The organism is Streptomyces sp. NPDC086989 (assembly GCF_044745505.1).
In the GTDB taxonomy this organism is placed as follows: Bacteria; Actinomycetota; Actinomycetes; order Streptomycetales; family Streptomycetaceae; genus Streptomyces.
Genome location: NZ_JBIVAL010000013.1, coordinates 1 through 54,459, shown reverse-complemented (window position 1 = coordinate 54,459; position 54,459 = coordinate 1). Strand labels below are relative to the sequence as shown.

54 protein-coding genes and 1 pseudogene (1 of these 55 only partly in view) are annotated in these 54,459 nt (G+C 73.8%); 13 read left to right on the top strand and 42 right to left on the bottom strand.

Annotation, left to right across the window (positions count from 1 at the left end; translation table 11 throughout):
- From ACIPK4_RS28565 to ACIPK4_RS28520, 10 genes are all read right to left on the bottom strand, one after another.
- On the bottom strand, positions 1–1,072 hold the 5' portion of the coding sequence (locus ACIPK4_RS28565) for a sensor histidine kinase (RefSeq protein ID WP_402317604.1). 212 nt of this gene lie to the left of the window's left edge; 1,072 of the gene's 1,284 nt are visible here — the first part of the coding sequence; the start codon lies at positions 1,070–1,072; its stop codon lies off the left edge, out of view.
- A gap of 2 nt (positions 1,073–1,074) precedes the next feature.
- Positions 1,075–1,797 carry an ABC transporter permease gene (locus tag ACIPK4_RS28560; RefSeq protein WP_402317601.1) on the bottom strand — a complete coding sequence of 241 codons (723 nt, stop codon included), beginning with the start codon at positions 1,795–1,797 and terminating at the stop codon, positions 1,075–1,077.
- Entirely contained in the window at positions 1,794–2,756 is a 963-nt protein-coding gene (locus ACIPK4_RS28555; protein WP_402317598.1) for an ATP-binding cassette domain-containing protein, read from the bottom strand. The genes ACIPK4_RS28560 and ACIPK4_RS28555 overlap by 4 nt, the downstream gene beginning before the upstream one ends.
- Positions 2,757–2,961: 205 nt before the next feature.
- Entirely contained in the window at positions 2,962–4,683 is a 1,722-nt protein-coding gene (locus tag ACIPK4_RS28550) for a serine/threonine-protein kinase (protein WP_402317596.1), read from the bottom strand.
- A 27-nt stretch (positions 4,684–4,710) separates the two neighbouring features.
- Positions 4,711–6,327 carry a peptide-N4-asparagine amidase gene (locus ACIPK4_RS28545; RefSeq protein ID WP_402317593.1) on the bottom strand — a complete coding sequence of 539 codons (1,617 nt, stop codon included), beginning with the start codon at positions 6,325–6,327 and terminating at the stop codon, positions 4,711–4,713.
- Positions 6,328–6,414: 87 nt separating this feature from the next.
- A complete protein-coding gene (rraA, locus tag ACIPK4_RS28540) occupies positions 6,415–6,897 on the bottom strand; it encodes a ribonuclease E activity regulator RraA (protein ID WP_402317591.1) in 483 nt (160 codons plus the stop codon).
- A 70-nt stretch (positions 6,898–6,967) separates the two neighbouring features.
- Positions 6,968–7,234: a GlsB/YeaQ/YmgE family stress response membrane protein gene (locus ACIPK4_RS28535; RefSeq protein WP_402317588.1), complete on the bottom strand. Its 267-nt coding sequence runs from the start codon at positions 7,232–7,234 to the stop codon at positions 6,968–6,970.
- Between the two features lie 83 nt (positions 7,235–7,317).
- Entirely contained in the window at positions 7,318–7,653 is a 336-nt protein-coding gene (locus tag ACIPK4_RS28530) for a hypothetical protein (RefSeq protein WP_402317586.1), read from the bottom strand.
- A gap of 5 nt (positions 7,654–7,658) precedes the next feature.
- Complete coding sequence (locus ACIPK4_RS28525; RefSeq protein ID WP_402317584.1) at positions 7,659–8,597, bottom strand: hypothetical protein; 939 nt, start codon at positions 8,595–8,597, stop codon at positions 7,659–7,661.
- Complete coding sequence (locus ACIPK4_RS28520) at positions 8,594–9,427, bottom strand: phosphatase PAP2 family protein (protein WP_402317581.1); 834 nt, start codon at positions 9,425–9,427, stop codon at positions 8,594–8,596. Before ACIPK4_RS28520 ends, ACIPK4_RS28525 begins: the two co-directional genes overlap by 4 nt.
- Before the next feature lie 186 nt (positions 9,428–9,613).
- Between ACIPK4_RS28520 and ACIPK4_RS28515 the strand changes: the two genes are divergently transcribed.
- Positions 9,614–10,270 (top strand): TetR/AcrR family transcriptional regulator, encoded by a 657-nt coding sequence (locus ACIPK4_RS28515; RefSeq protein ID WP_402317578.1) that lies wholly within the window; start codon positions 9,614–9,616, stop codon positions 10,268–10,270.
- 157 nt (positions 10,271–10,427) lie between these two features.
- On the opposite strand, the gene ACIPK4_RS28510 is transcribed toward ACIPK4_RS28515, so the two are convergent.
- The 6 genes and pseudogenes from ACIPK4_RS28510 to ACIPK4_RS28485 all read right to left on the bottom strand — a co-directional run bounded on the left by ACIPK4_RS28510 (position 10,428) and on the right by ACIPK4_RS28485 (position 16,665).
- The gene (locus tag ACIPK4_RS28510; RefSeq protein WP_402317575.1) at positions 10,428–10,982 is read right to left on the bottom strand and encodes a TerD family protein; all 555 of its coding nucleotides are present in this window, start codon (positions 10,980–10,982) and stop codon (positions 10,428–10,430) included.
- Positions 10,983–11,085: 103 nt separating this feature from the next.
- A complete protein-coding gene (locus ACIPK4_RS28505; protein WP_402318037.1) occupies positions 11,086–12,315 on the bottom strand; it encodes a VWA-like domain-containing protein in 1,230 nt (409 codons plus the stop codon).
- Between the two features lie 19 nt (positions 12,316–12,334).
- Positions 12,335–13,531, bottom strand: coding sequence for an AAA family ATPase (locus tag ACIPK4_RS28500; RefSeq protein WP_402317572.1), 1,197 nt, complete (start codon positions 13,529–13,531; stop codon positions 12,335–12,337).
- Entirely contained in the window at positions 13,528–15,381 is a 1,854-nt protein-coding gene (locus tag ACIPK4_RS28495; protein ID WP_402317569.1) for an ankyrin repeat domain-containing protein, read from the bottom strand. The genes ACIPK4_RS28500 and ACIPK4_RS28495 overlap by 4 nt, the downstream gene beginning before the upstream one ends.
- Positions 15,378–16,517 carry a gala protein gene (locus ACIPK4_RS28490; RefSeq protein ID WP_402317567.1) on the bottom strand — a complete coding sequence of 380 codons (1,140 nt, stop codon included), beginning with the start codon at positions 16,515–16,517 and terminating at the stop codon, positions 15,378–15,380. Before ACIPK4_RS28490 ends, ACIPK4_RS28495 begins: the two co-directional genes overlap by 4 nt.
- Positions 16,518–16,592: 75 nt before the next feature.
- A pseudogene (locus ACIPK4_RS28485) lies at positions 16,593–16,665 on the bottom strand.
- A gap of 340 nt (positions 16,666–17,005) precedes the next feature.
- On the opposite strand from ACIPK4_RS28485, the gene ACIPK4_RS28480 reads away from it, so the two are divergent.
- Positions 17,006–17,824 carry a glutamate ABC transporter substrate-binding protein gene (locus ACIPK4_RS28480; RefSeq protein ID WP_402317564.1) on the top strand — a complete coding sequence of 273 codons (819 nt, stop codon included), beginning with the start codon at positions 17,006–17,008 and terminating at the stop codon, positions 17,822–17,824.
- A gap of 87 nt (positions 17,825–17,911) precedes the next feature.
- On the opposite strand, the gene ACIPK4_RS28475 is transcribed toward ACIPK4_RS28480, so the two are convergent.
- The gene (locus ACIPK4_RS28475; protein WP_402317561.1) at positions 17,912–18,478 is read right to left on the bottom strand and encodes a DJ-1/PfpI family protein; all 567 of its coding nucleotides are present in this window, start codon (positions 18,476–18,478) and stop codon (positions 17,912–17,914) included.
- Positions 18,479–18,739: 261 nt separating this feature from the next.
- On the opposite strand from ACIPK4_RS28475, the gene ACIPK4_RS28470 reads away from it, so the two are divergent.
- Both ACIPK4_RS28470 and ACIPK4_RS28465 read left to right on the top strand, forming a co-directional pair.
- Positions 18,740–19,564, top strand: a complete 825-nt coding sequence (locus ACIPK4_RS28470) for an endonuclease I family protein (protein WP_402317558.1) — start codon at positions 18,740–18,742, stop codon at positions 19,562–19,564.
- Positions 19,565–19,688: 124 nt separating this feature from the next.
- Entirely contained in the window at positions 19,689–20,012 is a 324-nt protein-coding gene (locus ACIPK4_RS28465; RefSeq protein WP_402317555.1) for a DUF3040 domain-containing protein, read from the top strand.
- 6 nt (positions 20,013–20,018) lie between these two features.
- Here the strand turns inward: ACIPK4_RS28465 and ACIPK4_RS28460 are convergent, their stop codons facing one another.
- The 4 genes from ACIPK4_RS28460 to ACIPK4_RS28445 form a co-directional block, all read right to left on the bottom strand.
- Complete coding sequence (locus ACIPK4_RS28460) at positions 20,019–20,462, bottom strand: GNAT family N-acetyltransferase (protein WP_402317553.1); 444 nt, start codon at positions 20,460–20,462, stop codon at positions 20,019–20,021.
- A gap of 65 nt (positions 20,463–20,527) precedes the next feature.
- The gene (locus ACIPK4_RS28455) at positions 20,528–22,183 is read right to left on the bottom strand and encodes a glycoside hydrolase family 20 protein (protein WP_402317551.1); all 1,656 of its coding nucleotides are present in this window, start codon (positions 22,181–22,183) and stop codon (positions 20,528–20,530) included.
- Between the two features lie 70 nt (positions 22,184–22,253).
- The gene (locus ACIPK4_RS28450; RefSeq protein ID WP_402317548.1) at positions 22,254–22,700 is read right to left on the bottom strand and encodes a heme-binding protein; all 447 of its coding nucleotides are present in this window, start codon (positions 22,698–22,700) and stop codon (positions 22,254–22,256) included.
- A gap of 128 nt (positions 22,701–22,828) precedes the next feature.
- A complete protein-coding gene (locus tag ACIPK4_RS28445; protein WP_402317545.1) occupies positions 22,829–24,049 on the bottom strand; it encodes an MFS transporter in 1,221 nt (406 codons plus the stop codon).
- A 185-nt stretch (positions 24,050–24,234) separates the two neighbouring features.
- Between ACIPK4_RS28445 and ACIPK4_RS28440 the strand changes: the two genes are divergently transcribed.
- Positions 24,235–24,702, top strand: a complete 468-nt coding sequence (locus tag ACIPK4_RS28440; RefSeq protein WP_402317542.1) for a MarR family winged helix-turn-helix transcriptional regulator — start codon at positions 24,235–24,237, stop codon at positions 24,700–24,702.
- A 24-nt stretch (positions 24,703–24,726) separates the two neighbouring features.
- Positions 24,727–25,500, top strand: coding sequence for a class I SAM-dependent methyltransferase (locus tag ACIPK4_RS28435; protein ID WP_402317540.1), 774 nt, complete (start codon positions 24,727–24,729; stop codon positions 25,498–25,500).
- Positions 25,501–25,678: 178 nt separating this feature from the next.
- Here the strand turns inward: ACIPK4_RS28435 and ACIPK4_RS28430 are convergent, their stop codons facing one another.
- The 5 genes from ACIPK4_RS28430 to ACIPK4_RS28410 all read right to left on the bottom strand — a co-directional run bounded on the left by ACIPK4_RS28430 (position 25,679) and on the right by ACIPK4_RS28410 (position 30,786).
- Positions 25,679–26,194, bottom strand: coding sequence for a hypothetical protein (locus tag ACIPK4_RS28430; protein WP_402317537.1), 516 nt, complete (start codon positions 26,192–26,194; stop codon positions 25,679–25,681).
- Positions 26,191–26,871, bottom strand: a complete 681-nt coding sequence (locus ACIPK4_RS28425; RefSeq protein ID WP_402317534.1) for an RNA polymerase sigma factor — start codon at positions 26,869–26,871, stop codon at positions 26,191–26,193. Before ACIPK4_RS28425 ends, ACIPK4_RS28430 begins: the two co-directional genes overlap by 4 nt.
- A gap of 29 nt (positions 26,872–26,900) precedes the next feature.
- Positions 26,901–27,356, bottom strand: coding sequence for an LAETG motif-containing sortase-dependent surface protein (locus ACIPK4_RS28420; RefSeq protein WP_402317531.1), 456 nt, complete (start codon positions 27,354–27,356; stop codon positions 26,901–26,903).
- Between the two features lie 127 nt (positions 27,357–27,483).
- The gene (locus tag ACIPK4_RS28415) at positions 27,484–29,070 is read right to left on the bottom strand and encodes a glycosyltransferase family 2 protein (RefSeq protein WP_402317529.1); all 1,587 of its coding nucleotides are present in this window, start codon (positions 29,068–29,070) and stop codon (positions 27,484–27,486) included.
- A gap of 81 nt (positions 29,071–29,151) precedes the next feature.
- Positions 29,152–30,786, bottom strand: coding sequence for a PLP-dependent aminotransferase family protein (locus tag ACIPK4_RS28410; protein WP_402318034.1), 1,635 nt, complete (start codon positions 30,784–30,786; stop codon positions 29,152–29,154).
- Positions 30,787–30,965: 179 nt separating this feature from the next.
- Here ACIPK4_RS28410 and ACIPK4_RS28405 point away from each other — a divergent pair, with 179 nt between their 5' ends.
- Positions 30,966–31,922, top strand: coding sequence for an EamA family transporter (locus ACIPK4_RS28405; protein WP_402317526.1), 957 nt, complete (start codon positions 30,966–30,968; stop codon positions 31,920–31,922).
- 757 nt (positions 31,923–32,679) lie between these two features.
- Here ACIPK4_RS28405 and ACIPK4_RS28400 read toward each other — a convergent pair.
- Positions 32,680–33,054: a YbjQ family protein gene (locus ACIPK4_RS28400; RefSeq protein WP_054227786.1), complete on the bottom strand. Its 375-nt coding sequence runs from the start codon at positions 33,052–33,054 to the stop codon at positions 32,680–32,682.
- A 373-nt stretch (positions 33,055–33,427) separates the two neighbouring features.
- Here ACIPK4_RS28400 and ACIPK4_RS28395 point away from each other — a divergent pair, with 373 nt between their 5' ends.
- Positions 33,428–34,033 carry a hypothetical protein gene (locus tag ACIPK4_RS28395; protein ID WP_402317524.1) on the top strand — a complete coding sequence of 202 codons (606 nt, stop codon included), beginning with the start codon at positions 33,428–33,430 and terminating at the stop codon, positions 34,031–34,033.
- Between the two features lie 24 nt (positions 34,034–34,057).
- Here ACIPK4_RS28395 and ACIPK4_RS28390 read toward each other — a convergent pair whose 3' ends face one another.
- The 4 genes from ACIPK4_RS28390 to ACIPK4_RS28375 form a co-directional block, all read right to left on the bottom strand.
- Positions 34,058–34,450, bottom strand: a complete 393-nt coding sequence (locus ACIPK4_RS28390) for an NTP pyrophosphohydrolase (protein ID WP_054227788.1) — start codon at positions 34,448–34,450, stop codon at positions 34,058–34,060.
- 25 nt (positions 34,451–34,475) lie between these two features.
- Positions 34,476–35,408, bottom strand: coding sequence for an AAA family ATPase (locus ACIPK4_RS28385; protein WP_402317521.1), 933 nt, complete (start codon positions 35,406–35,408; stop codon positions 34,476–34,478).
- Between the two features lie 3 nt (positions 35,409–35,411).
- On the bottom strand, positions 35,412–36,626 hold the full coding sequence (locus ACIPK4_RS28380) for an RNA ligase (protein ID WP_402317518.1): 1,215 nt from the start codon (positions 36,624–36,626) through the stop codon (positions 35,412–35,414).
- A 301-nt stretch (positions 36,627–36,927) separates the two neighbouring features.
- A complete protein-coding gene (locus tag ACIPK4_RS28375) occupies positions 36,928–37,362 on the bottom strand; it encodes a VOC family protein (RefSeq protein ID WP_402317516.1) in 435 nt (144 codons plus the stop codon).
- Between the two features lie 91 nt (positions 37,363–37,453).
- Here ACIPK4_RS28375 and ACIPK4_RS28370 point away from each other — a divergent pair, with 91 nt between their 5' ends.
- Together ACIPK4_RS28370 and ACIPK4_RS28365 are read left to right on the top strand one after the other, a co-directional pair.
- Positions 37,454–38,200, top strand: coding sequence for a response regulator (locus tag ACIPK4_RS28370; protein WP_402317513.1), 747 nt, complete (start codon positions 37,454–37,456; stop codon positions 38,198–38,200).
- Entirely contained in the window at positions 38,197–38,916 is a 720-nt protein-coding gene (locus ACIPK4_RS28365; RefSeq protein WP_402317510.1) for a YoaK family protein, read from the top strand. Before ACIPK4_RS28370 ends, ACIPK4_RS28365 begins: the two co-directional genes overlap by 4 nt.
- A 162-nt stretch (positions 38,917–39,078) precedes the next feature.
- On the opposite strand, the gene ACIPK4_RS28360 is transcribed toward ACIPK4_RS28365, so the two are convergent.
- Positions 39,079–40,056 (bottom strand): tellurite resistance/C4-dicarboxylate transporter family protein, encoded by a 978-nt coding sequence (locus ACIPK4_RS28360; RefSeq protein ID WP_402317507.1) that lies wholly within the window; start codon positions 40,054–40,056, stop codon positions 39,079–39,081.
- A 115-nt stretch (positions 40,057–40,171) separates the two neighbouring features.
- On the opposite strand from ACIPK4_RS28360, the gene ACIPK4_RS28355 reads away from it, so the two are divergent.
- Positions 40,172–40,903, top strand: a complete 732-nt coding sequence (locus ACIPK4_RS28355; RefSeq protein ID WP_054227793.1) for an SDR family NAD(P)-dependent oxidoreductase — start codon at positions 40,172–40,174, stop codon at positions 40,901–40,903.
- 9 nt (positions 40,904–40,912) lie between these two features.
- Here ACIPK4_RS28355 and ACIPK4_RS28350 read toward each other — a convergent pair whose 3' ends face one another.
- Together ACIPK4_RS28350 and ACIPK4_RS28345 are read right to left on the bottom strand one after the other, a co-directional pair.
- A complete protein-coding gene (locus ACIPK4_RS28350) occupies positions 40,913–41,665 on the bottom strand; it encodes a VOC family protein (protein ID WP_402318031.1) in 753 nt (250 codons plus the stop codon).
- 129 nt (positions 41,666–41,794) lie between these two features.
- Entirely contained in the window at positions 41,795–42,895 is a 1,101-nt protein-coding gene (locus tag ACIPK4_RS28345; RefSeq protein ID WP_402318029.1) for a glutamate--cysteine ligase, read from the bottom strand.
- A 486-nt stretch (positions 42,896–43,381) separates the two neighbouring features.
- Here ACIPK4_RS28345 and ACIPK4_RS28340 point away from each other — a divergent pair, with 486 nt between their 5' ends.
- Positions 43,382–44,416 carry an AI-2E family transporter gene (locus ACIPK4_RS28340; RefSeq protein ID WP_402317503.1) on the top strand — a complete coding sequence of 345 codons (1,035 nt, stop codon included), beginning with the start codon at positions 43,382–43,384 and terminating at the stop codon, positions 44,414–44,416.
- Positions 44,417–44,544: 128 nt separating this feature from the next.
- Positions 44,545–45,384, top strand: a complete 840-nt coding sequence (locus ACIPK4_RS28335) for an RNA polymerase sigma factor SigF (RefSeq protein WP_402317500.1) — start codon at positions 44,545–44,547, stop codon at positions 45,382–45,384.
- 101 nt (positions 45,385–45,485) lie between these two features.
- Here ACIPK4_RS28335 and ACIPK4_RS28330 read toward each other — a convergent pair whose 3' ends face one another.
- The 8 genes from ACIPK4_RS28330 to ACIPK4_RS28295 all read right to left on the bottom strand — a co-directional run bounded on the left by ACIPK4_RS28330 (position 45,486) and on the right by ACIPK4_RS28295 (position 54,341).
- Positions 45,486–46,871, bottom strand: coding sequence for an FAD-binding oxidoreductase (locus tag ACIPK4_RS28330; RefSeq protein ID WP_402317497.1), 1,386 nt, complete (start codon positions 46,869–46,871; stop codon positions 45,486–45,488).
- A complete protein-coding gene (locus tag ACIPK4_RS28325) occupies positions 46,868–47,191 on the bottom strand; it encodes a hypothetical protein (protein ID WP_376199821.1) in 324 nt (107 codons plus the stop codon). The genes ACIPK4_RS28330 and ACIPK4_RS28325 overlap by 4 nt, the downstream gene beginning before the upstream one ends.
- Entirely contained in the window at positions 47,188–47,610 is a 423-nt protein-coding gene (locus tag ACIPK4_RS28320; RefSeq protein ID WP_402317494.1) for a cupin domain-containing protein, read from the bottom strand. The genes ACIPK4_RS28325 and ACIPK4_RS28320 overlap by 4 nt, the downstream gene beginning before the upstream one ends.
- 187 nt (positions 47,611–47,797) lie before the next feature.
- The gene (locus ACIPK4_RS28315; RefSeq protein ID WP_402317491.1) at positions 47,798–48,562 is read right to left on the bottom strand and encodes a response regulator; all 765 of its coding nucleotides are present in this window, start codon (positions 48,560–48,562) and stop codon (positions 47,798–47,800) included.
- Between the two features lie 151 nt (positions 48,563–48,713).
- Entirely contained in the window at positions 48,714–50,435 is a 1,722-nt protein-coding gene (gene tsrT, locus ACIPK4_RS28310; protein ID WP_402317488.1) for a tryptophan 2-C-methyltransferase, read from the bottom strand.
- Between the two features lie 16 nt (positions 50,436–50,451).
- The gene (locus ACIPK4_RS28305; protein ID WP_402317485.1) at positions 50,452–51,663 is read right to left on the bottom strand and encodes an acyl-CoA dehydrogenase family protein; all 1,212 of its coding nucleotides are present in this window, start codon (positions 51,661–51,663) and stop codon (positions 50,452–50,454) included.
- A gap of 21 nt (positions 51,664–51,684) precedes the next feature.
- Positions 51,685–52,899 (bottom strand): acyl-CoA dehydrogenase family protein, encoded by a 1,215-nt coding sequence (locus tag ACIPK4_RS28300; protein ID WP_402317483.1) that lies wholly within the window; start codon positions 52,897–52,899, stop codon positions 51,685–51,687.
- A gap of 65 nt (positions 52,900–52,964) precedes the next feature.
- Positions 52,965–54,341, bottom strand: a complete 1,377-nt coding sequence (locus ACIPK4_RS28295) for an ATP-grasp domain-containing protein (RefSeq protein ID WP_402317481.1) — start codon at positions 54,339–54,341, stop codon at positions 52,965–52,967.
- Positions 54,342–54,459: the final 118 nt, after the last annotated feature.

Here is a 54,459-nt window from a genome sequence, read left to right as displayed (position 1 = left end):
TGATCACCAGGCGGACCCGCTCCGCAGAGCTCCGCACCTCGATCTCGCAGGTCGTCGCGCCGCTGTGCCGGATGGCGTTGGTCGCGGCCTCACGGACCACCCAGCCCAGCAGCGCCGCCGCCTGCGGGGGCAGCGGGGGCCCCGACTGCCGTACGACGGGCTCGATCCCGGCGGCGGTCAGCGCGCCGCGGGCCCGGTCGAGCTCGGTGGCGAGGCTGGCCTCGCGGTAGCCGGTGACGGCCTCCCGGATCTCGGTGAGGGCCTGCCGGCCGACGGACTCGATGTCGGCGACCTGCCCGAGCGCCGCGTCCATGTCCCGGGGGGCGATCCGGCGGGCCGCCTCCGACTTCACGACGATCACCGAGAGGGTGTGGCCGAGCAGGTCGTGCAGATCGCGGGAGAAGCGCAGCCGTTCCTGGTCCACGGCGGCCCGGGCCAGCTCCTGCCGGGTCTCACGCAGTTCCTTGACCGTCTCGGACAGGGCGAGGATGGCCGCGGTGACCATGCCGGACACGAACGTCCCGTACGCGATGCCGAGGGTGTCCCAGCCCTCGTCGAGTCCGGCGATCGCCCCGGCGAGGCCGGTGACGACGAACATCACCGGGCCGAGCTTGCGGCCCCGGACCACCGCGCCGGTGGCCAGGCCCCACAGCGGGAAGAACAGCAGCCAGTTGCCCCCGTACGCGAGGGCGAGGGCGCAGGTGACCGCGCCGAGGGCGGCCAGGCACCAGCGGGTGCTCGCCGCCTCCCGGGCCCGCGGGTCGAAGGCGCGGAACACCAGGGTGATGTAGAGGGAGTTGAAGACCAGCAGGCCGAGGGCGCCGATCCAGGGGTTGGGGGTCTCCCCCTTGATGACGTTGGAGATGGCGCCCATGCCCAGCAGCAGCCACGGCAGCAGGGCGAAGGCGTTGGGCGGACCCATCGGGCCGCGGCCGTAGTCGGGGGCCTCGCCGCAGGCCTTGCGCCGCTTCTCCTGCGCCCGCCATTCGGCCTTGCGGACCTCCCAGTCGGCTTTCCGCGCCTCCCTGCTGCTGCGCCTGTCCCGCATCGTCGTTCCCGTTCCCCGCTCCATGCTCACACCGTCCTCGCGGACCGACGGTACGAGAACACCGCGTACGCACCGAACAGCAGGGCCCATGCCGCGAGCACGGCGACCGCGCCGGGGCCCGGGACGGCGCCCTCGGCGAGGGACTGGCCGATCTCGGCGAAGCGGCGCGTGGGGGTGAAGCCGGAGAGGGAGCGCAGCCAGTGGGGGAACAGCCCGGTCGGGAACCAGAGCCCGCCGACGACGGAGAGCGCGATGCTGCACGCGACGTTGACCACGCCGGTGGTCTGGGCGGTGAGCCGGTAGCCGTTGCCGATGCCGAGCAGGGTGAAGGGGAGCGCGCCGAGCCACAGGACGAGGGCCACGGCGGCCCACTCCCAGGCCCCGAGCCGGACGTCGTTGACGAGCGCGCCCGCCGCGAGCACGGCGGCGACGGCCGGCAGCACGGTCACCGAACCGGTCAGGGCCCGGCCGACCACCACCTGGCGCGGGGTCATCGGGGTGATCCGCAGCTGCCGGAGCCAGCCGATGCCCTTGTCCTCGGCGACGCCGCTCCCGGTCGACAGGGCCGCGCCGAGGGCCCCGTACGCGGCCATGGCCACCATGGAGGCCGCCTTCCACTCGGCGTCGGCGCCGTCGCCGAGGTTGGTGAAGAGCAGGTACATCAGCACCGGCATGCCGATGCCGAAGACGACGAAGGAGGTGTCGCGCAGGGTCCGGCGGACTTCCAGTCCGACGTAGGCGGTGATCATCGGGTGCTCCCGGCGGTGGTGTGGGCGTGGGGGTCGGTGAGGGCGAGGAAGGCGTCGTCGAGCGACGGGGCGGTGACCTCGATCCCGCGGACGGCGCCGAGGCCGGCGAGGGCGACGACCGTCGCGTCCGGGTCCTCGGTACGCAGGCGCGCACGGTCCGCGCGCACCTCGACGGAGACCACCCCGGGCAGACCGGTGAGGCCCTCGGTGGGGCGCCCGGCCAGGTCGACGGAGACCAGCGACCCGCCGGCGGCGCGGCGCAGCTGCTCCCCCGTGCCGTCGGCGACGATCCGGCCGGCGTCGATGACCACGATCCGGTCGGCGTGGGCGTCTGCCTCCTCCAGGTAGTGCGTGGAGAACAGGACGGTGTTGCCGCGCCGGGCGTAGCCGCGCATGGACTCCCAGAAGGCGCGCCGGGCCTCCACGTCGAGGGCGGCGGTCGGCTCGTCGAGCACGAGGAGCTCCGGGTTGCCGGCGAGGGCGACGGCGAAGCGGACGCGCTGGGCCTGGCCGCCGGAGAGCCGGTCGATGCGGCGGCCGGCCAGTTCGGTGAGCCCTGCGAGCTCCAGCGCCTCGTCGACGGGCAGGGGAGCCGGGTAGGTGCGGGCCACGAAGGCGATGAGCTCGCGCACGGTGATCCGCGGTACGGCGCGCCCCTCCTGGAGCATGGCGCCCACCCGGCCGGCCCGGACGGCCTGCGCGGGCTGCCGGCCGAAGAGCCGTACGCTGCCCGCGTCGGGCTCGTTCAGGCCGAGCAGCAGGCTGATGGCGGTGGACTTGCCGGCGCCGTTGCGGCCGAGCAGGGCGACCGTCTCACCGCGCCGGACGTCGAGGTCGATGCCGGTGACGGCGCGGACGGTCCCGAAGGCCTTGGCGGCGTGCCGGAACCGGACGGCGGGCTCGGCGTCCGGCGGCTGCGTGGTCCGCGTCGTGCGGATCGGCTGCGTCGTCTGTGTCATGTCCACCACGCTAGGGACCGGGGGCGGCCCTGCGGCAGATGCGCATGTACGGACCCCGCCGGTACAAATGTCCCGGCCGCGGCCCGGCCCGCACCGCCCGGGCCGGCCCGGGGAGTTCGGTGCCGGGCGCCGGCGGGGCATGGTGGTGGTGCTCCTCGGCCGTGGGCCGTACGCGCGTGCGGCGCGCGCGTACGGGTGCACGGTGTCAGGAGCGGTAGACCTTCTTCACGTTGCCCTGGGTGTCGGCGTAGACGTAGCCGCCCTGGCCGTATTCGTCGGTGAGGTAGGGCCGCATGGACGGGGTCTGGTCGAAGAGCCAGGGCTCGACGATGACGTAGCGGGAGGTCGGTTTGGCCACGCCGAGCTCCTGCTTGGCCTGGTCGAGGAGGCCGGGCAGGGCGTCCCAGTTGACGCTCGCCATGTCGATCAGCGGTTCGTCCGCCTTGATGGTGCCGCCGGGGCCGGTGCGCTTGGCTTCGCCGTCGCGGTACTGGTAGCGGTCGTAGGTCTTGGCTCCCGGGGCGGTGGGGACGGAGGCGAGCACGTACTCCTCGTAGACCGTCATCTCCACGAACTCGGTGGTGCCCGACTTCTGCTTGAGCGCGTCGAGGGCGGTCCGCACGTTGGCGGGGGTGAGCAGGCTGCCCTTGGGGGCTGTGGCCGGGCTGGCGTTGGTCCTGGGGGTGCTCGCCTTCGCGCTGGGAGTGGCCGGGGCGCCGGAGGCGGTGGCGCCGCCGCCCTTCGCCTCGCCGCCGCCCCTGCCGTCGGAAGCGCCGCCGGGGAACCCGTTGACGAGACCGATCACGCCGCCGGCCAGGACCACCGCGAGGAGACCGCCGATCAGTGCCGGGCGCCGGCGCGGTGTGTGCGCGGCGGGGACGGGCGCGGTCGTCGAGTACGGGGATCCGCCCCCGGGGGTGAACGGCGCGGACGGCACGGACGACGCGTAGGGGTTCGGGATCTGCGACTGCTGGGGCCGGGTGTGAGGGAGCCCGGACGGGACGTTCCCGGGCTGCGGGCTGGGCGGACCGTACTGGCCCAGGACCACCGGGGGCACGACCGGCGTGGCACCGCCGGCGAGAGCACTGCTCGCTTCCCGGAGCAGCTGTTCCAGCTGTGCCGCGTCGGGCCGTACGGACAGGTCCCGTACGAGCAGCCGCTCCAGTACGGGCCCCAGCGGGCCGGAACGCACGGGGGCCGGGATCGGCTCGTCGAGCACGGCGACGACGGTGGCCAGGCTGGTGGCCCGGCGCAGCGGATGGGTCCCCTCCGCGGCCACGTAGAGCAGCATGCCGAGCGACCACAGGTCGGAGGCCGCCAGCCCCTCCTCGCCGCGCGCGCGTTCCGGGGCGATGTACTCCGGCGAGCCGATGAGCACGCCGGTGGAGGTGAGGGCGGTGGAGCCGTGCAGGGCAGCGATGCCGAAGTCGGTGAGCACGGCCGAGCCGTCGGGGCGCAGCAGCACGTTGGCCGGTTTCACATCGCGGTGGAGCACCCCCTCGGCGTGGGCGGCCCGCAGTGCCGACAGCACGTCGAGGCCGAGCCTCAGCACCTCGGCGACCGGCATCGGCCCCGATTCCAGCTTGTCGTGCAGGGAGCCGCCCTTGACCAGCTCCATCACGATCCACGGGTGTCCGTCCGTGCCCTCGGCGGGTTCCACGATGTGGTGGATCGTCACCACGTGCGGGTGTGCCAGCCGCGCGAGCGCCCGCGCCTCGCGGACGGCGCGCTCGCGCAGCTGGACGGTGAGTCCGGGTGTGGCGGCGGCGGTCGCCGGGTCCGGCGGGCGCACCTCCTTCAGGGCGACGTCGCGGTGCAGTGCGATGTCGCGGGCACGCCACACCGTGCCCATGCCGCCGGCCCCGAGGGGCGCGATCAGTTCGAAGCGGCCGTCGACCAGCTGTCTTTCGGCCTCACTGTTGTCCATGGCCGGACATCGTAGGCGCAGCCTCTGTCAGCAGCGTCGGCGGTCCACCGTCACGGTGCCCTGGGCCGTGGCCAGCGTGCGGTCATAGCACCCGCCGCCCGGCTGCGCCCCGTACAGCTGGTAGTGCTCGGAGCTGGTGCCGACCGCGTGCCGCTGCTCGCGCGGCACGTTCGCCGTGTAGCTCGCGTCGCCCGTGTACCGGTCGTCGAGCCGGGTGCGGTCCACGGACCGGCCGCCGCGCAGGGTGGTCGTCTCGGCGCGGTCGCCGAGTGCGATGACCGTGCGCAGCCGGTCCCCGGCGCCGAGGGTGGTCTCGCCGTCCATCGTGTAGGTGCGCGCGGTGCGGACGGTGGTGGGGCCGCGGGTGACGTCCTCCTCGTCGGTCCAGGTCGCGGTCAGGGCGTCCTGGTCCTCGCCCTCCGTCCAGCGGTGCACGGAGGTGTTGTGCACGGTGCGGGTGACGGTGGTCGTGACCCGGCCGTGCGAGGTGTCGAGCCGGCCGGCGACGGTCAGGCGGTGGCCGCCCTCGGTGTCGAGGCGGTGCTGCGCACCGGGCGCGGCCGGGGTCCAGTGCGTGGAGCCGGCCGGTACGCCCTCCTCGTGCCGGGTGAGGGCACCGGTCACGACGGCCCGGCCCTCGTCCTGCCACAGCAGGAGGTTCGTCGGGGTGCTCCAGCCGCTCTGCCCGGCCGGGACGCCGGCGACGGCCACCTCGATCCGGTGCGGCCGGCCGTCGTTGAGGAGGGCGGCGTACGGGGTGAGGTCGTAGACGACCGGCTGGACGTCGAAGGCGCGGGGCGCGGGGGTGACGTACCAGAGGAAGGGGTTCGACCAGCCGCCGGTCCACACGGTCGGGAACGGGGCCGCGATCCCTGCGAGTTGCCCGTCGACGGAGATCCGCACCTCGCGGTAGGGGCCGTCGGCGGCCTTGCAGGAGTACGGGGCGGCGTCGGGGGTGGTCATGTACCAGTACTCCTCGCAGCCGCCGCCGGAGCCGGTGGCGTACACCTCGGCGAGGAGCCGCTCGGTGTTGCGCGGGGTGGTGACGGCGGGGCCGGAGAGCGGCAGGACGCGGTCGGGCGTGTCCGGGGCGGGGGCGTGCCGGTCCCGGTCGGCGGCGTAGAACGTGAGGGTGGCCTTGACGTCGATGACGCCCGTGTAGGTGTCGTCGACGAAGTTGCCGATCAGCATCTCGACGGGCTGCGGCCGGCTGAGGGTGTCGCGGTAGCGGGTGACGTCCTTCTCGACGGACCACGTGATGCCGTCGGGCGAGGGCTCGGGGGTGGAGGTGCGCAGGATTTCGACGCCGCCGAGGGAGAGGTGGCCCAGGCGGTCGTACTGGCGCCCCTTGACCTTGCCGGCGAGGCGCAGGACGACCTTGGCCCAGGAACCGCCGCATGCGGCCGGAGGCGCATAACTGCCGGTGTACGGGGTGTAGTCGCGGAACTGCGCCTCGGCGACGGTCACCTCGCAGGACCTGGTCGCGGGGCGCGCGACGGGTGGCGCCGCGGTGAGGGGGTCGTGCCAGTCACTCCCGAACTCGGCGGGCGGCTCGGCCGCGGCCGCGGGTCCCGCGGCGCCGGCCAGGGTTGCCGCGGCGAGTGCGAGCGCGCCGAGCAGACCCGTGATCCTGTGTCGTCTCATGGCCCCGCAGTGAATCCCGCCGGGCCGGGACGGCACCAGGGCTCCCTGCCCGGCCCTGGCCGGAATTCGCCCCCGGACGGTCCCTGGTCAGGCAGTGGGGAGGATCACCGTGCCGTCGTCGTCGGCGTGCACCAGGTCTCCCGGGCGGAAGGTGACGCCGCCGAGGGTGACCGGCTCGTCGACCGTGCCCGCGCCGGTCTTGCCGCTCTTGCGCGGGACCGTGCCCAGGGCCTTGACGCCGAGGTCCAGTCCGCCGAGGGCGACGCTGTCGCGGACCGCCCCGTTGATGATCATGCCTGCCCAGCCGTTGCGCTGGGCGGCCGCGGCGATGAGGTCTCCGGAGAGGGCGGTGCGCAGGGAGCCGCCGCCGTCCACGACGAGGACGGCGCCCTCTCCCGGCGTGTTGACCAACTCGCGCAGCAGCGCGTTGTCCTCGTGGCAGATGACGGTGCGCACGGGGCCCGCGAAGAGCCGGCGCCCGCCGAACTGGCGGAACTGCGTGGTGCAGACGGCGAGGCCCTCGCCGTGCTCGTCGTACAGGTCGCTGGTGGGGACGGGGATGACGCTCATGTGGCCGGGGGCTCCTCGCAGTCGTACGTCGCGGCGGGCGGCCCCGGCGTATGCGGGGCGGTGGCGCCGCTCAGTCGCGGGAGTTGCCGAACAGGATGCGGTATCCGATGAGCAGCACCAGCGAACCCGCGATCGCGGCGCCCCAGGTGGCGGGGTCGTAGAAGTCGTGCCCGATGGGCTTGTCCAGGAACTTCGCGGACAGCCAGCCGCCGACGAAGGCACCGGCGACGCCGATCAGCGTGGTCCCGATCAGGCCGCCGGGGTCACGGCCGGGCAGCAGGACCTTGGCTATGACGCCGGCCAGCAGCCCCAGGACGATCCAGCTGACGATCCCCATGGTCGTTCACTCCGCTTCGCTCGTGTTCCGTGTGCGCTCTCGCGTTCTCACCGGGGAGGACGCGCAGACCGGCGAAACGGTTCTCAGCTGCGGCGGGCCCGTACGAGCGCGACGCCGGCGACCATGACGGCGGCCGCCGCGAGGCCGCCGCGCGAGCGCCGCGCGAGGACCGCCCGGGTGGACCGGTGGGAGAGCACGGAGCGGTGCGACCGGGCCGAGAGCACGGAGCAGACCGATTGCGCGGAGAGCAGGGAGCCCGAGCTCAGCCACGAACCCGCGGAGCCGATCGAGAAGGCGGAGCCGACGGAGCCGACCGACAGCACGCTGCCGACGGAGCCGATGGACAGGACCGAACCCACCGATCCGATGGACAGCACCGATTTCCTGGACCAGAGCGAGAGGAACGATCCGTCAGCCATGGGCGTCATGCTGCCACACGGCTGACCGGCGCGGCCGCCGATACCGGGCCCGGCACCGCGCCGGAGCCGGCCGCGGGGGCGGCGGCGGGCGCGGGGGCGGCAGCGGGCGCGGGCGTGGGCGTGGGGCTTGGGGAGGTGCGGGTCAGCAGCAGTACCCCGCGCGTCGCCGCGAGCGCGCCGCCCACCGCGAGCAGGAGCCCCACCGCACCTCCCTGGATGCGCTCCCCCAGCAGGACCATGCCGATGGCGGCCGCCGCGAGCGGGTTGGCCAGGTTGACCACGGCGAGCGGGGCCCCGAGCCCGCCCCGGTAGGCCCGCTGCGAGAGCAGCATGCCGCCGACCGCGAACACCACGACGAGCAGGGCGACGGCGACCACCCGCACGCTGAGCAGGGCCCCGCCGCGGCCGCCCGCGACGGCCACGGTCTGGGTCAGGGCGGAGGCCACGGCGGAGGCCAGCCCGGACGCCGTCGCGTGCCGCAGCCCCGAGCGCACGTCCCGGCGTACGGTCAGCAGCACGATCGCGGCGGCGGTGGCCCCGGACACGGCGAGCGCCTCGGCCAGGGTCAGCGTGTCGTCCGGGGCCGGACCGGATGCCGGGAGCAGCAGCAGGCCGAGCCCGGCGACGGTGGCGAGGGTGCCCCGCCATTCGGTGGCCGCGACCCGGCGGCCGGCTCCGCGGGCCCCGAGCGGGACGGCGGCGACGAGGGTCAGTGCGCCGAGGGGCTGGACCAGGGTGAGCGGCCCGTAGCGCAGGGCGGCCGCATGCAGCAGGGCGGCGCCGGCGTTCAGCCCGGCCGACCACCACCAGGCGCCGCTCCCGAGCAGGGCGCCCGCGCTGCGGGCGACGGCGGCGCGGGCCAGCCGCTCCTGGGCGACGGCGGCGGCCGCGTAGGCGACGGCGGAGGCGAGGCAGAGCGCGACGGCGAGGGCGGTGGCGTTCATCGGACGGCCCCCACCGGCTCGGCCGCTTCCACGTTCCGGGGGCGCGGCAGGTGCCGTACGACGGGCAGCGATCCCGTACGCGTCCGCGGGCGCGGGACGAGCAGCAGCGCCCCGCCGAGCAGCACGGTGGCGACGATCGCGTCGAGCCAGTAGTGGTTGGCGGTGCCCACGATCACGAGCAGGGTCACCAGCGGGTGCAGCAGCCAGAGCACGCGCAGGCGGGAGCGGGTGGCGGCGATCATGCCGAGTGCCAGCATCAGCGCCCACCCGAAGTGCAGCGAGGGCATGGCGGCGAACTGGTTGGCCATGGTGTCGGTGGCGGGCGCGGCCCGGTAGACGGAAGGTCCGTAGACCTGCGCGGTGTCCACGAGGTGCGCGGCGGCCAGCATTCGGGGTGGTGCGAGCGGGAACGCCAGGTGGAGCCCGAGGGCGGCGCCGGTCAGGACGGCGAGGGTGCGCCGGGCCCACAGGTAGTGGCCGGGCCGGCGCAGGTACAGCCAGATCAGGAAGAGGGCGGTCGCCGGGAAGTGCACGGCCGCGTAGTAGGTGTTCGCGGTGTGCACGAGCGCGTCACCGGCGCCGCCGGTGCCGACCCCGTGCAGGAGCAGGCGCTGGACCGCGCCCTCGCCGGGCAGGTGCAGGCCGCGCTCGGCGTCCCAGATCCGGCCGGCGTTGCGGAACGCCTCGTCGGCGCGGTCCGTGGAGAGCATCCGGCCGGTCTTGTAGACGGCGAACAGGCCCGCGACGAGCAGGAGCTCGCGTATGAGACGGCGCCGCTGCCCGGTTCCCGGGCCGGCGGCCGGCCCTTCGGGTGTGGTGTGGGAGCTCATTTCCCCCGCTCTCTCTTCCTGCTGTGCTCGTGCGGCGGCCGGCGGGACCGGTCGGGCGTACATCGACACGCCAGTGTATCGATACATTCGCGTATCGATACGGGGGTGTACCGATACGCTTGCGTTCCCGTACACTTTTTTCCACGGAACCATCCGCCGCGGAGCCCCCGAGGAGAGCCGCCCACCATGACGTCGACGCCGCCGGCCGCGCGCCGCTCCAAGATCACCCCGGAGCGGGTGCAGGAGTTCTACGACGCCGTCCTGGAGATGCTGCGCGAGAGCGGGTACGAGGCGCTGACCATGGAGGGCGTCGCCGCCCGGGCCTGCTGCGGGAAGTCGACCCTCTACCGGCAGTGGAAGACCAAGCCCCAGCTCGTCGCGGCCGCCCTGCGGGCGAACCGGCAGGGCACGCTGGTCGCGGTGGACACCGGAACGCTCGCCGGCGACCTGCGCGAGGCCGCCCGGATCGCGGCCGGCAACTCCGGCCGCGACACCCGGCTCACCCAGGCCCTCGGGCACGCCGTGCTCAGCGACGAGGAACTCCAGGCGGCGCTGCGCGAGGCGCTCGTCGAGCCGGAGCTGGCCGCCTTCGACGCGATGGTGGCGCGGGCCGTGGCGCGCGGCGAGATCGCCGCGGACCACCCGGCCGTGGAGTTCCTGCCGGCCCAGTTGATGGGCGTGCTGCGCATTCGGCCGGTGCTGGAGGGACGGTACGCCGACGCCGACTACCTGGTCCGGTTCGTCGACGCGGCCCTGCTGCCCGCCCTGGGCCTGGCAGCCGTCCCGGCCCCCGGGCCGATGCCCGACCCGGCACCCGGCCCGGAGCCGGACCGGGCCCCCTGAACCGGTGGGCCGCCGTCACCGATGACCGGACGGCGACCCGCCCGCGCTGCCTCGTGGGGACGGCGGCAGCGCGCCACCCGGACGGGGCGGTGGTCACTCACTCGAGGGAGTGACCACCGCCCGGTCTGTGCGGCCTGAGGACCGCCCGACGCCGCCGTCAGCCGCGCGGGGCGCCCATGGCGCGGGTGAACTCGTCCGGGTCGGCGTCGAAGCCCCTTACCGAGGCGTCCAGCGACCACACCCCCGCCGCGTCGCGGGTGAACTCCGCCACGACGGCCGCCGTGGCGGCCGGCACGTCCGCGAAATCACTCACCGCGAGATCGGTGTGGCCCTCGCGGATCCGGACCCCCGTACCGCCTATGGCCGCGAAGGTCTTCGTACGGGCGCCGCGCTCTCCGGTCTCCTGGATCACCACGCCCACCACCACGCGCCCCAACCCGGAGGCCATCCGGTTCAGTTCGACCGTCATCACCTCGTCGAAACCGAAGCCCTGGCCGGTGTGGCTGTCGCGGTTCAAGGTGATGGTGCCGTCGGGCGACCGGCTGCCGAAGTGCACGAGGTGGACGGGCCCCCCGTACGGCTCGGCGGCGCCGTAGACCGCCGCGACGATGTCCAGGTCGTGGGCGGGCGCGCCCGCGGGGCTCGGATCCCACCGCAGTGCGATCTCCACCTTCGCCAGGCTCTTGCGTACTCCGCTCGTCGAAGTGCTCACCGAACTCCCCCTCCGCTTTCCGGGTGTTGCCCGGCCATGCTGTCATGCGGCGGGCCCGCCGGTCCGGACGAGCGCACGTTCCCGGCCAGTTGGGCCGTTTCCCTCAGGATCCGGGCAGCACGCGGACGGTCTCCACCCAGGCCGGCGGCTGCGGCGCGTCGGCCCCGATCAGCGCGGCGATCAGCCGGCAGGACGGGGTCTCGTCCGGCCACGGCGTGTACCCGTCGGTCAGGACGACGACGATGTTCGGCCGCTCCGGCGCCGCGAGCGCGGCGCGGATGCCGACGCGCATGTCCGTGCCGCCGCCCCCGGCCAGGATCACCTGCTCGACGCTCGTCACCCGGGCCACCGTGTGTACGTCCGCGTCGCAGGCCAGGACGGCGACCCGGTTGCCCCGGACCCCCACCTCCCGCAGGACGCCGGTCACCTCGCCGAGCGCGGCGGCGAGCTCCTCCTCGCCCATCGACCCCGAGGTGTCGACGACGATCGCGACCCGGGGCAGCGGCCGGCGCAGGCTCGGCAGCACCACCCGGCCACCGAGCGCGGGGGTGCGCCGCGAGGGGCGCCGGTACGTGTAGTCCACCGCGCCGCCCGCCCAGGCGGCGGCTTCGCGGACCGCCCCGGACAGCGCGCGGCGCCAGTCGACGGTCGGCTCCAGCAGCTCCTGCGCCCAGCGCTGCCAGCCGGCCGGGAGCCGGCCGCGGGTGCGCTGGTGGGCGCGCATGGCCTGGGCGGTCTGCCGGCGCAGCGCCTCCGCCTCGACGGGGCCGATCCGGGCGGGACCGGCGGACCCGCCGAGCTCCCAGGGCGCCGCCGTGCCGTGGGCTCCGGAGCCGCAGTCGGGTACGTGCGGGGTGGCCGGGATCGCGGGCAGGTACGCCTCGAACATCCCGCCGGTGGCCAGGCCGAACAGCCGGGGCTCCATCCGGCCCTCGGGGAGCGCCAACCCGTCGGCGAGGAGGTCGTCGTTGATCTCGCAGTCCTGGGCGATGTTGACGCGGACCGGGTCGCGCTGCTCGGAGGCCGGGAGCCGGCCGGCGCGGGCGTGGTGGTCGCGCAGCAGGTGCGCCACCTCGTGGATCCACACTCCGGCGAGTTCCGCCACCGGCGTCGCGTCGACGAAGGCGGGCGAGACGTAGCAGCGCCAGTGCCGGTCGACGCCCATCGTCGGGACCCCGTCCGAGGGGACCACGGTGAGCGCGTAGAGGGCGGAGGCGAGGTACGGCCGGGACTCGGCCGCCCTGTAGCGGGCGGCCAGCAGCTTGGCCCGGTCCAGGCGGACGTGGGCGGGCGCCCCGCCCGCCGTCCGGTCGTCCGCCGCCGCGCCGTCCATGGGCACCGTCACCGGCGGGTCAGCCGCCGCCCGGCAGGGCGCCGGAGAGCTGGAGGAGTTCGACGAACGCGTCGATCCCGGCGGGCACGGGCCAGTCCAGGTCGCGCATGGCGGCCAGGTCGGCCGCCGCACGCGCGGCCACGTCGGGCACGCCCGCCTCCACGGCCTTGGCGAGGACCGCCCAGCCGGCCTCCCAGCGGGGGCGGGTGAGCTCGCCCTGGACGGCCGCGACCACGGCGATCAGGAAGGCCAGCTGCCGGTCGCCGCGTTCGGGCAGGGCGAAGGCGTCCGGGTCGGCGAGCACCCGGTCCGGATCGGGCAGGTCGAGGTGTTCCACGTACGAGAGCAACTCGATCCCGGCGGCATCGCCGACGGCACCGGTGAGCGCGGCGGCCAGGGCCTCCCGGGCGGCGCCGGACGCGTACCCGGTGGCCAGCAGGCGCAGGGCCATCTCCCAGGTGCGCGGGGAGGGCCAGGCGCGGCCGCGGCCCTCGGCCTCGTTCGGCATGTGGTGGACCAGGCCCGGCCGGGCGGTGAGGAAGCCGGAGATCACACCGCGGGCACGGGCCACGGCCCCGGAGACACGGGCGGGGTCGACGGCCGGGAGGGCCACCTCGGGCCAGGTGCCGGCCAGGCCGCGGGCCACCGTGCGCGGGCTGTGGGTCCAGTCGAGGTGGACGAAGCGGTTGGCCAGCGGCGGGCTGAGGTGCCAGCCGTCGGCCGCGCTGGACGGCGGGTTGGCGGCGGCGACGATCCGCACCGACTCGGGCAGCACGAGGCTGCCGATCCGGCGCTCCAGGACCACGCGCAGCAAGGCGGCCTGCACGGCGGGCGGGGCGGAGGACAGTTCGTCGAAGAACAGCAGTCCGTGGCCGGTGCGGGCGAGGCGCACCGCCCAGTCCGGCGGGGCCATGGGCACGCCGGTGGTGGCGGGATCGTCACCGACGATGGGCAGACCGGCGAAGTCGGAGGGCTCGTGGACGCTGGCGATGACCGTTTCCAGCCCGACGCCGAGGGCGGAGGCGAGCTGCTGCATGCCGGCGGACTTGCCGATGCCCGGCTCACCCCACAGCAGGACGGGCTGATTGGCCGTCACCGCGAGGGCCAGCGCCTCGAGCTGGGGGTTGGTCGCGGGCTCCGTGCGCGTGGCGCGGAGCCGGGCGCCCAGGGCGTCGGCGGCCGCCAGGGCCCCCGACGGCTGCGTCCGCTCGCTCATGCACCGTCCTCCTCGTCGTAGGGCTCGTCGAACCGGGGCTCCTCCATGCCGAACCACAGGGAGCCGACGTCATGGGCCTCGTCGTCGCCCTCGTCGGACTCGCGCTCCTCCATGTACTCGTCGAACCACTCGGAGCCGATGTCCGGGAACTCCTCCTCCACCCGGCGGCGCAGGAAGCGCAGATCGGTGCGCTTGTAGCGGCGGATCACCTGGCCCAGCGACAGGTCCGCCTCGTCGAGGACGTCGATCCGGCTGCCGGCCGCGAGGAACGCCCGGACCAGGTCGGCGGACCCGCCGAACTGGACCGCGATCTGCAGCGGCGTGAGGCCCGACTTGGTCCGTGCCTCCAGGTCCAGGCCCGCCGCCAGCAGGCGCGGGAGCAGGGCTCCGTGGTCGAGGAGGTGGAGCTGGTGCAGCAGCGTGTACCCCCGGGCGTCCCTGACCCGGGGGTCCGTGCCCGCGTCGAGGAGGGCCACGACGCCGGGGGTGTCCCCGTGCTGGGCGCGCAGGAACAGCTCGCGCCGCTGTGCCCGCAGGGCGCGAGGCAGCCGGCCCTCACCCGTGGTCCAGATCTGCTGCACGGCGAAGCAGCCTTGGATCGCCCCGCCGAACGCCCTCATGGCGCGCTCGCGCTGCTGCTCCTCGGCACTGTGCGGGAGCAGGTCGAGCACCCCGCCCCGGGAGTGGACCTCGTGCCACTCCCCGCGGCAGCGCACCCGTACGGGCCCGGCTTGGGCGGGGCCGGGCGGACCGGCGGCGGGGCCGCTCTGCGGGAACAGCGCCGCGGCGACGAGGGGGTGGAGCTCACCCGGGGTGATCCGCCCGGTGCGGACCAGTTCGAGGTCCGGGAGCCGCTTCCAGGCGAACAGCGACAGCCGCGGCACGTCCTTCAGCTCGTCCCAGCCGGCCACCCGGGCCCGCACCCGGTCGCCCGGACCGGAGCCGGCGGTCTCCACCAGCAGGTTGCCGCGCCAGTGCACGGGCAGCCGGAACCGTTCTCCCGCACCGGTCGCGGCGAGACGGTGCACTTCCGCCCCGAGCCGTGTCAGGTCGAGCGCGGACGAGCCCATGACGGTTTCGGGGTCCGCCACGCGGCCGTACCGCGGGACCTCCTCGGGCGTGGTCAGGTCCCGCTCCACGCCGGCGGCCCCGTACGCCTCGGCGTACTCTCCGCGGGCGTGCAGCAGGGCGACCCACTCGGCGTGCCCGGCCGGATCCGCCGCGCCGGGATCGGCAGTGGGCAGCTCGCCGGGAGGCAGGGGGGTGCCGTCCGGGCGGAAGAAGGGGAGCCGGTCCGCGCCGCCGGTGTGGCGGTCGCGCAGTGCGGCGGTGTGCCGGGCGTCCCAGAGCGGGCGCAGCGCGGTCCAGTCCTCGGTGCGCGGCTGGTTGACGGCGCCGGAGTGGATGCGGCCGAGTTCGGCCGGGTGGACCGGCGTGCAGTGCAGCTGCAGCCGCTGGGGGCCGTCGATCATCGGGCCGGTGGCCACGGACAGCACGGGAGCGTCGGCACCGGCCCCGTAGCGGGCGAGCAGGACACGCACGTCGGGCTCGATGGTCGTACGGCCGCCCAGCACCCGGGGCAGGTGCCAGCGCACCAGGTCGGGGGCGAGATGGCGCAGGTCCTCCTCCACCGCCTCCGCCACCGGGGCCCCGTGGCGGGCGGCGAGTCCGGGCAGGTCGAAGCGGACGTCCACGGCGGCGGCCGCGCAGGCCGACCGCCAGTCGCCGGCCAGCCGGTGGCCGGTGGCGCGCTCGATCATCCAGCCGGGCACGGCGTGACGGCGGATCCGCCGCCAGGCCGGCCCGTCCTCTGCCAGGAATCCGCCGGGCAGTTCGGCGTGGGCGCTCACCGGTACACGCTCGTGATCGCGCCGAGGTCGGGGTGGGCGGGCCGGGCGGGCCGCAGCCGGGTGGTGAAGGACCGCTTCACCTTGCGGGGCAGGCCGGGGCCGAGGCCGACGTACTCCAGCGGGGAGTCCTGCGGCACGGCGGCCAGCAGGCACTTCGCGCCGCGCCCGGTGAGCCCGGTGTGGCGCAGTTCGAGGCGGCGCAGCGGGCTGCCGGGGAGGGCGGCGGCCAGTGCGTACGCGCCCTCGTCGCCGGTTTCGTTGCCGGTGGAGCCGAGGCTGCGCTCGGACATCGCGCGTCCGAGGTCGAGGGCTTCGATGCCGCCGAGGGCGTCGGCGAGGGACCGGGCGCCGGCCGGGCCGATGCCGTTGCCGCCGAGGCCGAGGCGGACCGGGCGTGCGGGGTCGGCCGCCGCGGCGGCGGCCAGGATCGCGGTGCCCTCGTCGCCGAGGTGGTTGGCGGGGAGGTACAGCTCGCGCACCCCGGCCTCGCGGATGAGGGCGGCGAGCAGCGGCGCCGCCTCGGCGGTGAGGCCGTTGCCGCCGAGGAAGAGCCGTTCGAGGGGGGTCTCGCGGGTGAGCAGGGCGTCGAGGAGCAGGCGTACCCCTTCGACGCCGATGCCGGTGTTGACCAGGTCGAGGGTGCGCAGCGTCCGGTTGCGGCGCAGCAGGCCGGCGAGGGTACGGGCGCCGTCTTCGCGGACGGGATTGCGCTTGAGCCACAGGGCCTTGACACCGGTGTCCTCGGCGAGGGCGGCGGCGAGTGCGGCCACGCCCTCGGGCCCGATCCGGTTGCAGCCCAGGTAGAGGGTGTGCAGGCCGTGTCCGGCGGTGAGGGAGTCCGCGAGCGTACGGGCGCCGTCGTCGCCGATGGAGTTGGTGCCGAGGAGCAGGTGCCGGGCGTGGGCGGAGCCGGCGGCAACGGCCGCGACCCGGGCGGCGCCGGCGGGTCCGAGGCCCTGCTTGCACAGGTCCACGCGGCCGTCGGCGCGCAGGGTGCCGATCGGGAAGGTCTCGTCGGCCTCGACGTCCTGGCCGCAGGCGAGCCGCGCGAGCAGCGGGTCGAGCCCCGCCGGATCGGCGAGCGGCAGGTCGGGGTGCTCGATCGCGGGGCACCGTACGGGTGTCGGCTGTGTCATCACCACTCCACCGGTCCTTCGCCGGTGCCCGGCGTCCACAACGACATGAAGAAAACGATCAGGAAGAAGAAGACGCAAGACCGGTCGGATTCGAACCGACGTCCTCCAGCTCGATGCGTGGGCGCGACGACCTCTGCGCTACGGCCTTGCTGCGGGAGATCATATACACCCGCCGGCCGAAACTCGATCACCAGTTTGAATCTCTACCCAGGCCGGTCGACACCCGTCACGCTACGTGATGATCTCCGGGCGCGGAGCGAACCCCCTTTATCCCTTTCGCAGCACAATCCACCGGAGAAACTCCGGCCACGCCGGATCGTTACCTCAAGTTTTGCTCAATTCCAGTGACACCGCGGCCACGGCCTTCCTAGCTTCCTCGTACACGCGTCCCTCACGCGTCCCTCACGCGTCCTGACGCGTCGTACACATCCGCGGTTCCTGCCGGCGATCCCGCAGCGCGTCGCGTCCCCAAGGAAAGAGTGCAGCAAATGAAGGTTCCCAAGGCCGGTGCTTTGGTCGCAGTGATCGGCCTCGCCCTGACCGCCTCCGGGTGCGGCGAAGGCGACAGCGGCCCCAAGGGGAACCTCTCCATCGGCATCAAGTTCGACCAGCCCGGTGTCGGGCTGCGCGATCAGAGCGGCACCTTCTCCGGTTTCGACGTGGACGTCTCGACGTACATCGCCAAGGAGCTCGGCTACAAGCCGGAGCAGATCGAGTTCAAGAAGGTCGACAGCTCCGACCGCGAGCTGCTGCTCCAGTACAACGAGGTCAAGTTCGTCGCGGCCAGCTACTCGATCAACGACAAGCGCAAGGAGAAGGTCGACTTCGCCGGCCCCTACTTCCTCGCGCACCAGGACCTGCTGGTCCGTGCCGACGAGACCGCGATCACCAAGGCCGAGGACCTCAACAACAAGAAGCTCTGCTCGGTGACCGGCTCCACCTCGGCGCAGAACGTCAAGGACAAGCTGGCCCCCAAGGCCAGCCTCCTGGAGCTCGACGGCTACTCGGAGTGCGTCATCGCCCTCCAGGACGGCCTCGTCGACGCCCTCACCACGGACAACTCCATCCTGGCCGGCTACGCGGCCCAGAAGGGCAACGCGGGCAAGTTCAAGCTGGTCGGGCTGAGCCTGAGCAACGAGAACTACGGCATCGGCGTCAAGAAGGGCGACAAGGAGCTCCAGGGCAAGATCAACGCCGCCCTGAAGAAGATGGTCCAGGACGGCTCCTGGGAGGCCGCGGTGAAGAAGAACTTCGGCCCGGCCAACTACAGGAACGAGCCCGCCCCGCAGATCACCACGGGCAGCTGACGACCGGCGCCGTGGGGGCGGTCCGTGGCGGCGCGCCCCCACGGACCGCCCCCACGGACAGCCGCCCACGGACAGCCGCCGCGTCCGTCAGGTCAGCGGCGCCTTGGCGCGGAGCACCTTCAGGAACTCCCGCATCCAGGCCGAGTGGTCGGGCCAGGCCCGGGCGGAGACCAGCATTCCGTCGACCACGGCCTCCGAGTCCTCGTACACGGCGCCGGCGGCCTTCATGTCGAGTTCCAGCGCCGGGTACGCGGTCACCCGGCGGCCGTCCAGCCCGCCGCTCGCGGCCGTGATCAGCGGGCCGTGGCAGATCTGTGCGACCGGCTTGTCGGAGCCGGTGAACGCGGCCAGGATCCGCCGGACTTCGGGGTCGTTGCGCAGGTACTCCGGCGCCCGGCCGCCCGGGACGACCACGGCCGCGTACTCCTGCGGGTCCACGTCGGCGAACACCACGTCGGCGGGCCAGGTGTAGCCGGGCTTCTCGGTGTAGGTGTCGAAGCCCTCCTCGAAGTCGTGCACCACGAACCGCAGTTTCCTGACCGCCGGCGCCGCGATGTGCACCTCGTACCCCTCCTCGCGCAGGCGCTGGTACGGATAGAGGACCTCCAGCGATTCCGCCGCGTCGCCGGTCACGATGAGGATCTTCACTGCCATGAGCTGCTCCCGGTGGGGGTGTCCACGGTGTGCACCGTCCGCTCGGCCCCGGGCGGGGCCCCCGCCACCGTGCCCGCAGCCGGGCGCCCTGCCAAGAGGCCTCACCCGTTCGGCCCAGTGCTCGAGACGACGGAATCCGGCCGTCCGACACATGGATTTTACCTGTAGGGCACATGACAATGTGAGCCTCTGCTCTGCCACCTGACGCCCCGCCAACTGCCATGGCGGGGGCGGTGCCTGCGAAGAGGTATCCCCCACATCATGAGAATCTCCCCAAGCGCCCCCTGGGCCGCCGGCCTCGCCGTCGCGGCCCTGGCCCTGATTCCGGCCACCGCGTCGGCCGGCCCGCAGCGAACGGCGGCTCCCCACGCCGACGCGGCGGCCACCACCACCGCCACCTCCGTGGACGCGTACTACGCGGCCGCCGAGGGCAAGACCGGGGCCGCACTCAAGACCGCGCTCCACGACATCATCAAGAACCAGTCCAAGGTGACCTACGACGGCGTGTGGAACGCACTGAAGGTCACCGACCAGGACCCGGCCAACCCCAACAACGTCATCCTCGTCTACTCGGGCCGCTCGCAGTCCAAGTCCAGCAACGGCGGCGGCGCCAACGACTGGAACCGCGAGCACGTCTGGGCCAAGAGCCACGGCGACTTCGGCACCGCCACCGGCCCCGGCACCGACCTGCACCACCTGCGCCCCGAGGACGTCACGGTCAACAACACCCGTGGCAACAAGGACTTCGACATGGGCGGCAGCCCGGTCGCCGAGGCGCCCGGCAGCTTCACCGACTCCAACTCCTTCGAGCCGCGCGACGCGGTCAAGGGCGACGTGGCGCGCATGCTGCTCTACATGGCCGTGCGCTACGACGGCGGCGACGGCTTCGCGAACCTGGAAGTCAACGACAAGGTCGACAACGGCACCGCTCCCGCCATCGGCCGGATCAGCGTGCTCAAGCAGTGGAACCGGCAGGACCCGCCGGACGCCTTCGAGCAGCGCCGCAACCAGGTCATATTCGATACGTTCCAGCACAACCGGAACCCGTTCATCGACCACCCCGAGTGGGTCGACTCCATCTGGTGATCCCGGCCCGGAGGCCGTCACCCCGCCGGGGACGGCCTCCGAGGGTTGGACCGCGCCGGGCCGGGTATTCCCGGGCCAGAGGCTGCGGCGCGCCGTCCGGCGACGCCGGCCGAAGGAGGTCGTCATGGACGGAGCCGGGCTGTCCGACCACGAGCGGCGCGCCTTCTCCGCGATCGCGGCGGATCTCAGGCGCGACCCCTCCTTCGAGCGGAACCTGAGCTCCGCGCAGGCCCGCGCCCGCCACCGGGCCGTGGCCGCCTGTCTTCTCGGTGTGGTGACGCTGATTCTGCTGGTGGCGGCCGCGGTCACCGTCTCGCTCCCCCTGATCTGGGGTTTCGCCGCGGCCTGGACCCTGACCGTGGTCCTGGCCCTGCCGCCGGCTGGCCGGTGGGTCGGCCGCCGTCTGCAGCGCCGCGTCCCCGCCGACGCCGAAGCCGACCGGCCGTAGGCCGTGTCACTGCTCGCCGAGCACCATCCACTTGGCCGGATGGGCCATGGGCGCGAACCCCGCCTTCGCGTAGACCCCGTGGGCGTCGGCGGTGGCGAGGAGGACCCGGCGCAGGCCGTACGGGGCCAGGTGGTCGCGGACCGCGGCCGCCAGGCTCGTACCCAGACCCTTGCCGCGGGCCGCGGGGTCCACGTAGACGTCGCAGAGCCAGGCGAAGGTGGAACGGTCGGTGACCACGCGGGCGTAGGCGATCTGGGCGCCCGAAGCGGAGTCGTAGACGCCGAAGTTCAGGGAGTCCGCGATGGCCCGGTCCTGCTTCTCCCTGCTGCGGCCGAGGGCCCAGTACGCGTCCTGCGACAGCCAGCGGTGGATCAGCTCGGCGTCGAGCCGGGCGGGGTCGGTGGACAGCTCGTAGCCGTCCGGCAGTTCACTGGTGGTCTCACGGTTCATCCCGGCATCCAAGCAAGGCGGACGGCGTCCGGGCCAGCGAATATGCCGCTCACGGAGCAGGCCGCTCACGCCGGGGGCTGGAGCCGGTCGGCGAGGGTCTTGAACTCGGCCCAGGCGGGCTGCGGCGGGCGGGAGTCCCAGACCTTCTGGGCCAGCGCCGCCAGCGGCAGCCGGATCCCCTCGGCGATCTGCGCCGGGGTCTGGGCACCGGCCAGGTCACACCACACGGCGAGCCGCGCGCCGAGTATCTGCGCCGCGTACTGCGCGGGCACCGGGGTCGTGCCGCGCAGGACGAGCGGGGTCCACTGCTCGTAGATCCGCTTGCCGGTGGGGTAGGTGAACTGGTTCGGCTGGCCGAGCACGTAGTAGAGGAACTCGTCGTTCAGGTTGACGACCTTGCGGCCCTCCCGCAGGTACTCCAGCGGCGGCCGGGCCCCGTTCTCCTTGCCCGTCCAGTACTCGACCTGGATGTCCTTGGCCGCCTGGACCACGCCTCCGGTGAAGAAACCGTCGTTCCAGGCCTTGGGCACCCGGCCCGCCGGGCGCACGACGTCCGCGCGGTCGTCCAGCCAGCCCGTGGCCAGGTCCTGGATGCGCGCCGAGGGCCCGTACCGCTGCCGGGCCGCCTGCGCGAGCCGCGGGAACGAGGCCTGGGGGTCGCGGTAGACGAGCGCCTGGTACTCGTCGGCGCCCAGGTGCCAGAGCGTGCCGGGGAACAGCGGCAGGTACTCGCGGAGCAGTTCGTCGATCAGCCTGGCCGCGGCCGGGTCGGATATGTCCACGGCGCCCTTCACGGCCCGGCCCTGTACGTCGCGCAGCTGCAGGTCCGGGTGGGCGCGCAGCACGGCGCCGAGGTGGCCGGGCGAGTCGAGTTCGGGGACGACCGTGATGTGCAGGTGGGCGGCGAGGGCGGTGATCCGCCGGACGTCGGCCTTGCTGAGGTGGGGCGTGGAGACGATCTCGGGGTGGGTGTCGGACTGGATCCGGAAGGCCTGGTCGTCGGAGAAGTGCAGGCCGAGCTGGTTGAGCTTGAGGTCGGCCATCTGCCGCAGCCGGTCCTCGATCCAGCCCACGCTGAAGTTCTTGCGGGCGATGTCGAGGTTCAGGCCGCGCTGGGGTTTGGCCGGGGCGTCGCGGACGGTGCCCTCGGGGGCCGGGCCGCCGGACTTCACCTCCTGTTTGAGGGTGCGGGTGCCGTAGAAGACACCGGCCTGGTCGGGGCCGATGACCCGGACGCGGCCGTCCCGGACGGTGAGGGTGTACGACTCGGGCGGTCCGGAGTTCTTGGCGCCGAGGGCCAGCTCCACGTCGCCGGGGCGCGGGTCGGCGGTCTCGGCGAAGCCCATGCGCAGTTCGCCGGCGAGCAGTCTCCCCTCGTCGGCGAGGGCGGCCGCGTCCTTCGGCGGTACGACGATCCGCGCGCCGGCGGCGGGCTTCCAGCCGGGGCCGCGGGCCGGGACGTGTTCCCGTACGGCCGGAATGGTGCGCGGGGCGGTGGACAGCGCGTAGGAGGGGGTCGGCGAGGGCTCGGCGGCCGAGGGGGCGGCCGCGGACGCGGCGGTGGAGCCCGTCGTACCGGTGGCGTCGGGGCTGCGGGCCTCCTCGGAGGCGGCCGTGCAGCCGGGGACGGCGAGGGAGACCAGCGCGGCGACGGCTGCCGTCGCGGCGACGTGGCCTCTCGTGGGCCGGCCGGACCGGCCCCTTCTCGGCTTTCGCATCATGCACCCCTGTCCCCCGTACCAACGTGGCACGGGGGACAGGGGCGCGCGACCCGGAGGCCGGGCGGGAGCGTCAGAGGAGCGCGTCGAGTGCGGTGGCGGCGAAGGCGTGGTCCTGGTCGGGGGCGCCGCCGCCCACGCCGATGGCGCCGATGAGCCGGCCGTCGCGGTGGACGGGCAGCCCGCCCGCGATGAACAGCAACGGCCGGTCCAGGGCGGTGGGCAGGGTGTGGAAGGGGCCGCCCGGCCGGACGGCGTCGACGAGGTCGGCGGTCGGCGCGTCCAGCTGGAGGGCGGTGAAGGCCTTGCGGGTGCTGGTCTCACCGGAGATCAGCACGGCCCGGTCGTCGCGGCGGAAGGCGAGCGGGTGCCCTCCGGCGTCGAGGACGGCGATGCTGACCGTGACCCCCGCCCGCTCGGCGGCGGCCCGGGCGGCGGAGACGAGGAGTTCGGCGTCCTGCGTGGTCAGCGGGGCGACGGCGGTTCGGGCGGGGGTGGCGGTGGTGGTGGCAGTGGACATGCGGGGTTCTCCTCAGGGTGTGGCGGTACGGGTGGTGCGCGGCGTACGGGTGGTGCATGGCGCACGGGTGGTGCGCGTACGGGTGGTGCGCGGCGTGGGAGGGGGTGTGGGGTACGAGGGGGGGTGGATCAGTGGTGGACGGACACGGGGGCCCCGGCCGGGGCTGCGCCCGCGATGACCCGACCGCCACCGGCCGGGCGGGCGGCCGTACGCCGTTCCAGCGCGCCGGAGACGAGGGCGAGGACCAGGGCGGAGGCGGCGAGGGCGGCGCCGACCCAGTTCGGGGCGGTCCAGCCGAGTCCGGCGGCGATGACGAGCCCGCCCAGCCAGGCGGCGAGTGCGTTGCCGAGGTTGAAGGCGCCGATGTTGACGGCGGAGGCCAGGGTGGGGGCGCCGGCGGCCTGGTCGAGGACCCGCTTCTGCAGCGGCGGCACGGTCGCGAAGCCCAGCGCCCCGATCAGCACCACCGTGGCGGCGGCGCCGGCCTTCGAGTGGGCCGTCAGGGTGAAGACGGCCAGGACCAGGGCCAGGGCGGCCAGGGACACGTAGAGCATCGGCATCAGGGCGCGGTCGGCGAACCGTCCACCGATGAGGTTGCCGGCGACCATGCCGAGGCCGAACAGGACCAGCAGCCAGGTGACGGAGGTGTCGGCGAAGCCGGCGACCTCGGTCATCATCGGCGTGATGTAGGTGATCGCGGCGAAGACGCCGCCGAAGCCGAGGACGGTCATCGCCATCGCGAGCAGCACCTGGACGTTACGGAAGGCTGCCAGCTCATGGCGGATGCGGACATCCTCGGGGCGGGGCAGTTCGGGGACCAGCCGGGCGATGCCGAGCAGGCCGAGGACGCCGAGGGCGGCGACGATCAGGAACGTGATGCGCCAGCCGAGGGTCTGCCCGACGAGCGTTCCGAGCGGGACGCCGACGACATTGGCCACGGTCAGGCCGGTGAACATCATCGCGATCGCGCCGGCCTTCCTCTCGGGGGCGACGAGACCGGCGGCGGCCACCGAGCCGATGCCGAAGAACGCGCCGTGGGCGAGGGAGGCCACGACGCGGCCGGCGAGCATGACGCCGAAGGCGGGGGCGAGCGCGGAGAGCACGTTGCCCGCGATGAACAGGCCCATGAGCAGCATCAGCATGCGCTTGCGGGGGATGCGGGTGCCGAGGACGGTCATGAGCGGGGCGCCCAGGACGACGCCGAGGGCGTATCCGGTGACCAGGAACCCCGCGGTGGGAATCGAGACGCCGTAGTCGGCGGCGACCTCGGGGAGCAGGCCCATGATCACGAATTCGGTGGTCCCGATCCCGAAGGCCCCGATGGCCAGGGCGAGAAGTGCGAGAGGCATGAGGGGGTGCCCTTCAAGGGGGAGGTGGTGGTGCCGGGGCGCGACACTTGCTGTCGCCGCTTACGTGCGTCCACATTAATTGCAGACGCGGGCTATTTGCAAGCGCGGGCTATTGCGGCAGTGACCTATCCTGGGAGGGCGCCCGTGGGACACGGACCCGGGAAACGGTTCGAAGGAGAGCAGCCATGACGGCCACCGACAGCGCCCTGACCGGCCTCGCCCAGGGCTGGTGCGCCCTCTCCCTGCTGCACGGGAGGATCGAGGCGCACATCGAACGGGCCCTGCAGACCGGCCACGGGCTGAGCGTGCGCGAGTACTCGCTGCTGGACGTGCTGAGCCGCCAGCACAGCGGTCCCGGCGGCCACCTGCGGATGCACCAGGTGGCCGACTCCGTGGTGCTCAGCCAGAGCGCGACCACCCGGCTGGTCAGCCGCCTGGAGGACCGCGGGCTGCTGAACCGCTACATCTGCGACACGGACCGCCGGGGCATCTACACCGACGTGAGCGAGGCCGGCCTGACCCTGCTCGCCGCGGCCCGGCCGACGAACGACGCCGCGCTGCGCGAGGCGCTCCGCGAGGCCGCGGCCAACCCCGAACTCGCCCCGCTGGTCGCGGCGGTGGAGAACACCGCGGGCCAGGGCCTGTCCGGCTGATCATGTGACCACTAGGCTGCGGCGATGGAGCGCTTGACCCCCTTGCCGGAGGTTCCGGCCCGGCCCGCAGACCCGGTCCTGGCGAACGACTACGACGTTTTCGCCGAGGCGTACTCGGCGGAGAACGAGAACAGCCTGGTGAACGCGTACTACGAGCGGCCCGCAATGCTGGCCCTCGCCGGAGACGTGGCCGGCCGAGAGATCCTGGACGCCGGTTGCGGCTCGGGCCCGCTGTCCGCCGCGCTACGTGACCGCGGCGCGGTCGTCACCGGCATCGACGCCAGCGCCGGGATGCTGGCGCTGGCGAGACAGCGGCTGGGTGACGACGTCCCCCTGCGGGTGGTCGACCTGAACGACCCCCTGCCGTTCGACAACGAGGCGTTCGACGACGTGGTCGCGTCACTGGTGCTCCACTACCTGGAGGACTGGGGGCCGGCGCTGGCCGAGTTGCGGCGCGTGCTCAGGCCCGGCGGCCGGCTGATCGCGTCGGTGGACCACCCCTTCGTGGCCTACACGATTCGGGATCCCCGGCCGGACTACTTCGCGACCACCAGCTATGCCTTCGACTGGACGTTCAACGGGCGGTCCGCCTCGATGAGGTTCTGGCGCAAGCCGCTGCACGCGATGACGGACGCCTTCACCGCTGCCGGCTTCCGTCTTTCCGCCATCAGCGAGCCGCAGCCCGATCCAGCCGCCCGTGAGCTGTTCCCCGACGGCTTCCACGCCCTTTCGGCCGAACCCTGCTTCCTCTTCTTCGTCCTCGATGTACCGCGCTCGCCTGCCGGCTCGGGCCCGTAGCCGTTCGGCGGGGGGCGTCTGCCGTGGAACGTCCCGCCACGGGCGCGCGACGCCGGACACGGCACCTCGCCGCCTTGTCGCGACGCCCGGATGCGCCCCGTGTGCGGACGCCCCTCCGCCCTGCGAGGCACCGCATCCGACGCCGCGCGCCGATCCACCGGGGATCACGGGACAGCCCTCAGGTCCCGGAAGGGCTGGTGCTGGGGGACGGGGAGCGGGGTGGGGGTGAGGGGCTCGCGGACGGGGGCCGGGAACTCGACGGCTGCGCCGAGTGGGGGCCCGACAGGGCCGGCGTCGGGGAGGGCGCCTGGGCGGACCGGGTGCCGGGGGGCCTGGACGGCAGCGGGGACGGCTGCACCGAGGGGGTCGGCGTCCCGGTGCCCGACCCCGGTGTCGGACCGGGGCCGGCGAACTCGGGCGGCGAAGCGGGCGGCACCGGGCGGGCCGGGGACGCGTCCGGGCCCAGTACGAGGTAGCAGGTCACGGCGGCGGCAGCCGCGGCCAGTCCCGCCAGCGGCAGCGCGAACCGGCGCAGGTTCAGCCGCAGCCGCGCCGCGGGCAGCCGCCGGGCGTGCGGACCCGGCGGGTCCGCGGGGCGCAGCGCGCGGATCGTGACCCCGGCCGCACGGGCGTCCAGGGCCTGGCGCAGCCTGCGTTCGACGAGGCGTTCGGCGGGGTGTTCGCCGTGCGTCATATCCGTCCCTCCAGGGTCCGTTCCAGCGCGTCCAGGGCGCGGCTCGCGTTCGACTTCACCGCTCCCCGGCTGATCCCGAGGGTGGTCGCTATCTCCGCCTCGCTGAGGTCGGCCCAGTAGCGCAGTACGAGGACCTGCCTACGGCGCGGGGTCAGTCGGCCGAGTGCGGCGAGGACCTCGCGGTGGGCCTCGTCGAGGACGACGTGGTCCTCCGCGGAGGGGATGTCGGCCGCCGTGGGCGGGGTCCACGCCCGGGCCGTGCGCCGCCGGCGCAGCACGGACCGGGAGGTGTTGACGACGGCGGTGCGCAGATAGCCCAGCGCGTTGTCGACCTCGCCGATGTGCTCCCCGTGGCGCCGGTACAGGGCCGTGAAGGCGTCCTGGACCACGTCCTCGGCGGTGGCCAGGTCGTCGACGAGCAGGACCGCCAGCCGGACCATGCGCAGCCGGTGGGCGTGGTAGAGCTCGGTGACGGTGGGGTGCTGCGCGTCCCCGCGCGGCTCGGCCCCGCGCGGCGCGTCCCCGTACGCGGACCCGGGGCCGTACCCGTACCGGGGGCCGGTGCCGAGCGGCTGTGCGGGGGTCGGCGGGGTGGCGCGCTCGCGGCGCAGCACCGACGCCCACAAGCCCCGCCACGCCCGGCCGAGGCCGAGCGTGACGGGGCGTGCGGAAAGCATGGGTGGGGCGAGGTGGTGCACGTGATTCCTCAGCCGTTGGCGCGGCGCCGGACGGCGTACAGGGTTCCGGCGCCGGCGGCGACGAGACCGGCGGCCCCGGCCCCGATGGCGGCGGTGGCGGCGGACGATCCGGTGTGCGCGAGCTCGTCACCGGCCGGGGAGGGGCTCGCCGAGGGGGCCGCGGAGGGGTTCGCCGAGGGGGCCGCGCTGGGCTCCGCGCTCGGCCGGCCGCTGGGCTGGACGCTCGGCGCGGCCGTCGGCGGAAGGCTGGTCGACGGCGCGGGCCGGGCGCTCGGTGCCGACGTCGGCGGAACGCTGTGCGAGGGGGTGGGAATGGCGCTCGACGGCGCGCTGGGGACGGGCGACGGGGCGGCCGAGGCCCCCGAGGCGGCGAGGGCGGGCCCGGCGAGCGCGACGACGGCCCCGGCGGCGGCAGCGGTGACGGCCGCCCGACGGAGGGTCAGGGGGACGCGCTTCAGGTTCATCACAGTGGTTCTCCACGGTCGGGTCACGGTCGGGAAGGACGCGGAATGACGCCCTTCACCCCCGCACGACGCGCGACCCCCCTGGAGGTTGCCGCCGATTGCGAAAAACTTTTTGCGGCGTCTCCCCTCACACCGCGGGCAGCGGGATCCGGCGGACCACCTCGAAGCTCAGGTTCCCGTAGGCGGTGAAGAAGGCGACGGCCGCGAGCTCCGTGGCGCCGCCCGGGTCGCGGGCCAGGACCTTGGCGCGGCGGGCCGTGCGGTCCAGCTCCGGTGCGTGCCTGCGGCCCAGCCGGACCGTGCGCGTGACCCCCTCCGCGCGGACGTTCAGGAAGCAGTCCCAGGTGCCCGGCGGGATCGGGCCGCCGTCGGCCACCGTGGCCAGGTCGAGCTCCGCCAGGAAGCCCGCCATGATCAGCTTCGGGTCCACCTCCGTGAGCTCCGGCGCCGGGAGCGGCTTGGCCGGTACGAGGTGTTCGTCGCCGGTCTCCCGCGCCCGCAGCAGGAGTTCGCTCCCCGTGCGGCCGGTCCCGAGCGACTGGATGTACGCGTGGCCGGTCAGCCGTACCCGCCCGCCCTTCCAGGTCAGCGAGGAGAGCCGGTGCTGCGTCTTGAGCAGGTCGGTCACGTCGAAGAGCACGTCCGGCAGTCCGGCCGCCGGATCCCGGAACAGCGGGTAGCAGCGGTACACGCGGCCGTTCTCGACGAGCTCCTGCGGCGCCGGCTCCTGCGCCGGCTCGTACTCCATCAGCTGCTCGAAGGCGGCCAGCGGGCCGCAGGCGAACGCGTACAGCCGGATCCAGTCGATCCGCGGCAGCTCACCGCCCATGTCCGGGCGCCAGTACGTCTGCACCAGCTCCCGCGCCCGGTCGTACACCTCGGCGGTGAAGCCGGGGTCCTCGTGGCGGGCCCCGACGGCCGGGCGCAGCGCGGTGCGCAGCAGGCTGCGGAAGTGCCGGCCGAGCATCCGGCGCCGCCCCACGGGGTCCTGGACCCGCTCGGCGACGAGCGACATGACGCGCTCGATGTGGGCGACCGTCTCGGCCGCGGTCCGGGGGCGGGAGGTGATGTTCCGGCCGTCGTCACGGCGGCGCAGGAAGTAGCAGTCGTAGTCGCCGACGACGGAGATCTTCCCGGCGGCCAGGAACACCTCGGTCACGAAGACCTGGTCCTCGCCGTACCAGAGGTCCTCCGGGTAGCGCAGGTGTGCGTCCTCGATGACCTGGCGGCGCATCAGCTTGGCCGAGTGCAGCGAGCGGTAGACCTCGGAGGTGTAGAGGTCGGCCTCCTCTGCGTGGCGGTGCGCCTTCTCCGACACGGTCCGGCCGAGCCCGACCTGCTTGGCGAGCACGAGGTCGCTGTCCTGGGTCTCGGCCATGTCCAGCAGCCGCTCCAGCGCTTGGGGGCCGAGGTGGTCGTCGGCGTCGAGGACGAAGACGTAGCGGCCGCGGGCCAGGTCGAGGGCGCGGTTGCGCGGGGCGCCGGGGCCGCCGGAGTTCGGCTGGTGCAGGACGCGGATCTGCGGGTGCCGGGCGGCGTAGCGGTCCAGTTCCGCGCCGCTGCCGTCCGTGGAGCCGTCGTCGACCGCGATGATCTCCAGGCGCTCGGCCCCCAGGGTCTGGCCGAGTGCCGAGTCGAGGCATTCGGTCAGGTACGGCATCGCGTTGTAGACGGCGATGATCACGGTGATGTCGGGGGTGGACGCGCGCTGCATGCACCGAGCATAAAGTTCCGCTTCCTGGGCTCCCGAGGGGGTGCCGAGTGGTCGAGGGCGTGCCCCGTCCGCGCGGGCGGTTCAGGGCATCCCGCCCAGGGCCCGGCCGAGGAGGGCGATCCCCTCTTCCAGTTCGCCCGGCGGGCCCGCCGCGTAGCCGAGGACGAGCCCCGGCGGGCCGGGCCGCATGCGGTGCCAGGACAGCGGGTGGGCCTTGACCCCGAGGGCCAGGGCCGCGGCGGCCAGGGCGGTGTCGTCGAAGGCGGCGCCGTCGAAGGTGACCATCAGGTGCAGGCCGGCCGCCGCTCCGTGGACCCGGGCGCCCGGCAGGTGCGCGGCGATCGCCCGGAGCATGGCGTCCCGGCGGCGGCGGTGACGGCGCCGGACGAGGCGCAGATGGCGTTCCAGCTCGCCGGAGTCCATCAGCCGGGCCAGTACGAGTTGGGCGAGGACCGGATTGCCGAGGTCGGCGTAGCGCTTCGCGGCCACCACCGCCTCGCGCAGGCGGGGCGGCACGAGCAGCCAGCCGAGGCGCAGCGCGGGCGCGAGCAGTTTGGAGACGCTCCCGGCGTAGCAGACGCCGTCGGGCAGCAGGGCGCGCAGCGCCGGGACGGGGGCGCGGTCATAGCGGTGCTCGGCGTCGTAGTCGTCCTCGACGACGAGGCCCCCGGCCGCCGCCCAGGCGAGCAGCTCCCGGCGGCGCTCGCCGTCCAGTACGACCCCGGTGGGGAACTGGTGCGCCGGGGTCAGCAGCACGGCCCGGGCTGCGCTCGCCCGGAGCGCGCCGACGTCGAGCCCGCCGTCGTCCACCGGGACCGGGACCGTCTCCAGCCGGCCGTACTCCAGCTGCTGCCGGGCCCCGAGCGAGCCGGGGTCCTCGACGGCGACCGTGTGGACGCCGCCGTCCCGCAGGACGTGCGCCAGCAGGCCCAGCGCCTGGGCGACGCCGGCGACGATGACGACCTCGCCGGGGTCGGCGCGGATCCCGCGGTTGCGGGCGAGCCACCCGGTGACCGCCGACCGCAGCGCGGGTGCGCCCTGCGGGTTCCCGTAGCCGAAGTCGGCGGGGGTGAGAGCGGCGAGCACTCGCCGCTCGGCTTGGAGCCAGGCCGTGCGCGGAAACGCGGTGAGGTCGGGCACCCCCGGTGACAGGTCGATCCGTGCGGGGACCGCCCGCAGCGCATCGACGACGGGCCCGAGCCCGGCCGGCCCGAACGGCCCCCCGGCCCGGCCGGCGGGGGTAGGGGATGCGCCGGCTCCGGCTGGCCCGCCGGGTCCTGCCGGGCCGGGGGACGCGCCGGAACGGACCCGGTCGAGGGGGGCGGCGGCTCCGCCCTGAACCGCCGGACCGGCCGAAGCCCCCGGATCAGCCGGACCAGCCGGGGTGGAGGGACCGCCTGGAAGACCCGGGGCACCGGACGCAGCCGGGGCCGGCGGGGCGAAGGGGCTGGCGGGAAGGGCCGGGGCACCAGGCGCGGGCGGGGCCGGCGAGGCGCACGGGCTGCCTGGAAGGGCCGGGGCGCCGGGCACCGGCGGGGCCGACGGTGGCGCCGAAGGGGTCGCGGCGAGCGGGGCGGCCACGACGATCGTGCCCGCGCGGCCGCGGCCCGCCACCTGGCCCGCGTCCGCCAGACGTCGGTAGGCCTCGGTGACCAGGCCGCGGGAGACCCCGAGTTCCGCCGCGAGGACCCGGCCCGGCGGGAGCCTGCTGCCCACCGGCAGCGTGCCGTCGGCGATGGCCGCGCCGATGCGGGCGGTCAGCCAGTCGGTGCGGCGGCCCGCGGGTGCTTGCGCCGGGTCCAGCTGGAGGAAGTCCGAGCCCCCCGTTTTGGACCCCTTGACTCGACCCGTTTCGGCACTGTTCACAGGTCCAATGCTGGCAGAGGCTGAGCCCCATGAACACCTCCCTCCGTGACCTCGCGCCCGGCGCCCTCGGCATGGTCCTGGTCGGCAGCAGCGTCGGCGTCTCGCGCTCCCTGGTCCACGCCCCGCTGTTCGCCACCCAAGCCGTCCGCTACGCGGCCGCCACCCTGCTCCTCCTCGCGCTCGCCCGGGCCGCCCGGGTGCGGATCCTGCGGCCGCGCGGCCGCGAGTGGCTCTGGCTGGGCGGGATCGCGGCGACCGGACTCGTCCTGTTCAACGTGGCCGTCGTGCGCGGTGTCGCGCATGCCGAACCGGCCGTGATCGCGGTTGCGGTGGCCTCCGTACCGGTCCTCCTCGGGGTGATCGGCCCGCTGCTGGAGCGGCGCAGCCCCAGTCGCCGGGTCCTGCTGGCGGCTCCGGTGGTCGTGGCAGGAGCCGTGCTGGTGGAAGGGACGGGCCGCACCGACCCCGCCGGGGTGGCCTGGGCCGCGCTCGCGCTGGCCTGCGAGGCCGCCTTCACACTGCTGGCGGTGCCGGTGCTTCAGCGGCACGGGCCGTGGGGGGTGTCGGTGCACGCCGTGTGGATGGGGACGGTGATGCTGGGGGTGCTGACCCTGTGCACCGAGCCCCCGTCGGGCCTGGCGGCCGTCGGGCCGGCCCAGTGGGCGGCGGCCGGGTACCTCGCCGTCATGGTCACCGCGGTCGCGTTCCTCCTCTGGTACCGCACCGTCGCCGCCGTGGGCGCCGGCCGGGCCGGCCTGCTGACCGGCGTCGCGCCGCTCGCCGCGGCCGCCATCGGCGCCCTCTGCGGCGGCGGGGTGCCGGGTGCGCCGGTGTGGCTGGGCCTGGTGATCGTGGTCGGCGGGCTGGCGGCCGGGCTCCGCGAACCTCGGCCCGCGGCCGGGCCCGGGCCCGGGCCCGTACGGAAACGGCCGCGACCGCAGCCGCAGCCGCAGCCACGGAGGGAACGGACACCGGCGTCCCCTTGAGGGCCCCGGCCCGGTGGTCACCATCCGCAGACGCCGACGCCCCTGTACGGCTGCCCCCGTACCGCAGTTGGTTGTGGTACTTCTCCCCCACCGCCGACCACCGCCGACCACCGGCGGCCCGGCCTGGTCCGCCTCGGCGTCGGGGTGCAGCAGGGCGTGCTGCCGGTGGGCGGACCCCCGGGCCGTGGACCACCACGTCGCAGTGGTCGTCACCCCGGGCGCGCGGCCGGTTCCGCCACGACGGCCGCCCGCCGCAGCAGGTGGCCGCGCCCGCGTTGCAGCGGCTGGTGCCCGTCGTGGCGGGGCACGACGACGGTCCCGGTCCGCGGACCGGCTGGGCGGAGTGCTTCGTGGACTTCGCAGGCCGCAGCGTTGAGGCGCACACCGACCTCGGCTACGCACCACGGAGCGCCCGCCGGTTCCGCTGAGCGGGAAGGAGGGCGCTGGCGGCACGTGGTCGACGGGACGCGCCGCCCGGCGCGGCGGCCCGCTGCTGGAGGTGGAGGCCGCCACGGCCGGGCAGGGACCGCTCGTCGCGCTGCGCCACGCCCGCCCCGGGGTGTCCCGGCACGGAGACGCCGTGACGAACGTGCTGGCCCGGGACGCCCTGGCCCGGGACGCCCTGCTGCCCATCACGGCGGCCGGGCACGCGGCTCTGTACCCGGGGTCCCTGGCCTGTCGGCTTGCGGACCGCGCCGGCGCAGGCCCAGGGACGAAGCCGAGCCCCGTCCTGGACTTACGTGGTAGGCGGGGGGGGTCAGGAGGAGGCGGGGCCGATCACGACGGCCGTCCCGTACGCGCACACCTCGGTCCCGACGTCGGCGGCGTCGGTCACGTCGAACCGCATCATCAGGACGGCGTTCGCGCCGCGGGCCTTCGCTGCTTCGATCAGCCGTTCCATGGCCTGGTTGCGGGTCTCCACCAGGGTCTTGGTCAGCCCCTTCAGCTCGCCCCCGATCATCGACTTCAGTCCCGCACCGATCTGGCTGCCGAGGTGGCGCGAGCGGACGGTGAGGCCGAAGACCTCCCCGATGACCTGCTCGACCCGGTAGCCGGGAACGTCGTTCGTCGTCACGACCAGTACGCCGGTCTGCTGGGCCCCCGGGCCGCCGCTGTAGTCATCGATACCCATGGGCCCACTGTGGCGGCGGGCCCGGGCCCGCGCATCCGGAGCACGGCGGGGATCCGGCCGCTCCGGGGATCACGGCAGCCGGCCGGCGATCCGGCAACGGCGGTGCAGAAGCCTTCCACCAGCAGGGCGGTGCCCCGCGGCAGGCGGCGGGCCGGCAGCCGCAGCTGCCGTTCGGTGCGCAGTTCGACGACCCGGGTCGACCCGGTGCGGGGACCGTCATGGCGGCGATTGGGCATTTCGGGCTAAACGGCGGTGAGTCACCAGGGTTGTCCGAGCCACCCTCGCCATAGTCGACCCTGGCGGCCGAGTGGCTGCCGCCCCCGGCCCGCGGCACACCGCGGCCGGCCGGATGTCTTCGCAGAGGAGCCTGCACATGCAGAAGCCCACCCGGACCATCCTCGCTCTCGCCGCCGGAAGCCTGGTGCTCGGCTCGGTCGGCGCGGGCGCCGCCTTCGCGGACGACGGTCCGACGGCGGACACGCCGTCGCGCGAGAGCGTCGTCCTGGAACCGGAGAACGACCAGTCCAGCACCTACCGGGGCGAGAGGTACACGGTCGGCAAGGTCGTCTCACGCGGCCCGCTGCAGATCCGCAGCAAGCCGACCAGCCGCTCGCAGTCCGTGGGGCACGTCAAGCCGGGCCACAAGGTCGCCATCGTGTGCAAGGTGCGCGGCGAGTGGGTCGACGGCAACGACGTCTGGTACCTCCTCCACGTCAAGAAGAAGGAGGAGGACGGCCGGGAGACGCACGACGGTCGGGAGACGCACGAGGGCCGAGAGACGGACGACGGCCGGGAGACGGACGAGGGCCGGGAGACGGACGCGCAGCAGCCCGCGTTCTCCGACGAGGAGGGCCGCAACGGCATGCACGAGAGGGACGGCAAGAACGGCAGGAACGGCAAGCACGAGAAGGACAGGAAGCAGGCCTGGATCTCCGCGCGTTACGTGAAGAACCTCGACCACGTGAAGTGGTGCGACTGACCTTCCGGTCCCCCCGCCGGCCGGTCAGTCCACCGGCCGGTCCACCGGGCGTACGGCCCGCGGCCCCAGGCACCGCGCCCCGTACGCCCGGACCCGTTCGCGCAGTTCCCGGTCCGCCGTGACCACGACGCACCCGCGCTCCGCGTGGGCGGCGGCCAGTTCCACGATCCGGTCGTCACCGCTCCCGGGCGCCGGGTCCACCCGTACACCGGGCACGGACTCGACGCCCCGCGCGGCGCCCTCGACGACCAGGATGACCTCCTCGATCTCCCCGGCCTCCCCCGCGGCCCCACGGCCGAGCGGGTCGCGCCGCGCGAGGCGGTCGCGCAGCCGCTCGGCCGCGCCCCGCCGGTCCCGCCACCAGCCGTCCGGTACGGAGCCGACGACGTTCGCGGCGTCCACGATCAGCACGCTCATGAGCCCAGTATGGGCGGGCGGGCTCCTAGAAGTCGCCGTAGTTGACCTGCCAGGTGGGCAGGCCCATCCGGCGCCATACCGCGACCACCCGGTCCCGGTCGTCGAGCGACACCCGTACCGCGTACCGGTGGCGCACGTGCGCGTCGAACAGCTCCGCCTTCACCACGTCGTCGCGGCGCGTGTCGCCGAGCGGGCGCATCCACAGCTCGTCGTACGGCACCTGGTGCAGGCGCAGCCAGGCCTCCGTCTGCGGGCGGTGTTCCTCGCCGCGGCCGGACAGCAGCACGATCGTGTCGCCGTCGGCTCGCCGGAAGGCGTCCAGCGCGTACCGCACCGGCTCGTTCAGCGCGTCGATCTCGCAGCGCGAGAAGTCGTACGGGCTGCGGTCACCGGTCAGCGCGAGCGTGCCGTCGATGTCGCACATCACCGCCGGGGGCAGCGCCGGATCCGGCACGTACGGCTCGACCGCGGGCTGGTCGTTCAGCCATTCCGCCGTGAGCCTCCAGCCGCCCTTCCTGGCGCTCATCCGCTTGTCGTTCAATATCCGGATGACCTCTTCGCCGACCGGCCGCTCCCTCGCGGCGTCGCGGCGCAGGCACTCCTCCACCGGTACGTCGGTGAAGTCGTGCACGACGAAGGTCGCGCGCCCGGCGACCGCCGCCTTGAGCCGCTTGGGGATGTGCGAGGTCAGGTGCGTGTTGTCGACGACCACGTCGAAGCCGTCGTCGACGGCGGCCCGCACGGCCGCGTCCTGGACGGCCAGGACGGTCCGCTCGTGCCGGTAGGAGCGGCCGCGCTCAGGGTCGGGCAGGTCGAGCATGGCCCGCAGGTCGTCCAGGTTGACGCGACGCATCCGGCCCGCGGCCTCAGCCTGCAGGGCGCGCGCGGCCGTCGTCTTCCCCGAGGCCGGCAACCCCGTCATGACGTGGACGACGGGGCGTGCGGGTTCTTCGGACACTGGTCAGTTCTCCTCATCGGTGGTGAAGGGGTCGGACGCCTCCGGCCGCACGTCCCGCCATACGACGAGATCGGTGGACCGGCCGTCCAGGCGCAGGAACATCGCCGCGCGGATCCAGCGGTCGGGCAGTGCCTTCGCGGCGCGTGCGAACGCGGCGCGGTCGCCCGCCAGATGGGCGAGCTGCGCGTACGCCTCGTCGATGGCGCGCTCACGCCGTGCCGCCGCGTCCTCCAGGCGGGCGACCACCTCGCGGACCCAGGCGTCGAACTCGTCCGGCACCTGCTCCAGCAGCGCTTCGAGCGGCTTGCCGCCCGAGGCCTCGATGTCGGCGGCGGTGCAGCTCAGCCCCTGCGCCAGCTCCTTGGCCGGCAGGCCTGCGAACCGTTCGATGCCGTGGTGGCGCCAGATGTCCCGCTCGGTGACGCCGGTGACCAGCTTGTGGAGCCGTACGTACTCGGACAGCTTGGCCTTCGCGCGCACGCCGGAGGCGAACCGCAGGACGAAGCCCTCGGCGTCGGTGCCGGCCGCGCTCTCGCCACCGGGCAGCGTGTTCGACTCGGCCAGGGCCAGGAGTTCGGCGAGCGGCATGGCGGGCCACACCGTGACGACGGACCCGATGCCCTGCCAGTGGACCGCGGCCTCGGCGAGCGGGACCTCGGTGCCGTCCGGGCCGAACGCGGCGAGGAGCACCAGGTCCCGGCGGTCGCCGTAGTCGACGACGATACGGTTCTGCGGGTACAGGACCTCCGCGAGGTAGGTCACGCCGGGGACGAGGGCCGAGGTGTCCCGGCCGTCGAGGTGGCGCCGGCCCCAGGTGGCCTGGGTGCTGATGAAGGAGCCCTTGGACGCGACGTGCCAGCTGCCCGCGTAGTGGAAGACCACGGCGAGGCTGCCGTCGACCTTGTCGTACACCTCGAACGGCTCGTCGGGCAGGGCCGGCGCGTACGGCCGGCCCGCCTCGTGCTCGCCGACGTTGAAGAACTTCGGCAGCGGGAGGGCGACGATGGCGCCGGTGACGTCGTCGGCGACGAGTCCGCGGCAGCGCATCGTCACCCGGTTCCAGATCTGCTCGTACTGTGCCGTTCTCGTGTACGTGTAGATGGACAGCGGCAGTTCGGGGTGTGACTTGCGGGTCACGTGCCCGGCGTCGAGGGCGGCCGCGAGCTCCTGCTGCGGCAGCAGGTCGTGCAGCGTCGGGTAGGCCTGGCTCTGGCCCATGGGTTCCTCCCGGTTCGAGATGGTTCATTCTCACGTGCGGGAGGGGCGGCCCGGTAGCGAATTATCGCTGGTTGGAAGGGTTACGGGCGACCCGGTTGAGGTCCTGCGGACGCGGGGGGACATGGAGCCCTGGCAGGACAGCCGGAGCGGGTCGTTCTCCGTCTCGCCCTTGACGCCGGCCCACATGGAACGGCCCCGCTCGGAGAGGATGATGTTCAGGTGCGCGGCCTGTGCGGAGCTAGGCCCTGTCGTCAAACTGCCGTCTGCCCCGCGGGCGACGACGGGAGTTCGACGACAGGGCCTAGTGCGAGATGCAGAGCTCGTTGCCTTCGGGATCGGCGAGCGTGGTCCAGGCGAAGGGGCCCTGGCGGGCGTCGTGCAGGTGGCGGGCACCCTTGGCGATCAGGCGTTCCACGACGTCCCGCGGGTCGTCGCCGCCGGTGCGGACGTCGAGGTGGACGCGGTTCTTGACCGTCTTCGGCTCGGGGACCAGCTGGAACAGGACGCGGGGTGCGCGTTCGAGGCCCTCGGGGTGGCGGATGGCGGCGCCTGCCTTCCAGACGAGGGCTCCGCGGTGGGTGGTGGTGTCGTCCTCCCCGGCCTGGCCCTCGGCGATCATCTTGCGGATGAACTCCTCGTCGGTCCGCTCCACTTCCCAGCCGAGGGCGTCGGCCCACCAGTCGGCGAGGGGATGCGGGTCGGCGGAGTCGACGGTCACCTGGAACGTGTATGCCATGGGGCGACCCTACTCCGGGTCGTTCGGTCGATGCCGGTGTCGCGGCAGGTACGGTTTCTGCCGGATGTCCCTTTCGGAACGGGGTGGGCGCATGGAGTTCGGACACGTCGGGCGGGTCGTGATCGCCGACGACGAGCCCGTCGTCCGCAGGGCCCTGCGCACGGCCGTGGAGTCGACCGGGGAGTTCCACGTCGTCGCCGAGGCCGCCGACGGGCACGAGGCGGTGGAGGCCGTACGCGTGCACCTGCCGGACATCCTGCTGCTGGACGTCCGGATGCCGCGGATGGACGGGGTGGAGACGACGACGGCGCTGCGCGCACCACGGCCCGAGGGGGAAGCGGCCGCGGATGCCGAGGGGGACGCCGGGACGGAGTGGGGGGCGGACGGCGGGGCGGGCACCCGCATCGTCCTCACGACCGGCTTCGGGCTCGACCGGGACGTGGAACGGGCCTTGGTCCTCGGCGCGGACGCGTTCCTCCCCAAGAACGCCCCGCGCGCCGAGCTGCTCGCCGCGCTGCGCGCCGTGCGGGACGGGGATGCCGTGCTGTCCCCGCAGGTGCTGCGGCAGGTTCTGGACGCCCTGGGCACGCCGACCGATGCTCAGCGCCGGCAGGCGCGGGCGCGGTGTGAGGCCCTGCCGCCGCGGGAGGCCGAGGTGCTGGGCCTGGTCGCCGCGGGACTGTCGAACCGGGAGATCGGCGAACGGCTGCACAGCCCCGAGGACTCGGTGAAGGCGCTGGTCGGCCGGGTGCTGGCCGAGCTGGGCGCCGCGAGCCGGCTGGAGCTCGCGCTGCTGGCCCGGACCGCGGGCGCCGGGGTGCGGGGTCCGCGGGGGTGAGGGGCGTCCCGGCGCGGCGCGGCGTCCTGCGGCCGCTGGCCGCGCTGCTCTTCCCGCCGGGGCCGCAGGGCGGGAGCGGTCCGCACGGGGTGCTGCCGGCGCTGCTGGTCGGGCTGACCTTCGTGAGCGGGGTGGTCGATGCGGTGAGCTTCCTGGGCCTCGGCCACGTCTTCGTCGCCAACATGACCGGCAACGTGGTCTTCCTGGGTTTCGCGCTCGCCGGGGACCGCTCGCTGTCGGCGGCGGCTTCGCTGCTGGCCGTCGCCGCCTTCCTGGCCGGCGCCTTGGCCGGGCGGCTGCGCCGCGGCGGGGAGCCGCAGCGGATGTTCGCTCCGCTGGTGGCGGCGCAGGCCGGACTGGTGGGCGGGGCGCTCGCGCTGACGGCGGGCGGGGCCGGGCCGCTGCCGGTCGTGGCGCTGCTCGCGCTCGGGATGGGCCTGCAGAACGCCGTGGTGCTCCGGCTGGCCGTGCCCGACCTGACGACGACCGTGGTCACCCGGACGCTGACGGGGCTGGCCGCCGAGCCGTGGGACCGTACGGCGCTGCGGCGGCTCGTGTCGGTGGCGGTGCTGCTCTGCGGGGCCCTGGCGGGCGGTCTGCTGACGCTGCACCACGGATCCGGCTGGGCGCTGGCCCTGGCCGTGGCCCTGCTCCTGTGGATCGCCCTGGCGGCGGCCCTGGCCCCACCCGGACACCGCGGCCGCGCGGCGGGTTGAGGGCTGTCCCGTCATCCCCGGCGGGCGGCGCGACGCCGGCTACGGCACCTCGCCGCGTTGTCGGGACGCCCCGGATACGCCCCGTATGCGGACGACCCTCCGCCGTGCGGTGCACCGCATCCGACGCCGCGCGCCGATCCGCCGGGGACTACGGGACAGCCCTCAGGCCGTGTCCTTCGGGTGGGGCCGGGCCGGGTGGGTGACGAGGAGGGCGGTGAAGGTCAGCAGCCAGGCGCCCGCGGCGATCCAGAGGAGGACGGCGCCCAGCGGGCGCAGCCACCCGACTCCGGTGGGTGCGGCCGCCGAGAGGCAGGCGGTGGCCGTCATTCCGAGGGGAAAGACGGTCGCCCAGCGGCGCATGTCGTAGTGCGGCCGCCACTGGCGCAGCTCGGCGGCGAGCAGGACCGCGTACCAGGCGAGGGACAGCGCCAGCGTCACCAGTGTGGCCGTGCGCAGCGCCGTGTGTGCCGAACCGGCCCATACCGGGGACGCGGTGAGCTTCGATGCCGCCAGTGCCGTGATGGCCAGTGCGCCGCCGGCCACCCACTGGTCGCCGGCGCCCCGCAGCACCTCGCGGAAGTCGAAGTGCCCGAGGGCCAGCGCGTACAGCACCAGGCCGAGGCAGAGGGCGGCCAGGGCCGCTCGGGCGAGCCAGTCCTGGTGGAGTGCGGCGGCCAGGGTGGCGGCGAGGACGGCGAGCCCCTGGGTGGCCACGCAGACGAGGAACACGCCGCCGGGCATCCGCCGTTGCCGGTGCCGGACGACGGCGAGCAGCAGGCCGGGCCACAGCAGCGCGGCCAGGGCGAGGAGGGCGGCGGCGAGGCCCTGCAGCCCGAGCAGGGAGAGCCGGGTGCCGAGGACCGTCGTGGCGGCGACTCCGGTCAGGGCGGGCGGGGTGTGGGCCTCGGTACGGAAGCGGCCCCGGTCGGCCACGAGCAGCACGGTGAAGTCGGCGGCGAGGACGAGCCAGAGCGCGGTGGCGACGACGAGCGCGGCCAGGGACAGCACCTCGCGCCCGATCAGGTGCATGCCGATGGAGAGGATGCCGGCGGCCATGGCCGCGGCGCCCGCGGCGGGAGGGAGTCCGGACCACCACGGGCGGCCGGGCAAGGAGAACGCCTTCACCCTGCCAGCGGACATCGTCCGTCCGCGCCCCGCGAGCGCGGTGGGCCACCCGGCCCACAGGACCACGGGTCCCGGATGGACGGCGCCCGTGCCTTGACTTCCCCGGGCCCCTGCCCGACCCTCTGCGCTCATGGGACAGCTGGACGGCAAGGTCGCGGTGATCACGGGCGGGTCGGCCGGCATCGGGCTGGCGACGGCGCACCGGTTCGTGCGGGAGGGTGCGCGGGTGTTCGTGACCGGGCGCCGCGAGGCCGAACTCGCTTCCGCGGTTCGGGATTTGGGGTCCGGCGCGGTGGGGGTGCCGGGTGATGTCACGCGGGCGGCGGACCTCGACCGGCTGTACGCCGCGGTCGCGGCCGAGGGCAGGGCGATCGACGTCCTGGTGACCAATGCGGGCGGCGGGAGGGCGGGCGGCGTCGCCGAGTTCACCGAGGAGCAGTTCGACATCGTCTCGGACCTGAACTTCCGCGCGACGTTCTTCACCGTGCAGCGGGCGCTGCCGCTGTTCGGGACGGGCGGTTCGGTCATCCTGGTCGGTTCGACGGCCGGCTCGTCGGGGTCGACCCGGTTCGGTGTGTACGGGGCCACGAAGGCGGCCGTACGGTCGATGGCGCGCAGCATGGCGCTGGAGCTCGCGGGGCGCGGGATCCGGGTGAACGCGCTCAGTCCCGGGCCGATCGACACGCCCGCGCTGTCGCGGGCGCCGGCCGCCATCCTGGAGGAGGTCACGTCCGGGGTGCCGATGGGGCGGACCGGCCGCCCAGAGGAGGTGGCCGCCGCGGCGCTGTTCCTGGCGTCGGAGGAGAGCAGTTACATCACGGGCATCGAACTGTTCGTGGACGGCGGCGCCGCCCAGGTCTGACCGGCGGTCTCAGCTCGGGGCCCCGGGCTCCGGGCGGGGCGCCGTGAGGGTGAACAGCGCTCCTTCGGGGTCACGGAGGGTGACCCAGCGGTCGGTGGTGCTGGACATGACGGTCGACAGCGTGGTGCCGCCCGCGCCGGTGGCGGACTCGACGGCCTCGTCGAGGTCGGGGACGCGGAAGTACACGTGCCAGCGGGGCCTGGTCTCGGGCGCGTGCGCCGTGGCCTCGGTGATCCCGCCGTTCAGGCGGGCGACGGGCTCACCCGCCTGCCGCAGGACGACCTGGTCGTCCTCGTAGGAGACCTCGCAGCACCCGGGGCGGCCGGTGGCCCACTCCAGCACCTCGCCGTAGAAGATCGCCGCATCGAACGCGTTCCGTGTGCGCAGCTCCAGCCAGGCGGGCGCCGGGCCGTGGCCCACCCGCCAGTCACCGGACACCCCGCCGGCCCAGATCCCGAAGACCGCGCCGTCGCGGTCGGCGACCAGTGCGCCGCGGCCGCCGTTGGGGAAGGAGACCGGGCCGACCGCGACGGTGCCGCTGCGTTCGCGGACCCGGTCCGCGGCCACGTCGGCGTCGTCGACGGCGAAGTACGGGGTCCACGCGGCGGCGACCGGGAGGTCCGAGGTGAGGGTCCCGATCCCGGCCACGGGCACGCCTTCCAGTTCGGCGACCGTCCAGCCCTCGCCGAGCCGGGCGGGCCGGAACTTCCAGCCGAGGACGGCGCCGTAGAACTGCTGGGTCCCCTGGAGGTCCCGGGTCATCAGGCTGACCCAGCACGGCGCACCGAAGACCTCCCTCGCAGAAATCTCCACCGCTCGCTCCGTCCGTCGTCCGTGCCATCCTCGCGTCCCGGCCGCCGCCCCGCACGTCGGCGGGGCCGGCCGGGTCCGTCAGCGGCCGGCCGGGGCGCCCTGCCCGGTGATCAGGTCGACGAGGGCGTCGATGCCCCCGTCCGCGAGGACCTTGCGCTGCCGGTCCGCGGGAGTTCCCCGCCGCAGGAGCCGGTGGAGCAGGGAGCCCACCTCGCGCTGGTCCCCGGCCTCCTCCAGGGCGGGCGTGATGTGCTTCATCAGCAGCCACAGCACGTCGCCGGCGCTGCGCTGGTGGCCCTGCGGGTCGACGAGGGTGCTCTCCAGGCCGTGCCGGGCCGCGTGCCACATGGCGCCGCCCAGCAGCTCGGTCGAACACTCCGGGGCGGGCACGCCCGCCTTCTCCTCGGCGATGGCGGTGCTGACCAGCGCCCGGACGATCCCGGTGAGCAGCACCGCGTCGGCGGCGTCCAGCTGCACGTCCAGGCACCGCACCTCCAGCGTGGGGTAGCGCTCGGAGAGCCTGGCCTGCCAGTAGATCTGGGCCCGGTCGGCGATCACGCCCGCCTCCAGCAGCGCCTCGATGCGCTCCTCGTAGTCGGCGAGCGTACGGAAGTAAGGCGGCGGGCCGCTGACCGGCCAGCGGCCGAAGACGATGGTGCGCCAGCTCGCGAATCCGGTGTCGCACCCGTCCCAGACGGGCGAGTTCGCCGACATCGCGAGCAGCGTGGGCAGCCAGACCCGCAGCCGGTTGAGGGCCGCCACGCCCGTCTCCCGGTCGGGCACCGCCACGTGGACGTGCATGCCGTTGATCAGCTGCTCGTCGACGAGGCGGCAGGCCTCCTCGCGCATCTTGATGTACCGCGGCTTGCGGGTGACCGGGACGGGCTCCGCGTCCCGCAGGGGCGCCGTGGCGGAGGTGCCGAGGCGGCAGCCGTACGACTCGGCCGCGGAGCCGACGGCGTGCCGCAGCCGCAGCAGGTGTCCGGCGACCTCGTCCAGCCGGGTGCAGACGGGCGTGGCGACCTCGATCTGGGCCTGGAGGAGTTCGTTCTGCACCTCGCCGTCGTCGACCCACGGCCCGAGGCCGGCCGCGGCCCGTACCTCTTCCGCCCTGGACACGGGCAGATGGGTGACGGGATCCAGCAGGACGTACTCTTCCTCGACGCCGATCGTGATCATGTCGCGCCGGACTCCTGCCTCGCTCGCTGAGGCCGCCGCCGCGGTCGCGGCCGTCGCGGTTCCCCGGGTGTCCTCGGACGCGGTCGGAAGGACGATGCGCACCAGGTTCACCTCCTCGGGTTCTCAGGGCCCCCGGCAAACGGCGGCGGATCCGTCCGCGGTCCCGCCGGTCCTGCTCCTGCCCGGCCCGGACCGCCCCATGCAGGCGGCGGTCCGACAGCCGGGAGCGCGGGCATTCGGCGGTTCCTTCGGGCGAATCCGGCTCCCCGTGCGTGGGGTTCCCGGTCCAGCGTGGCAGTTCACAGGGAAATGCACCCATCGGGCCACCGGCAGAGGCGGTACATGACCAGGCGATCCGCAGGCCGGAGGTCCCGCCCGGCCGGGGCAGGTACGGGGGGACCGGCCGGGCGGGTGGCCGGCCGGCGCGCCCGGGCCCGCGGCCGCCATGTGGGCGGGAGGCCCGTCGACAGGCCGTGGGCGTCCTCCGTGTCGCCCCTGCTGCGCACGGCCGCGGAGTACTGCTGGCGGCTGCTGGTGGTCGGTGCGGTCGTCTACACGGTGTTCATGGTGCTGGGGCGGTTCCACGAGGTCGGTGTGGCCGTGTTCCTCGGACTCGTCGCGACGGCGCTGCTGCGCCCGGTGGCCGATCTCCTGGCCCGGTGGGTGCCCCGTTCCGTCGCCGTGGCCTGCGCGCTCCTCGGCAGCATCGTGCTGGCGCTAGGTGCGCTCGCGTTCGTCGGGGAGACGGTGGCCGCGGAGTGGAACTCGCTGGTGGTGGAGTTCCGCGCGGGGCTGGGGCGGCTCGAACCGCTGCTGGAGCGGCCGCCGCTGCGGCTGAGCCCGCATGCCCTGGAGGACGTACGGGACCGGATCGGCTCGTACCTCTCCAGCCATCGGTCGAGCCTGCTCAGCACCGCAGTGAGCGGCGCCGGGCGGTTGGTGGAGGCCCTGACCGTGGTGGCGCTGTCGCTGTTCTGCTCGGTGTTCTTCATCCATTCGGGTGATCGGCACTGGCGCTGGATCTGCTCCCAGCTGCCGCAGGGCGTCCAGCAGCGGGTCTCGGTCGGCGGCCGGGCCGCGTGGCGGACGTTCACCGGGTACACGCACGGCATCGTTCTCGTCGCGGCGACGAACGCCGTCCTGGTGGGGGTCGCGCTGTTCGCCCTGGGCGTCCCGCTGGCGGTGCCGCTCGCGCTGCTGGAGTTCTTCGCCGCGTTCGTCCCGCTGATCGGCTCCCCGGTCGCGCTCGCGGTGGCCGTGATCGTGGCGCTGGCCGCCAAGGGGCCGCTGATCGCCGCGCTCGTGGTCGTCCTGATCGTGATCATCGGACAGATCGAGGGGCATCTGCTGCATCCGCTGGTGATGAGCTGGGCGGTTCGGCTGCACCCGGTGGTCGTGGCCCTGTCGGTGGTCGCGGGGGCGATCGCCGCGGGCGTGCTGGGCGCGGTGGTCGCCGTGCCGCTGGTGTCGGTCGTCTGGGCGGTCAGGCAAGCCCTGCGGTCACCGCAGGCAGGGCCCTGAACTGCGATTGCACCGATGGGTCGCTTCATGTGGCCCGGAAGGGGGTATATCGCTGTGGACAGCTCACGAGACGGCCGCACCGCAGTAGGTCTGCGGCGCGACCCCCCGTCGGAGGAGCAGGAAACCAGATGCCGTTGCCGCATGCAGACATCATCGGAAGCATTCCGCGGGACACGCTGAGCGTGAGCACCGGCGAGGCCCGAGCCCTGTCGGGGGCGCTGTTCCACCGGCTCCGGGCCCTCGACGAGGGCAGCGCGGACTACTCGTACGTCCGCAACACCCTCGTCGAGCTCAACCTGAGCCTGGTGAAGTACGCCGCCCGCCGGTTCCGCGGCCGCAGCGAGCCGATGGAGGACATCGTCCAGGTCGGCACGATCGGCCTGATCAAGGCGATCAACCGGTTCGACCCGGAACGCGGGGTGGAGTTCACCACCTTCGCGATGCCCACCATCGTCGGCGAGATCAAGCGGTTCTTCCGGGACACCAGCTGGGCCGTGAAGGTGCCCAGACGGCTCCAGGAGCTGCGGATCGACGCCGCCAAGGCGCACGACGCGCTGGAGCAGGACCTCGGCCGCGAGCCCACGGACGCCGAGCTGGCCGGGCACCTGAACGTCACCCACGAGGAGCTCGCCGAGGGGCAGAAGGCGGCACACGCCTATTCCGCGCGTTCCCTGGACGCCCCCGCGCAGGAGGAGGGCGAGCGGCACCCCTACGCCGACCGGCCCTCGCTCGGCGAGGAGGAGACGGCGTACGACACCATCGACTGTCTGGAGTCCCTCAAGCCGATCCTGGCCGGACTGCCCGCCCGCGAGCGCACCCTGCTCTCGCTGCGCTTCGGCGACGGGCTGACGCAGTCGGAGATCGGGGAGCGGCTGGGGCTGTCGCAGATGCACGTCTCGCGGCTGCTCAGCCGGACGCTGACCACCCTGCGGGCGAGCCTGCTGGAGGACCCGCAGCCGGAGCCGTGACCCGCGCTGCGCGCGCTCCCCGGGACGTCCGCGGGTCCGGCGTGCACCGGCGACGGGGGTGCTCGGGGCTCCCGCCGCCGGCGTGGGGCCGGTCCGGGCGCCTATGAACCGATCGCCTGGCCGAAGGTGAAGACGCGGTCCGGGTCCACGCGCTCCTTGATCTCGACGAGCCGTGGATAGTTGGCGCCGTAGTACGCGGTGCGCCAGTCGGGCAGGTCCGGGTCGATGAAGTTCTGGTACGCGCCCTGCCCCACGTACGGTGCGAGCGCCTCCCGGAGGCCCGCCAGCCAGCGCAGGCCCGCCTCCACGGCGGCCGGGGCGTCGTGCTCGGCCCAGGAGGTGTCCATGCTGACCAGGAACCGTGCGTCGCGGTGGACGAACGCGGTGGCGTCCGGTGCCACCCGGTTGATCGCGCCGCCCCAGGTGTACAGGGCCAGGCCGCAGCCGTCCGGGTTCCCGCTGCCGGGCCAGTCGGCGAGCCGGGCCAGCACGGCGGCGACGGCCTCGTCGGGCAGCGGGGCGCAGGCGAAGTTCGTCCGTGCGGCGAACGCCCCGGCGGAGGTTTCGTGCAGCAGGTAGTCCTTGGCCTCCCAGAAGGTGCGGGCGGCGATGTCCGCGCGCACGGGCGGGGCGGCGGCGAGGACCGGGGCGAGGAGTTCGCGCAGCTCGTTCTCCGGGCCGAGGTGCAGTCCGACGGCGGAGACCACGGGGTCGCGGCCGGCGGCGGTGCTGACGCCGAGGCGGACCGAGAACGCGTCGGGGGCGTGCCCTGCGGCCTCCTGCACCGCCGCGAAGGCCGCGAGGGCCGCGGGGGCGTCCGCCCCGTCCCACAGCAGCAGGCAGGTGGAGACGTCCGCGACCGGGCGGGCCTGGAAGGTGAAGGACAGGTTGATGCCGAAGTTGCCGCCCCCGCCGCCGCGGCAGGCCCAGTACAGGTCCGGGTTCTGCCGGTCGTCGCAGGTCAGCACCTGTCCGTCGGCGGTCATGAGGGTGGTGCTCACGAGGGCGTCCGCGGTCAGTCCGAGGGTGCGCGAGGTGGCGGCCGAGCCGCCGCCGAGGGTGAGGCCGGCGAGGCCGACCGAGGCGCCGTTGCCCAGCGCGAACGCCATCTCGTGGGGTTGGAGGGCGGCGTAGACGTCGGCGGTGCGGGCCCCGCCGGCGGCAGTGACGAGGCCGGTGGAGCCGTCCGCGGAGACGGTGTCGAGGGCGCGGAGGTCGATGACGAGGCCGGTGTTGACGGAGTGGCCCGCGTAACTGTGGCCGCCGCTGCGTGCGACGAGGCCGACGCCCGTGTCCCGGGCCCAGGCCAGGGCGTGCGCCACGTCGGCGTGGTCGGCCACGGACAGCACGCCCGCCGGGGTGACGGAGGCGAAGCGGGTGTTGAAGGGGGCGCTGGAGGCGCGGAAGCCGGCGTCGCCGGGCCGCAGGACGCGGCCCGTCACCGTCTTCGCGAGGCGCTCCCAGTCCGCCTCGGACGCGCGGTTCACCGGACCTCCTCGATGTAGGAGATCCCCGTCGCGGCGTGCGGGCCGTAGCGCTCCCAGACCTCGCGCAGCCGCAGACGGCCGTCCTCCACGACTTCGGGGGTGTTGACGGTGCGCCCGCAGACCACCTCGCCGGTCGCGAAGACGAGGGTGTAGCCCATGGAGAGGGTTCCGTCGGGCGTACAGGTGCCGACGGTCCAGCCGCGCCGCACCTCGCCGCCGAGGACCTCGCCCCAGACCAGGTCGCCCTGTTGGTGGTAGACGGCGACGGTACGGAGGTCGCCCTGCGGTTTGCGGAACCTGCGGCCGTCGTAGTTGATCACGAGGCCTCGCCCTCGGCCGCGTCGTCGCCGGCGTCGTGCGAGGGCCGCCCGGCGAGGAACTCGGCCGCCATGCTCCGGCCCCACCAGATGGCGTAGTAGGAGAAGTCCTCGTCGTGCTCGTTGACGATGTGGTGCTCGACCCCGCCCTTCATCAGGGCGATGTCCCCCGCCGCGAGCTGCCGGCGGCGGCCGTTGCAGACCACTTCGGCGCGGCCGGCCATGGCGATGAACATCTCGCGTTCGTGGTGGGCGTGGGCCTCCGTCACGTCGCCGGGGCGCAGGACGCACCACGCGCCGCGGAACGGCGTTTCGAGCCCGGGCCACGGATGCAGCAGCTTGAGGTCCAGGCCGTGTTCCCGGAGCAGGTGGTCCGGCTCCGCTGTGCGCATGTCCACGTCGGGCTGTTCCTGGTCGGTCAACGTTCCGCTCCGATCGACGTCTCGGTGTTCCGGTATTCGGGCGTTCAGGCGTTCCGGTATTCGGGAACTCCGGCGAAGGGCGACGTCGATCAGGCTAGAAGCGGGGGATTCCCTTTTGACAGGGGAATTGTTCCCCTGTCGAAAGGGAATCTGCCGCGCCGGAGTGCGGGCGGGCACATCGGCGGGATCAGCCGTGCCCGAGACCCGCGTCCCGGGCGAGAACGATGGCCTGGGAGCGATCGGCCACGCCGAGTTTTCCGAATATCGCGGAGACGCGGTTGCTGATGGTCTTCGATGCGAGCACGAGTTCCCGGGCGATGGCCGCATTCGACTTGCCGGCGGCAATGCGCTCCAGGACCTCCCGCTCCCGGTTGGTCAGCTGCGGGAAGGGGTAGGAGTACGGCCCCGCCGGCGCCGGTCCCATCAGGGCCCCGAGCCGGTTGGCGATCGATTTGTCGACGATGCCCTCACCGGCCGCGACGGCCTGGATGCCGCGCAGGATCTGGTCCGCGTCGGCCCGTTTGAAGAGATAGCCGCGCGCACCGGCCTGGAGGGCGGCCGTGATGACCCGGTCGTCGTCGACCGAGCTGAAGACGAGGATGCCCGTCTCCGGCCATAATCCCAGCACCTCGGATATCACCCGCGTTCCGGCGCGTTCGTCCATGAGCGGGTCGACCACGAGGACGTCCGGCCGGCAGCGGGAGGTCTCCGCGATCACCTCGTCCGCCGTCGCGGCCTCGCCGACGACGCGCACCCCTCCGGAGCGCTCCAGGACGGAACGGACGCCGTGGCGGATCGCGGGCTGGGCGTCGGCGAGCACGACGGTGACGGTGGCGGGCGGTCTGGCGACGACCGCGAGATCACCGTCCGGCCGCCCGGCGAACTCCCGGTGCGCCTCACCGTGTGACGAGAGCGGCCAGAGCAACCCCTTGGTGTCTGCTGTCTGATGCATTTCTACCTTCCCCCCGACTCGATCCTTTACGGCGGCGCACGTCGACCGGCCGTTACCAGAATGGTGCAGAGGCCAGTCCTACCGCAACGGTCGGGGGGATATCTGCGCGGCGCGATAATCATGTCGGCAACGACATTCACATCCGGCCACGTCAGTTTTCGGCGGAGTCTGCCACTCCTACCTCTTGTGCTTGACGCAGAATTGCTTCCCGGTCCCGCCAATGCGCCCAGAATGCTCCGGTGTACCCGAGTCCGCTGAGACTGGTCAGGAACGGATTGTCCGCGTAGTTGTTGTCGTGCTCACTGGATCCTGCGAGCGTCGGCAGCATGACCCGGTGGTGGTCGGAGGGGTCGACGAGCTCCCACAGCAGCTCCACGGACCGGCTCCACCGTCCGGAGGGGTCGTTGACCGTTTCGGCGTCCTCCAGGAGATCCGGTGAAAAGTAGCAGACGAGGCGGAAGTTGCCCGACTCGTCGAACATGAACTGCCGCTCGTACTCGACGGGACCCGAGCACTTCGCCAGCGGCTTCAGCACGATCGGTCCGGTGGCCGTGTTCGACTGCAGTCCGGGAACCGTGCGCACCCCGTCGCACCGCTCGGCCATCGCCATGCCGAGCGGGGTGTGCGGGAAGAGCCGCAGCCCCAGGGAGAAGCCGGTCACGGTGGCGTCGAGGGCCATGAACGCCTCGACGCATTCCCGCATGGACCGGTGCGTCTCCCCCGGCATCCCGAACAGCGCCTCGACCATGGTCATCATGCCGTTGGCGTGGCACAGCCGGACCAGCTTCTCGGTGTCGGCGAAGGAGTAGTACGTGGTGCCCTTCCCGGTGACCTTCCAGCCTTGCAGCATGTCCGCGCGGACGTGGTCGGACCCGACGTTCACCCCGCGGCAGCCGGCGGCCGCGAGCAGTTCGGCGAACTCCTCGTCGAACGGCGACGGCTGGCAGTAGACCCACAGCCGCAGCTGGTTCAGCGGGTTGCCGGGGTCGGCGTGTTTGCGCCGGACGATCTCGCGCAGCAGCGCCTTCGCGTGCGAGATCGCCAGGTTGAACTCGGAGTCGGTGGTGTGCTGGTCGAGGATTCCCTGTGCGGCGAGGGACTGCATCTCGTCGACCACGGCGGCGACGTCACGCCGCCCGGTCCGGGTCCCCTTCGCGTCCGGCTCGACGCAGTGCGAACAGCGGTAGGTGCAGCCGTTCTTGGTGAGGATGCCGGCCAGCCCGCCGCGCTGGTAGTACAGCAGGTTGTCCACCTTGCGGGGCGAACCGGAGCGTCTCAGGTACGTCCCCGCACGGTCGACCTGCCACACGCGGTCCTCGAACTGCCCGGCGGACCGCACGGGGGCCGTGGAACGGGAGGCCAGGGTGAGCGCCGGAGGCGGTACGCGGGTGACGCCGTCCTCGGTGTTGCGCAGGAGGCCGGAGACCGTGCCCGTGTCGCGTCCGGTGGCCAGTGCGTCGGCGAGGTCGCAGATGATCTGCTCCCCGGGCCCCTTCACCCCGAAGTCGATGCCGAAGTAGTCGACCAGTGCGAAGGGCATCGAGGAGAAGCCGATGCCGCCGCCGACGATCGGGGCGTCGGTCAGCCGCCGTATCTCGGTGATGATCTCCTTGTGCTCCCCGATGAAGGGGCGCTGCTCGAATGCGTAGACCGTGTCGGTGTTGCGGATGGTGACGCCCACGAGCAGGGGGCTGCGGTCCCCGAAATACTCGCAGAGGTACGACTTCCAGTCCTCCCGGTGAAACGTGAGGTCGACCACCTCGACCTCGAAGTCGGCGGCCTCCAACGAGGTGGTCAGCACGTCGAGCGCATAGGGCGCGATCGGCGGGTGCACCTTGTTGGGGTTGACCAATAACACAAGGCCTCTGCCCATCGGTTGTCTCCTTCCTTTACTTGACGATGCCGAGGCAGATGCCGAATTCGGGCTTCGAGCCGAGGAGGTACGCGCCGGCGGACTGGAGGATGCGGTCCTGGGCGGTGGCGTGCTGGCACATGGTGGTGGTGTCGCGCATCCAGCGGTCCATCGGCGACGACTGGTGGATGGACCAGGTCTGGAGCAGGTCGAAGAGCCGCATGACAATCGACCGCGCGGTGCGGAAGGCGTGCACCCAGGCGATCGGCGACGCGGCGCGCTCCTCGGGAGCGAGGTCGTCCAGGGTGCCCCCGGCGGCCAGCACCTCCCACTGGCGCTGCTGGCTCCCGTACACCCCGCTGCGGGTCGCGAGGAAGTCCGCCTCGCATTCCGCGAGCGTGACCTGGGTACGGAAGTGGTCCTTCCACGCCACGCCGGTCATCCGGTCGACCCGGGTCCGGGCGATCTCCCGCGCGTGGTCCAGGGCGGCCCGCGCCACGCCGAGCGCCACGCCGCACATGCTGCGCGTGAACGCGTCCGGCTGGGCGAGGGGGCCGGGCCGGCCCCGTACCTTGCCGAAGGTGTACGTGTGCTCCTCGGGGACGAAGACGTCGGCCATCGTGTAGTCGCAACTGCCGGTGCCGCGCATTCCCAGGGTGTGCCAGTTGTCGATGACCTCCACCCGCGCCCGGGGCACCAGGAACTGCCGCGACTCGTGCGGGTTGCTGCCGTCCGGGCTCGCGTACGGCTTGCCGTCCTGGTAGACGAAGGCACCCGACGTCACCCAGTCGCAGTGGGTGATCCCGCTGCCGAACGACCACCGGCCGGAGAGCCGGAAGCCGCCGGGGACCCGCTCGGCGTGACCCGTCGGCTGCAGCAGCCCGGCCGTGATCGTGTCCGGGGTCGGGAAGATCTCCTTGGCCACCCGCTCGTCGAGGAAGGCGCTGAAGATGCCGCCGCTCGCACCCATCACCACGCACCAGGCCGCGGAGGCGTCCCCGTGCGCCAGCGTCTCGACGACCCGGGTCTGCTCCATGGTGGTGAGAGCCAGGCCGCCCAGCTCGCGGCCGAAGGCCATCCGGAACACGCCGGCGTCGCGCAGCGTGTCCACCACGTCGGCCGGCAGTCGCCGCGCCTCCTCGATCTCCGCGGACCGCTCACGCAGCAGCGGCGCCAGTTCCCTCGCACGGGCGAGGAGTTCCGCCGCGGTGGCGGGCACCGCGGCCTCCGGATTCCCGGTCATGGTCATGTGATCGCCTTTCATCCGGTCCTACTTGACGATGCCGAGGCTCATCCGGAACTTGGGCGGCCGGCCCAGCAGGTAGGCGCCGCCGGATTCGAGGATCAGGTCGGAGGCGGCGACGTGCTGGCACATGGTCGCGGTGTCGCGCATCCAGCGGTCCATCGGCGAGGACCGGTTGATCGACCAGGCCTGGAGCAGGTCGTAGAGCCGGTTCACGATCGACCGCGAGCTCCGGAAGGCGTGCACCCAGGCGAGCGAGGACGCGGCCCGCTCGGTGGCGGTGAGGTCGTCCAGGGTGCCGCCCTGCGCCAGGACGTCCCAGTGCCGCTGCGAGCTGCTGTGGACGCCGCTGCGGGCGGCGTTGTACTCCGCCTCGCACTCGGCGAGGGTGACCTGGACCCGGAAGAGGTCCGCCCACGGCGTGTTGGTCATCTTGTCCACCCGGGTGAGCGCGGTCTCCCGGACGTGGTCCAGCGCGGCGCGCGCCACCCCGAGCGGCACGGCGCACAGGCTGCGCATGAAGGAGTCGGGCTGGGCGATGGGGGTGTCCGTGCGGCCCCGCACCTTGTAGAAGGTGTAGGTGTGTTCCTCGGGCACGAACACGTCGGTGATCGTGTAGTCACTGCTCCCGCTGCCGCACAGGCCGGTGGTGTCCCAGTTCCCGACGACCTCGACCTCGTGGGCCGGCACCAGGAACTGGCGCGACGCGTGCGCGTTGCTGCCGTCCGGACTCGCCCACGGCTTGCCGTCCTGGTAGATGAACGCCCCCGACGTCACCCAGTCGGCATGGGTGATCCCGCTGCCGAAGGACCACCGGCCGCTCAGCCGGAAGCCGCCGGGGACCCGCTCGGCGTGCCCGGCCGGCGCGATCAGCCCGGCGGTGATCATGTCCAGGCTCGGGAACACCTCCTTGACCACGGCGGGGTCCAGGAAGTTGCTGATCGCCCCGGTCATCGCGCCGATCGCCGCGCACCAGCCGGCCGAGGCGTCGCCGTAGGCCAGCGCCTCCACGACCTCGGCCTGCTGCGTCGACGTCAGTTCGGGGCCGCCCCACTCGGGCCCGAAGCACATCCGGAACACTCCGGTGCCGCGCAGCATGTCCACCACGTCCGCCGGGAGTTGCCGGGCATGTTCGATCTCCGCCGACCGCTCCCGCAGCTGCGGGGCCAGTGCCCTGGCCCGCTCCAGGATCTCCGCCGCGGTCGCGGGTGCTTCGGTGCCCGGGTTCCGGGTCGTGCTCATGCGTTTCCCCCTCGGGTGATGGTGTGCTGCGTGCAGGTGTGTGGTCACGTCGGCCGGTGTGGTGGTCATGCGTCGACGTCGAGCAGGCCGGCCGGCATCGCGAACGGCGCGTCCGGGTCCGGCGGGCCGACCGGTTCGGCGTCCAGCTCGACGAGCGCGGCCGCCCCGTCGAGCCGCTCCAGGCAGGTCCGTGCGTCGTCGGCCTCGCACACCACGAAGGAGTGGCGTGCCAGGTAGCCGCCCGGGGGCAGCCGCAGGGTGGTACCGGGCTCGGCCATCGGGGCGGCGGCGACCAGACCGGGCGCCTCGGCCGGCACGGTGACCGAGCGCAGCAGGCAGTCCCGCTCCGGGTAGCCGAACCGGATGCCGGCGGCGGCCCGCCGGGTCGGCCGGACGTCCGGGCGCTGCCCGGTGGCCACGTCGAACAGGACCTCGCCCGGCTCGATGCCGGTGGCGGTCCGGCCGAGGAACGGGATCAGGTCTCCGCCGAGCCGGCCGTTGATCTCGATGATCAGCGGTCCGTGTCCGGTCAGCCTGACCTCGCTGTGGGTGATGCCGTCCTCGATGCCGAGCACCCGGTGCGCCCGGGCCAGGGTGCGCATCAGGTCGGGGTCGGCCGTCAGCGGGTCGGCCGCGTCGACGAGGTGCCCCACCTCCTCGAAGTACGGCTGGTCGCTGCTGTGCTTGCGGGCCACGAACATGGGGAGGTACTCCCCCTTGTGCACGGCGCCGTCGACGCTGATCTCCGGCCCGGGTGCGTAGGCCTCGACGATGGCGCTCGCCCGGTAGGGACCCGGGTCGACCTCGCTCGCGGACAGGGCGATCCGGAAGGCGGCGTCCAGCTCCGCCTCGTCGGCCGCGTAGACGACGCCGATGCTCGCGCCCATCGCCCGCGGTTTGATCACGACGGGGTAGCCGATCCGTGCGGCCGCAGCCCTGGCCTGCTCCACGGTCGTGGTCAGTTCGAACCCCGGCTGGTACAGCCCCGCCGCGGTGAGCTCGGCCCGGGTGAGCTCCTTGTCACGGCAGCCGCGTACGCCGGGAACGGACAGGCCGGGCACGCCGAACTCGGCGGCGAGCAGGCCCGCGTCCAGGACCAGCGGCTCGTCCCAGCACATCAGGCCGACGATGCGGCGGCGGGCGGCGACCTCGCGCGCCGCCGCGCCCATCGCCCCGGAGTCGAAGACGTTGGCGACGACGATCTCGTCGAAGTAGTCGTGCTGCCAGGTGGGCTTGAGGTTGTTGAGCAGCACCATGTCCAGGCCTGCGGCCCGGGCGCGGCGGCGGATCGGCGCGACGAGGTACTCGCGGTACACCTTCAGCCCGCTGCCGATGACCAGCAGGGCTCCCCTGCCGGTGGCCGTCGTGGCGTGGGTCGTGGTCGCGGCGTGCGTCGTCGTGGCGTGCGTCGTCGTGTCGTGGGTCGTCGTGTCGTGGGTCATCACGGCCTCCCGGCGCCGGCCGTGTGGCGGGCGAGCAGGTCGGTGAGGATGTCGTGGGAGCGGTTCGCGAGGACGCTGATGAGGGAGTCGGCGATGCCGTGGGTCTCCTCGTTGACGC

Excerpts from the sequence above, each read along its gene's own strand:
- ACIPK4_RS28515 (WP_402317578.1), top strand. The coding sequence starts at position 9,614 with ATGACGTCGACGCCGCCGGCCGCGCGCCGCTCCAAGATCACCCCGGAG.
- ACIPK4_RS28390 (WP_054227788.1), bottom strand. The coding sequence starts at position 34,450 with ATGAGCGTGCTGATCGTGGACGCCGCGAACGTCGTCGGCTCCGTACCG.
- ACIPK4_RS28395 (WP_402317524.1), top strand. The coding sequence starts at position 33,428 with ATGCAGAAGCCCACCCGGACCATCCTCGCTCTCGCCGCCGGAAGCCTG.
- ACIPK4_RS28315 (WP_402317491.1), bottom strand. The coding sequence starts at position 48,562 with ATGCATCAGACAGCAGACACCAAGGGGTTGCTCTGGCCGCTCTCGTCA.
- ACIPK4_RS28435 (WP_402317540.1), top strand. The coding sequence starts at position 24,727 with ATGGAGCGCTTGACCCCCTTGCCGGAGGTTCCGGCCCGGCCCGCAGAC.
- ACIPK4_RS28525 (WP_402317584.1), bottom strand. The coding sequence starts at position 8,597 with ATGAACGCCACCGCCCTCGCCGTCGCGCTCTGCCTCGCCTCCGCCGTC.
- ACIPK4_RS28400 (WP_054227786.1), bottom strand. The coding sequence starts at position 33,054 with ATGGGTATCGATGACTACAGCGGCGGCCCGGGGGCCCAGCAGACCGGC.
- tsrT (WP_402317488.1), bottom strand. The coding sequence starts at position 50,435 with ATGGGCAGAGGCCTTGTGTTATTGGTCAACCCCAACAAGGTGCACCCG.
- ACIPK4_RS28335 (WP_402317500.1), top strand. The coding sequence starts at position 44,545 with ATGCCGTTGCCGCATGCAGACATCATCGGAAGCATTCCGCGGGACACG.
- ACIPK4_RS28555 (WP_402317598.1), bottom strand. The coding sequence starts at position 2,756 with ATGACACAGACGACGCAGCCGATCCGCACGACGCGGACCACGCAGCCG.
- ACIPK4_RS28440 (WP_402317542.1), top strand. The coding sequence starts at position 24,235 with ATGACGGCCACCGACAGCGCCCTGACCGGCCTCGCCCAGGGCTGGTGC.
- ACIPK4_RS28415 (WP_402317529.1), bottom strand. The coding sequence starts at position 29,070 with ATGCAGCGCGCGTCCACCCCCGACATCACCGTGATCATCGCCGTCTAC.
- ACIPK4_RS28490 (WP_402317567.1), bottom strand. The coding sequence starts at position 16,517 with ATGACACAGCCGACACCCGTACGGTGCCCCGCGATCGAGCACCCCGAC.
- ACIPK4_RS28505 (WP_402318037.1), bottom strand. The coding sequence starts at position 12,315 with ATGGACGGCGCGGCGGCGGACGACCGGACGGCGGGCGGGGCGCCCGCC.
- ACIPK4_RS28520 (WP_402317581.1), bottom strand. The coding sequence starts at position 9,427 with ATGAGCTCCCACACCACACCCGAAGGGCCGGCCGCCGGCCCGGGAACC.
- ACIPK4_RS28475 (WP_402317561.1), bottom strand. The coding sequence starts at position 18,478 with ATGGCAGTGAAGATCCTCATCGTGACCGGCGACGCGGCGGAATCGCTG.
- ACIPK4_RS28375 (WP_402317516.1), bottom strand. The coding sequence starts at position 37,362 with ATGGCATACACGTTCCAGGTGACCGTCGACTCCGCCGACCCGCATCCC.
- ACIPK4_RS28460 (WP_402317553.1), bottom strand. The coding sequence starts at position 20,462 with ATGAACCGTGAGACCACCAGTGAACTGCCGGACGGCTACGAGCTGTCC.
- ACIPK4_RS28430 (WP_402317537.1), bottom strand. The coding sequence starts at position 26,194 with ATGACGCACGGCGAACACCCCGCCGAACGCCTCGTCGAACGCAGGCTG.
- ACIPK4_RS28550 (WP_402317596.1), bottom strand. The coding sequence starts at position 4,683 with ATGGACAACAGTGAGGCCGAAAGACAGCTGGTCGACGGCCGCTTCGAA.
- ACIPK4_RS28355 (WP_054227793.1), top strand. The coding sequence starts at position 40,172 with ATGGGACAGCTGGACGGCAAGGTCGCGGTGATCACGGGCGGGTCGGCC.
- ACIPK4_RS28450 (WP_402317548.1), bottom strand. The coding sequence starts at position 22,700 with ATGTCCACTGCCACCACCACCGCCACCCCCGCCCGAACCGCCGTCGCC.
- ACIPK4_RS28370 (WP_402317513.1), top strand. The coding sequence starts at position 37,454 with ATGGAGTTCGGACACGTCGGGCGGGTCGTGATCGCCGACGACGAGCCC.
- ACIPK4_RS28530 (WP_402317586.1), bottom strand. The coding sequence starts at position 7,653 with ATGGCTGACGGATCGTTCCTCTCGCTCTGGTCCAGGAAATCGGTGCTG.
- ACIPK4_RS28405 (WP_402317526.1), top strand. The coding sequence starts at position 30,966 with ATGAACACCTCCCTCCGTGACCTCGCGCCCGGCGCCCTCGGCATGGTC.
- ACIPK4_RS28295 (WP_402317481.1), bottom strand. The coding sequence starts at position 54,341 with ATGACCCACGACACGACGACCCACGACACGACGACGCACGCCACGACG.
- ACIPK4_RS28420 (WP_402317531.1), bottom strand. The coding sequence starts at position 27,356 with ATGAACCTGAAGCGCGTCCCCCTGACCCTCCGTCGGGCGGCCGTCACC.
- ACIPK4_RS28455 (WP_402317551.1), bottom strand. The coding sequence starts at position 22,183 with ATGATGCGAAAGCCGAGAAGGGGCCGGTCCGGCCGGCCCACGAGAGGC.
- ACIPK4_RS28345 (WP_402318029.1), bottom strand. The coding sequence starts at position 42,895 with ATGATCACGATCGGCGTCGAGGAAGAGTACGTCCTGCTGGATCCCGTC.
- ACIPK4_RS28360 (WP_402317507.1), bottom strand. The coding sequence starts at position 40,056 with ATGTCCGCTGGCAGGGTGAAGGCGTTCTCCTTGCCCGGCCGCCCGTGG.
- ACIPK4_RS28380 (WP_402317518.1), bottom strand. The coding sequence starts at position 36,626 with ATGGGCCAGAGCCAGGCCTACCCGACGCTGCACGACCTGCTGCCGCAG.
- ACIPK4_RS28545 (WP_402317593.1), bottom strand. The coding sequence starts at position 6,327 with ATGAGACGACACAGGATCACGGGTCTGCTCGGCGCGCTCGCACTCGCC.
- ACIPK4_RS28300 (WP_402317483.1), bottom strand. The coding sequence starts at position 52,899 with ATGAGCACGACCCGGAACCCGGGCACCGAAGCACCCGCGACCGCGGCG.
- ACIPK4_RS28535 (WP_402317588.1), bottom strand. The coding sequence starts at position 7,234 with ATGGGGATCGTCAGCTGGATCGTCCTGGGGCTGCTGGCCGGCGTCATA.
- ACIPK4_RS28425 (WP_402317534.1), bottom strand. The coding sequence starts at position 26,871 with ATGCTTTCCGCACGCCCCGTCACGCTCGGCCTCGGCCGGGCGTGGCGG.
- ACIPK4_RS28445 (WP_402317545.1), bottom strand. The coding sequence starts at position 24,049 with ATGCCTCTCGCACTTCTCGCCCTGGCCATCGGGGCCTTCGGGATCGGG.
- ACIPK4_RS28560 (WP_402317601.1), bottom strand. The coding sequence starts at position 1,797 with ATGATCACCGCCTACGTCGGACTGGAAGTCCGCCGGACCCTGCGCGAC.
- ACIPK4_RS28500 (WP_402317572.1), bottom strand. The coding sequence starts at position 13,531 with ATGAGCGAGCGGACGCAGCCGTCGGGGGCCCTGGCGGCCGCCGACGCC.
- ACIPK4_RS28470 (WP_402317558.1), top strand. The coding sequence starts at position 18,740 with ATGAGAATCTCCCCAAGCGCCCCCTGGGCCGCCGGCCTCGCCGTCGCG.
- rraA (WP_402317591.1), bottom strand. The coding sequence starts at position 6,897 with ATGAGCGTCATCCCCGTCCCCACCAGCGACCTGTACGACGAGCACGGC.
- ACIPK4_RS28350 (WP_402318031.1), bottom strand. The coding sequence starts at position 41,665 with ATGACCCGGGACCTCCAGGGGACCCAGCAGTTCTACGGCGCCGTCCTC.
- ACIPK4_RS28305 (WP_402317485.1), bottom strand. The coding sequence starts at position 51,663 with ATGACCATGACCGGGAATCCGGAGGCCGCGGTGCCCGCCACCGCGGCG.
- ACIPK4_RS28465 (WP_402317555.1), top strand. The coding sequence starts at position 19,689 with ATGGACGGAGCCGGGCTGTCCGACCACGAGCGGCGCGCCTTCTCCGCG.
- ACIPK4_RS28480 (WP_402317564.1), top strand. The coding sequence starts at position 17,006 with ATGAAGGTTCCCAAGGCCGGTGCTTTGGTCGCAGTGATCGGCCTCGCC.